This window comes from Shewanella sp. GutCb (assembly GCF_002836135.1).
Taxonomy (GTDB): Bacteria; Pseudomonadota; Gammaproteobacteria; order Enterobacterales; family Shewanellaceae; genus Shewanella.
The window spans coordinates 115,343-173,013 of sequence record NZ_PJBL01000025.1 but is presented as its reverse complement, the minus strand read 5'-3'; the positions used below and the strand labels follow the sequence as shown (position 1 = coordinate 173,013).

General features: G+C 43.4%; 41 protein-coding genes, 1 pseudogene and 1 riboswitch (2 of these 43 running past the window's edge). Of the genes and pseudogenes, 17 read left to right on the top strand and 25 right to left on the bottom strand.

Annotated elements, in window-relative coordinates; genetic code table 11:
* From CXF86_RS15085 to CXF86_RS15070, 4 genes are all read left to right on the top strand, one after another.
* Window positions 1–666, top strand: the 3' portion of a protein-coding gene (locus CXF86_RS15085; RefSeq protein WP_101092308.1) for a CoA transferase subunit A. It extends 51 nt beyond the left edge of the window; the window shows 666 of its 717 coding nt (coding positions 52–717); the start codon falls outside the window, past its left edge; it ends in the stop codon at window positions 664–666.
* Window positions 667–678: 12 nt separating this feature from the next.
* On the top strand, window positions 679–1,335 hold the full coding sequence (locus tag CXF86_RS15080) for a 3-oxoacid CoA-transferase subunit B (protein WP_102039384.1): 657 nt from the start codon (window positions 679–681) through the stop codon (window positions 1,333–1,335).
* A 996-nt stretch (window positions 1,336–2,331) separates the two neighbouring features.
* Entirely contained in the window at window positions 2,332–3,234 is a 903-nt protein-coding gene (locus tag CXF86_RS15075; protein WP_102039383.1) for a hypothetical protein, read from the top strand.
* 26 nt (window positions 3,235–3,260) lie between these two features.
* Window positions 3,261–3,464: a hypothetical protein gene (locus tag CXF86_RS15070; RefSeq protein ID WP_102039382.1), complete on the top strand. Its 204-nt coding sequence runs from the start codon at window positions 3,261–3,263 to the stop codon at window positions 3,462–3,464.
* 222 nt (window positions 3,465–3,686) lie between these two features.
* On the opposite strand, the pseudogene CXF86_RS15065 reads toward CXF86_RS15070, so the two are convergent.
* Window positions 3,687–4,125 (bottom strand): annotated as a pseudogene (locus CXF86_RS15065) (transposase); the annotation flags it as partial.
* Window positions 4,126–5,136: 1,011 nt separating this feature from the next.
* A complete protein-coding gene (locus CXF86_RS15060) occupies window positions 5,137–5,895 on the bottom strand; it encodes an isocitrate lyase/PEP mutase family protein (RefSeq protein WP_102039381.1) in 759 nt (252 codons plus the stop codon).
* Between the two features lie 491 nt (window positions 5,896–6,386).
* Between CXF86_RS15060 and CXF86_RS15055 the strand changes: the two genes are divergently transcribed.
* The gene (locus CXF86_RS15055; RefSeq protein WP_101092893.1) at window positions 6,387–7,151 is read left to right on the top strand and encodes a spermidine synthase; all 765 of its coding nucleotides are present in this window, start codon (window positions 6,387–6,389) and stop codon (window positions 7,149–7,151) included.
* A gap of 146 nt (window positions 7,152–7,297) precedes the next feature.
* On the opposite strand, the gene CXF86_RS15050 is transcribed toward CXF86_RS15055, so the two are convergent.
* From CXF86_RS15050 to CXF86_RS15030, 5 genes are all read right to left on the bottom strand, one after another.
* The gene (locus CXF86_RS15050) at window positions 7,298–8,971 is read right to left on the bottom strand and encodes a GldG family protein (RefSeq protein WP_257985377.1); all 1,674 of its coding nucleotides are present in this window, start codon (window positions 8,969–8,971) and stop codon (window positions 7,298–7,300) included.
* Entirely contained in the window at window positions 8,972–9,682 is a 711-nt protein-coding gene (locus CXF86_RS15045; RefSeq protein WP_101092845.1) for an ABC transporter permease, read from the bottom strand.
* A complete protein-coding gene (locus CXF86_RS15040) occupies window positions 9,682–10,491 on the bottom strand; it encodes an ABC transporter ATP-binding protein (RefSeq protein WP_232775077.1) in 810 nt (269 codons plus the stop codon). The genes CXF86_RS15045 and CXF86_RS15040 overlap by 1 nt, the downstream gene beginning before the upstream one ends.
* Window positions 10,492–10,760: 269 nt before the next feature.
* On the bottom strand, window positions 10,761–11,456 hold the full coding sequence (locus CXF86_RS15035; RefSeq protein WP_102039380.1) for a hypothetical protein: 696 nt from the start codon (window positions 11,454–11,456) through the stop codon (window positions 10,761–10,763).
* A gap of 253 nt (window positions 11,457–11,709) precedes the next feature.
* Entirely contained in the window at window positions 11,710–11,922 is a 213-nt protein-coding gene (locus CXF86_RS15030) for a hypothetical protein (RefSeq protein ID WP_102039379.1), read from the bottom strand.
* A gap of 239 nt (window positions 11,923–12,161) precedes the next feature.
* Between CXF86_RS15030 and CXF86_RS15025 the strand changes: the two genes are divergently transcribed.
* Complete coding sequence (locus CXF86_RS15025) at window positions 12,162–13,781, top strand: NAD(P)/FAD-dependent oxidoreductase (protein ID WP_102039378.1); 1,620 nt, start codon at window positions 12,162–12,164, stop codon at window positions 13,779–13,781.
* Between the two features lie 97 nt (window positions 13,782–13,878).
* Here CXF86_RS15025 and CXF86_RS15020 read toward each other — a convergent pair whose 3' ends face one another.
* Both CXF86_RS15020 and CXF86_RS15015 read right to left on the bottom strand, forming a co-directional pair.
* The gene (locus CXF86_RS15020) at window positions 13,879–16,971 is read right to left on the bottom strand and encodes an efflux RND transporter permease subunit (RefSeq protein ID WP_102039377.1); all 3,093 of its coding nucleotides are present in this window, start codon (window positions 16,969–16,971) and stop codon (window positions 13,879–13,881) included.
* Window positions 16,971–18,014, bottom strand: a complete 1,044-nt coding sequence (locus CXF86_RS15015) for an efflux RND transporter periplasmic adaptor subunit (RefSeq protein WP_180961079.1) — start codon at window positions 18,012–18,014, stop codon at window positions 16,971–16,973. Before CXF86_RS15015 ends, CXF86_RS15020 begins: the two co-directional genes overlap by 1 nt.
* A gap of 660 nt (window positions 18,015–18,674) precedes the next feature.
* On the opposite strand from CXF86_RS15015, the gene CXF86_RS15010 reads away from it, so the two are divergent.
* The gene (locus tag CXF86_RS15010) at window positions 18,675–21,119 is read left to right on the top strand and encodes an OmcA/MtrC family decaheme c-type cytochrome (protein WP_102039375.1); all 2,445 of its coding nucleotides are present in this window, start codon (window positions 18,675–18,677) and stop codon (window positions 21,117–21,119) included.
* A 213-nt stretch (window positions 21,120–21,332) separates the two neighbouring features.
* Here CXF86_RS15010 and CXF86_RS15005 read toward each other — a convergent pair whose 3' ends face one another.
* Window positions 21,333–21,872, bottom strand: a complete 540-nt coding sequence (locus CXF86_RS15005; protein ID WP_232775075.1) for a TlpA disulfide reductase family protein — start codon at window positions 21,870–21,872, stop codon at window positions 21,333–21,335.
* Between the two features lie 260 nt (window positions 21,873–22,132).
* Between CXF86_RS15005 and CXF86_RS15000 the strand changes: the two genes are divergently transcribed.
* On the top strand, window positions 22,133–22,570 hold the full coding sequence (locus CXF86_RS15000; RefSeq protein WP_101092831.1) for a hypothetical protein: 438 nt from the start codon (window positions 22,133–22,135) through the stop codon (window positions 22,568–22,570).
* A gap of 216 nt (window positions 22,571–22,786) precedes the next feature.
* On the opposite strand, the gene CXF86_RS14995 is transcribed toward CXF86_RS15000, so the two are convergent.
* A complete protein-coding gene (locus CXF86_RS14995; protein WP_101092829.1) occupies window positions 22,787–23,716 on the bottom strand; it encodes a LysR family transcriptional regulator in 930 nt (309 codons plus the stop codon).
* 132 nt (window positions 23,717–23,848) lie between these two features.
* Here CXF86_RS14995 and xapA point away from each other — a divergent pair, with 132 nt between their 5' ends.
* Complete coding sequence (xapA, locus tag CXF86_RS14990) at window positions 23,849–24,673, top strand: xanthosine phosphorylase (protein WP_102039374.1); 825 nt, start codon at window positions 23,849–23,851, stop codon at window positions 24,671–24,673.
* 238 nt (window positions 24,674–24,911) lie between these two features.
* Here the strand turns inward: xapA and CXF86_RS14985 are convergent, their stop codons facing one another.
* From CXF86_RS14985 to CXF86_RS14965, 5 genes are read right to left on the bottom strand one after another with little or no spacing between them, the layout of a single operon-like run.
* Complete coding sequence (locus CXF86_RS14985; RefSeq protein WP_180961078.1) at window positions 24,912–26,231, bottom strand: sensor histidine kinase; 1,320 nt, start codon at window positions 26,229–26,231, stop codon at window positions 24,912–24,914.
* On the bottom strand, window positions 26,231–26,914 hold the full coding sequence (locus CXF86_RS14980; protein WP_101092823.1) for a response regulator: 684 nt from the start codon (window positions 26,912–26,914) through the stop codon (window positions 26,231–26,233). The genes CXF86_RS14985 and CXF86_RS14980 overlap by 1 nt, the downstream gene beginning before the upstream one ends.
* A 12-nt stretch (window positions 26,915–26,926) precedes the next feature.
* The gene (locus tag CXF86_RS14975; protein ID WP_101092821.1) at window positions 26,927–30,001 is read right to left on the bottom strand and encodes an efflux RND transporter permease subunit; all 3,075 of its coding nucleotides are present in this window, start codon (window positions 29,999–30,001) and stop codon (window positions 26,927–26,929) included.
* The gene (locus CXF86_RS14970) at window positions 30,001–31,047 is read right to left on the bottom strand and encodes an efflux RND transporter periplasmic adaptor subunit (RefSeq protein ID WP_102039373.1); all 1,047 of its coding nucleotides are present in this window, start codon (window positions 31,045–31,047) and stop codon (window positions 30,001–30,003) included. Before CXF86_RS14970 ends, CXF86_RS14975 begins: the two co-directional genes overlap by 1 nt.
* Complete coding sequence (locus tag CXF86_RS14965) at window positions 31,047–32,408, bottom strand: TolC family protein (RefSeq protein WP_102039372.1); 1,362 nt, start codon at window positions 32,406–32,408, stop codon at window positions 31,047–31,049. The genes CXF86_RS14970 and CXF86_RS14965 overlap by 1 nt, the downstream gene beginning before the upstream one ends.
* A gap of 407 nt (window positions 32,409–32,815) precedes the next feature.
* Between CXF86_RS14965 and CXF86_RS14960 the strand changes: the two genes are divergently transcribed.
* Complete coding sequence (locus tag CXF86_RS14960) at window positions 32,816–33,292, top strand: hypothetical protein (protein WP_102039371.1); 477 nt, start codon at window positions 32,816–32,818, stop codon at window positions 33,290–33,292.
* An 84-nt stretch (window positions 33,293–33,376) separates the two neighbouring features.
* On the opposite strand, the gene CXF86_RS14955 is transcribed toward CXF86_RS14960, so the two are convergent.
* From CXF86_RS14955 to CXF86_RS14935, 5 genes are all read right to left on the bottom strand, one after another.
* The gene (locus CXF86_RS14955; protein ID WP_102039370.1) at window positions 33,377–34,060 is read right to left on the bottom strand and encodes a TorD/DmsD family molecular chaperone; all 684 of its coding nucleotides are present in this window, start codon (window positions 34,058–34,060) and stop codon (window positions 33,377–33,379) included.
* Window positions 34,061–34,164: 104 nt separating this feature from the next.
* Window positions 34,165–34,842 (bottom strand): DMSO/selenate family reductase complex B subunit, encoded by a 678-nt coding sequence (locus CXF86_RS14950; protein WP_101092811.1) that lies wholly within the window; start codon window positions 34,840–34,842, stop codon window positions 34,165–34,167.
* 14 nt (window positions 34,843–34,856) lie between these two features.
* On the bottom strand, window positions 34,857–37,385 hold the full coding sequence (locus tag CXF86_RS14945) for a DMSO/selenate family reductase complex A subunit (protein WP_102039369.1): 2,529 nt from the start codon (window positions 37,383–37,385) through the stop codon (window positions 34,857–34,859).
* A gap of 40 nt (window positions 37,386–37,425) precedes the next feature.
* Window positions 37,426–39,435 (bottom strand): MtrB/PioB family decaheme-associated outer membrane protein, encoded by a 2,010-nt coding sequence (locus CXF86_RS14940; protein ID WP_102039368.1) that lies wholly within the window; start codon window positions 39,433–39,435, stop codon window positions 37,426–37,428.
* Between the two features lie 17 nt (window positions 39,436–39,452).
* Window positions 39,453–40,391, bottom strand: a complete 939-nt coding sequence (locus CXF86_RS14935) for a DmsE family decaheme c-type cytochrome (protein ID WP_101092805.1) — start codon at window positions 40,389–40,391, stop codon at window positions 39,453–39,455.
* Window positions 40,392–41,334: 943 nt separating this feature from the next.
* Between CXF86_RS14935 and CXF86_RS14930 the strand changes: the two genes are divergently transcribed.
* Window positions 41,335–41,541: a cold-shock protein gene (locus CXF86_RS14930; RefSeq protein WP_101092803.1), complete on the top strand. Its 207-nt coding sequence runs from the start codon at window positions 41,335–41,337 to the stop codon at window positions 41,539–41,541.
* Between the two features lie 1,155 nt (window positions 41,542–42,696).
* Window positions 42,697–44,844, top strand: a complete 2,148-nt coding sequence (locus CXF86_RS14925; RefSeq protein ID WP_101092801.1) for a M3 family metallopeptidase — start codon at window positions 42,697–42,699, stop codon at window positions 44,842–44,844.
* A 193-nt stretch (window positions 44,845–45,037) separates the two neighbouring features.
* On the opposite strand, the gene CXF86_RS14920 is transcribed toward CXF86_RS14925, so the two are convergent.
* A complete protein-coding gene (locus CXF86_RS14920; RefSeq protein ID WP_102039367.1) occupies window positions 45,038–45,616 on the bottom strand; it encodes a thymidine kinase in 579 nt (192 codons plus the stop codon).
* Between the two features lie 399 nt (window positions 45,617–46,015).
* On the opposite strand from CXF86_RS14920, the gene CXF86_RS14915 reads away from it, so the two are divergent.
* Window positions 46,016–48,151, top strand: a complete 2,136-nt coding sequence (locus tag CXF86_RS14915) for a M3 family metallopeptidase (protein ID WP_102039366.1) — start codon at window positions 46,016–46,018, stop codon at window positions 48,149–48,151.
* Window positions 48,152–48,250: 99 nt separating this feature from the next.
* On the opposite strand, the gene CXF86_RS14910 is transcribed toward CXF86_RS14915, so the two are convergent.
* The 3 genes from CXF86_RS14910 to CXF86_RS14900 form a co-directional block, all read right to left on the bottom strand.
* Window positions 48,251–49,822, bottom strand: a complete 1,572-nt coding sequence (locus CXF86_RS14910) for a Na+/H+ antiporter NhaC family protein (protein ID WP_101092795.1) — start codon at window positions 49,820–49,822, stop codon at window positions 48,251–48,253.
* 79 nt (window positions 49,823–49,901) lie between these two features.
* Window positions 49,902–50,123, bottom strand: a riboswitch (Lysine riboswitch).
* 196 nt (window positions 50,124–50,319) lie between these two features.
* Window positions 50,320–51,243 carry an electron transfer flavoprotein subunit alpha/FixB family protein gene (locus CXF86_RS14905; protein ID WP_101092793.1) on the bottom strand — a complete coding sequence of 308 codons (924 nt, stop codon included), beginning with the start codon at window positions 51,241–51,243 and terminating at the stop codon, window positions 50,320–50,322.
* Entirely contained in the window at window positions 51,243–51,992 is a 750-nt protein-coding gene (locus tag CXF86_RS14900) for an electron transfer flavoprotein subunit beta/FixA family protein (protein WP_101092791.1), read from the bottom strand. The genes CXF86_RS14905 and CXF86_RS14900 overlap by 1 nt, the downstream gene beginning before the upstream one ends.
* Window positions 51,993–52,331: 339 nt before the next feature.
* On the opposite strand from CXF86_RS14900, the gene CXF86_RS14895 reads away from it, so the two are divergent.
* The 4 genes from CXF86_RS14895 to rcsF all read left to right on the top strand — a co-directional run.
* Window positions 52,332–52,724 (top strand): H-NS histone family protein, encoded by a 393-nt coding sequence (locus tag CXF86_RS14895; RefSeq protein WP_101092789.1) that lies wholly within the window; start codon window positions 52,332–52,334, stop codon window positions 52,722–52,724.
* Window positions 52,725–52,886: 162 nt separating this feature from the next.
* A complete protein-coding gene (locus tag CXF86_RS14890; protein ID WP_102039365.1) occupies window positions 52,887–55,931 on the top strand; it encodes an amidohydrolase family protein in 3,045 nt (1,014 codons plus the stop codon).
* Window positions 55,931–57,307: an amidohydrolase family protein gene (locus CXF86_RS14885; protein ID WP_257985376.1), complete on the top strand. Its 1,377-nt coding sequence runs from the start codon at window positions 55,931–55,933 to the stop codon at window positions 57,305–57,307. Before CXF86_RS14890 ends, CXF86_RS14885 begins: the two co-directional genes overlap by 1 nt.
* 142 nt (window positions 57,308–57,449) lie before the next feature.
* Window positions 57,450–57,671, top strand: the 5' portion of a protein-coding gene (rcsF, locus tag CXF86_RS14880) for an Rcs stress response system protein RcsF (RefSeq protein WP_101092785.1). The gene runs 162 nt beyond the window's last position; 222 of the gene's 384 nt are visible here — the first part of the coding sequence; the start codon lies at window positions 57,450–57,452; the stop codon falls past the right edge of the window.

The following is a 57,671-nucleotide window of genomic DNA, read 5'->3' as shown; positions in this document are numbered from 1 at the left end:
CTCAGTAATGACATGACCGTGATGGTCGGTGGATTTGGCTTATGCGGTATTCCCGAAGGCTTAATCGCCGAGATGGTAAAAATGGGCGTAACAGGCCTAACGGCTATCTCTAACAACGCAGGCGTCGATGACTTTGGTCTAGGGCTGCTATTAAAGAGTCGCCAAATTGATACCATGATCGCCTCTTACGTTGGCGAAAATGCCACCTTTGAGCAGCAAATGCTCTCGGGTGAACTGAACGTGATCTTAACGCCTCAAGGCACTCTCGCAGAAAAAATTCGTGCTGGCGGTGCCGGTATTCCCGCGTTTTTTACCGCTACAGGATACGGTACGCCCGTCGCTGAAGGTAAAGAAACCCGCGAAATAGACGGTCGTCACTATGTATTAGAGCCTGCACTTAAAGCCGACTTTGCTTTAGTTCGCGCATGGAAAGCCGATACTATGGGTAACTTGGTGTTTCGCAAAACCGCCGCCAACTTTAATCCCATGATGGCTACGGCCGGTAAAATTACCGTGGTAGAAGCGGAGCACATTGTTGAGCCTGGTGAACTCGATCCAGACCATGTTCATACCCCTGGGATCTATGTAAACCGTATTATCCAAGGCACGTTCGAGAAACGTATCGAGCAACGTACCGTTAAAGCCGTCACTGACGCTAAAAGATAAGGAGGCTACACTATGGCATTATCAAGAGAACAACTCGCGCAACGTGTAGCAAAAGAACTCCAAGACGGATTTTACGTCAATCTAGGCATAGGCATTCCAACATTAGTCGCCAACTACATTCCTGAAGGAATAGAGGTGATGCTGCAATCTGAAAATGGTTTACTCGGAATGGGCGAGTTTCCAACAGAAGAGACCATAGATGCCGACTTAATCAATGCTGGCAAGCAAACCGTAACCGCGGTCGATGGCGCCTCATTTTTCTCATCCGCAGAGAGCTTCGCTATGATCCGCGGCGGCCATGTTGATTTAACGGTACTGGGTGCATTTGAAGTCGACGAGCAAGGCTCTATCGCCTCTTGGATGATCCCCGGTAAACTGATTAAGGGCATGGGCGGCGCGATGGATTTAGTCGCAGGCGCTGACAATATCATCGTCACCATGATGCACGCTGATAAAAAAGGTAACTCTAAGCTGCTCCCTAAATGCGAACTGCCACTCACCGGTTTTGGCTGTATCAAACGGGTATTAACTGACTTAGCCTTTATGGAAATAAAAGACGGCGCATTCCATCTGCTTGAACGCGCTCCAGGGGTATCGGTTGAAGAGATAGTCTCTAAAACAGCAGGTAAGCTCGTTGTGCCAGAACACGTGCCTGAAATGAGCTTCTAGACATTTTATGAGGTAACTTAGTGATTTGTTTACTAGGTGGCTTGTTTATTTAGTGACTTTTTACTTAGTAATTTTGTCTTTAAGTAAAGTAGATTGCAGCGGTGCTTTACAGGATCTCAGCAATAAAAAACGCAGCTCATTAGCTGCGTTTTTTGTTTCGAGCAGAATTGAATATCGGCACATTGGATCAGGCTGCTGTTCGAGCACCTAAATACCACTAAGCAGCGGCTCTTCAACTCATATCTGGACAGAGATGAGATAGCTTAGCAGAACAACTTGGGAATAATTGGGAGTCATCCCGGCAAGGCTTCTGGGCCGGGTTCTAGTGCCATTACCTAAAACATCTACTTATGATGGAAAGCAGCTCATCCACTATGTCCTTTGCAAGCCGCCGTGAATACCTCCATGTAGGCTCTGCTGAAAAATCCCTTTTTCAGAAGCTTGCACGTTCCACAGCAGATGCTCTGCCAGCGAGTTTAGAGTAGCGTCTAGCTCATTTCTGGACAGGAACGCGTTAGTGCAAAGGGTCTAAGAATGGGTAGTGGAATTAGCAAATGTATGGGTATCAATTAAAGTTTACACTGACCCCACTTATTGTTTTCTAAGCTGGATCCATTGAGAAAAGGATCAATCACGTAGTATTCGATAATACTTTTTGTCGTAGATGACGGTCAAAGCGATACAATAACTCACATCGGTTATTCTCATATTAAACTGAATAGTGCTCAACACTTGGTATTAGTTCATTTTTGGCAGCTGAATAGCTCGCGAATTTATCCGTAACCACCTTTAACGGTATCCCCTTCTGACCTTTTAACAACCGCGTAAAGAACCTTATTGCTGCTCGCTATTTCATTCACTCGCCAATAAGTTAACATTAAAGCAACAGTGTAAAGGTTTTTATTTCATCTTGAAAACTTCCTTGTAACGTGAGAGGGTCGTTTTTCGTAATGTAATAAATACATTAAATTGAGTATATCTAAAAAGGATATTTAGATGAAGTTACTATCAACATTATTTATTAGCAGTGTTCTATTTTCGTCATCTGCATTAGCCATTGATAATTATTATATCGAGTGCAGTAGCTGTGTTACTGAGTCGCAATTTACTCAAATAGCGAAAGATAATGCAATACATAGAGAAAATATCTATGTGAACGTTATGAATTTTAAAAATTATGAAATAAAAAAATATGCAGTTTATAAAAACTCTAAAACAGTATGCGATCCAAATGGTAGAGAACCAGATGGTGAAGGTGGTTTTATTTATGACTGTTGGCTTGAAAAAACTTTGACTGCAGACAAAGTAAATATAACTAATACTGAGTTGAATTTATTTATAGATTTAGCCAATAGTACAAATGCTCTCAATCAAGAAGTTTCACAGAGGACAATAGGGGTTCCTAAGGAAATATTACCTAGTGGGTTAGATATTGTAGGTTCATCATACAAAGGAAATAGCGTTATAAGTTACTACGATTCTCTGTCATACTTTGACAGTTCAGTTATTGGTAAATACCTAATTGCTTTTGAGGCATTATCTAAAACTATTTCAGCAGGCATAACTATCAATGCTCCTGCCGTAAAATTCACTTTTTCAGATAATACTGTGGCTTATGCTGTTTTTGACTTTGTTGATTCTGATGGTATTGCCCACTTAAAGTTTATAAAAATCACAGGTGAGAATGGATTAGAGTTAGACTTAACAAAAGATAATCCATTCAAAAAAAATTATGACGTTTCAGGAATGTCACTCACTTCATGGCAATCACTTTTAACTGCTTTTAAAGCATATGGGTTGGCTGTAAATATTGCAGATACATCAACTGTTCCTAAAGGTTCTGTTACAATTATTGACTGTTCGAATAGCACTGAAACTGTGTGCAGAAATCCACTATAGTCGGAATAAAATAAAAGGTATTTATTATGACATTGAGCCCAGGGTTATTTGCAATGGCTATATTGCCATTTATCTTTTTAGTTGGTGTACTGAGTTACTATCTAGGAAAAAGAAAAACAAACACGCCAATTATTACGGCTGTTCTAGGGGCTGTCGGCGGAATATTCCCACCTCTAGGTATTATATATCTCATGCTTTTAACTCTTAAAAATGATATTGAAAGCCATTAAAAATATTAAAAAGCCTTCTAATTATATAAGGCTATTAGGATAAGCGTTATAGTTTCTATTTAAGTTGGCAACAGTTAGGCATATAAAGCACTGAACGTAATTACGTTCAGTGCCTTTTCCCAATAATGATACAGGTGAATTTGCGGTTATGTCGCAAAGTTGACGAAGTAAACTAGAGGGTGTTGTTGAACAAATCACGGCCCTAGACGCTGCTCCCCCAAATTAGGCAGCTTGTTTCCTAATTGGCATACCTAGTCCTATTACTTTGTTCATTACTTTTACGCCTGCTAAAGCTTCACCTACTTGAGCGTTGTAATCTAGAAGGCTTCGGGACTAATTAGTTGCATATATCAATACATCGCAGTCTCAGAGAACGACCATACGTGGAAATCATTACCATGTTTCCATTGTGCTAATTGATTAACTTTGAGCGCTTTTACAGCTTCCTCTATCGGGTGCCCTTCCTCCCAATACCCGGCATTACTTCTAGGTGGAACAGTGGGCTTACAACCCTTCCGTTTGAGTAGCTTAAGTTACCTGTAGTGTCATAGGTACCATCAGCTGAAACAACTTCATGAGTACAGCTATCGACTGCTCGGTGTATCTTACGCCAAGTACGACGCTTCTCTTTGCCGTGCTTACGTGTTTTCCACTCACCTTCACAAGTTACCAATTAAAGGTCTAGTAACAACTAGACCTAATACGACGTAACTATTTTATGATTTCTATCAAATTTGGGCATAACTTAGTTAAAGTTAACCTCCCGCAGCCCCATATCCCAGACATGAAGATGGGCCCATTCCCACCCGGACAGATAAAACCATCAGGCCCATGGCCATATCTTCATGCCTTTGCCACGCCCGATGCCATATGAGACTGCTACCTCTGTGTATTTTGTTTATGCATACTTTTTGAGATGTAGATAGCCTTCACTACGCACACTGAGCAATTATTGGCGGAGATGGCTTACAATAAGATTCGCGTGTGCAGTGGTGATATGACCCATTCCTTACATGAGCAAATGTATGTCAAACTGTCATGAACAAGATATGAATGAGCTTTAACTCTAGATGATAAAGGGGCACAAATGCGTTACCTTCAGACAAAGGTGGTTCCAATGACCTGCGGTCAGCGTATGTGCAGACGCAACTGAGGCTCGCTGCAACTCTTTATAAAAGAAAGGGTCCATGTGAGCTCAATGAAGACATCTGACCTCCAAGGACGGAGGAAATGCCAAATTCTGTATGGAACAGAATTGGCCATGCCATCAAAGGCCTCAGCCGCATCTACACTGGTTTCGAAAAGCACAACGCTCCAGCTCCTGCATTTTCAATTTTAAAACAGAAATCTAACCCCCTAACTACTTAGGCAGCGAATAACACCATCTTCCCCGTTGGAAATTTTCGCTTTTCAGACAATTTCGCCGGGGCGCTGAGGGATTGACTCTTATGAAATCAAGAACGGGCGCAAGCGCTTTGCCCCTTGGCTCTGGTGTGGGCGAAGCACCACGACGTTGACTTGGATTTTGAAAAACAATAACGGATAGATCAGCCAAATCGTTTTGGGGCATAAATGCGTTAGATTTTTAGCTCTAACGCACTATGATTAGATAATGGAAAGTATTTTGATGCCTTAAACGCGTGTATGTAATTGCTCACACAAATTCCAAATCCTATTTGAACAATTGTCCAAAAGACTTTTCCGAGACGATCGAAGATAACATAGAAGAGAAAGAATCCAGCATCGCTTCATGTAAAAAGTTACCCATACTAATACGTTTTACACCTAATCTTTCTAACATCTCAAAGTCCGGAAGGTCGGGCACACACATAACGTTAATCGGTAGTTCAGTGCTTGCTACGACAGCCCTGATATCATTAGGAAATTTAAGGCATGGCAAGAAAATACCATCTGCACCTGCACGTTGGTACATTGCTATTCTTTCTATACTCACTTCGAGAGCGTCTTCAATATTGAGTAAATAAGTATCGCTCCTTACATTAACAAACATTGTAATATTCATTTGGTTTAGTATAGCTTTAACCGATTTGAGTTTGTTGGCGAACTCAATTTCATCACATAATAGCCTTTCACCTTGAACAACTGTACTGTCTTCGATGTTCACACCTACAACCCCGACCTTCGCTAATTCAATTATGTTTTCAGCGATTACTTCTGAAGAATCTCCATAACCAGATTCAATATCTACTGTTAGAGGCAAACTAGATAGGTTAGAAATCGCCGTCACAATCGACAACAACTCCTCGAATAAAACATGTTCACCATCTTCTTTTCCTAACATTTTTGCTATCGCTGCGCTAGAAGTTCCAATCGCTGAGAAGCCGTTCCGTTCGGCAATTAGAGAACTAGAGACATCCCAGACATTGCAGATAAGTAGGGGCTGCTCTTTTCTATGTAGATCTTTAAACATAACTTTGTATCCCTTTCGCAGTTTTGAATTTATGTATTTCAAATTGGAGACTACTACAGGGAAGGTACGGTAATTGGCCACATTCGGAACTCAACGTTAATTAAACAACGCAAAACCACTACACTCACCTTCAGATAACTTTTGGTGGGGTAAACTGGGCATAAGTGAGTTAGCTTCTGCCCATAATAGTTCCAATGACCTACGGTCAGCGCATGTGCAGACGCAACTGAGACTTGCCGTAAGCACATCTGACTTCCATGAACACTCCTGCTCGCATCAGCACTGGATTAGAAAGCACCATCTTCCAACATCTGAATTGATAATTAAAAAACACAAATCCCAGCCCCATCAAACTCGGAAATATAGGCGTAAGTAATACGTTGAAGAGCCATCTCATTTAGCCATATTCGGCCATGTCGCTTTTACTGACTCGCTTTTCCGTTATGATGCTCTATCAGTTATATACGCGTATTGAAGAGGTATTGAACACCATGGATATCAATGGAACCTGTATCTCATCAACAATGGATGATCACGGCCCTATTTATGTTTATCAAACAAGAACCAGCCGCATCCTCAGCTTCGATGGAAAAATCTATCAAAGCTCTATGAAAATCAAAGACATTAATGGGTTAACACTTGGCTACACTCAGGCCATGATGGCGGGGTTATTGTTTATCCCCACCGTCAAAATAGCCACCATTATGGGGCTGGGTGCAGGCTCAATGGCAAAGAATTTGCTCAGTAGTTTTGCCGAGATAAACGTGCACGCGATTGAATACCGTGAAGCTGTGGCGCAGACGGCCAAAGAATATTTCTACTTGCCCGACACCAAGCGTCTTTTAATTCATATAGACGACGCGGTGAACTATATGAAAAACACCGAGATGAAGAGCGATATTATCTTTTCAGATCTATACAACTCAGATGGGATGGAGCCGAAGCAAGTACAATCAAGCTACTTGCGTGATTGTAAAAATGCACTTAACGAACAAGGTGTTCTGGTGCTCAATATCTGCCATACAGGGCTTGAATTACGACAAGAGTTAGATGAATTACTCGCGCATGAATTTGAAAACCGACGACTCAGTTTTGAAGTTGCAGGTGGGAACACTATCATACTCGCATTCAAAAATGACATTCCCTCGATGACAAGAGAAGCGCTACTGGCTAAAGGCCAATCCTTGCAAGAGAAAATGAACATTGCGATGGAACGTTATGCCAATTTGCTTTGTGATATACAAGATATCAATTAGCCATCGATAACGTATTAGCTCAATTCATTCCAACTTCAAGTGCAGCTCCAAGTCAAAATAGGTCCAACATCAACTCACTCAAGTTGATGTTGGAAGCGACATAAAATGATCAAACAGATTAGGGGCTGTTAATGATACTGATACTTTTAGTTGTTTCTAGACCTTAGCCAAACAACCAAGCCTGCAATACCAAAGAGAAATGGCAACAAGAATAATATCACCACTACTTGGCGTTTTTGTTTGCTGGTTAAATCTAACCGTTCTACCTTTACTGCTTTTGAGCTAAGAAAAACCTGATAGTCTAATTCTGCTAGCCAATTAACAACATTAAGCCCCATCTGTGCATTACTGTACTGATTAATATAGATATTTGTCAAAAAGTCAGCATCAGTGAAAACAATCATCCGCGTGTTTGATGGCTTGCTGAGCTCTTTATCCTGCGCGCTAGGCTTAGCCGGATGCTCTTCAAGAACAACATAAGAGATGGGCACAGGGCCTGGAGTGTCGATACCCGGATCAAATTGAATATCTAAGTGTCGATTCGTTTCCGCCCAGCTTTGATCTTTCGATGTAGTCAAAGCGATAGCAGCAAGCTTAATATTCGGGCGACGCTGTTCTAACACTCGAATAGAGCGCGGCCGAACGTAAAAGGTGTAATCTAAACCTTCGGTAATGGCTTTGTGCTTTTGATAATTTTTCGTCGCTGGGCTGCCAACATCATTACCAATATGATTGGTTAAATCGACCACAACATCTGACTGAACGTTAAGCCCCCATTGATTGATAATGCCGTTTAATGACGGGTTTAGCTGTTGTTGCTCTGCTGTCAGTGGCTTATCGGGTGTGGTGACCAGTGTTTGCTCAATCAAAAATAATGCATTTCCACCAGACGACAAGTAATCAACGATTAACGTTTCTTCCTGCTGCGTGAGTTCCGTACGCGGCCCCGCAATAATTAACACATCACAATCCTCAGGGATCGACTGTGTGATGCCTAACATCAGCGGTTTACTTTGCATATTGTTATCGGCTAACAATTGCTTAAAGGTGGATAAGCCAAGATTATCTTCATTTGAAATCGAGTATTCACCATGGCCACTGAGAAAGTAAACTTGCCTTGGTGAACGACTAGCACGGGCAATGGTATTAGTCAGTTTTTCTTCCGTCAGCGGTTCATCAGTGAAATCAATATCTTTACGCACATCACCCGACTGTACGATAACTTTCCTTTCCTTGCCGCTGACCACATTACCAAATTTAGCCGCAAAAGAAATATTCTCAATCGGGTCGATTATTTTCGTGCTAATTAGACCTGCAGATAGTCGTTCGTATTCGTTAAACAGATCCTGTAAATATTTTGGCGGCATCCCCACATAAAATGCGGTTAATTCGACTTTGTGGGTTAACGAACTGATAAAATCGACAGTGTTTTTAGATAAGGTGTGTTGCTTGGCTTTTGTCACATCCCAGCGCATAGGAATGCTGTTAGCAGCATAATGACTGATACCAAGAAACGCTAAGCTCCCCATGACCATAGATAAAATAATGAAGACTTTTTTCCATCGTCCACGATTGGCAACGGATGCCACTTTCGTTGAGTTAGCGTCAGTGTTTCTTAGACTCTTGCTTAAAAGCAGCAAGCCAATAAATGAAATTGCGCCACTGAGCGTTAAGAAACTGGCGAGACTCAAGCTTAATAGGGCAAATTGGCCTTCAATATAAAATAACGATAATCCTACGGTGAAGACAAACACGGTTATCCCCACCAAGGCTGGGAATAATTTATTAAGCATCATGCTAATTTTATTTTTAAGCGTCATTTATTGCCACACCCTATGGTCAATACTTATACGGGTAAGTACTAAGCAAAGTAAAATTCCCGCTAAGTAATAGATAATATCACTGGCAGTGATCATGCCGATGGCAAAGTTTTCGAGGTGAGTACGCGTACTAAACTGGGTAACAAACGTTTCAGCAAAGCCGGTGACATATTTAGTAAAGGTGCTTGAAAAGTAAAGTATAAATAGAATTAAGTAAGAGGTCATTGCGGCAATTATTTGGTTGCGTGTCCATGAAGAGGTCAGTAAGCCGATGGCAATGAAGAGTGCTCCCTCTAACCAGATACCAATATAGCCTGACAAAATACTGTAAACATCGGGATCACCATAATATTCAACAATAAAATAGTAAACGCTTGTTAGAGCAATTAATAGCGAGTAAAAAACAAGCATACTTAAATACTTACCTAACACTATCATGGTCGGTGTTAGGGGGGATGTTAGTAAAAACTCCATCGTGCCGTTGGACTTTTCTTCTGCAAATAGCTTCATCGTGAGTAATGGAATTATGAAAATAAACATAAACTCCATCACTTGAAAAATATCACGTAATGATACTTCCCTATTTTGATCAATGATCATAAAGAAAAGCATATTAAACAAAGATAACGAAGCGATTAGAACGAGATAAGCAATAGGGCTACTAAAATAGCCATGCAGCTCTTTTTTGGTTAATGCGAGGACTTTATGCATCAGTAATCACCACCATTGTGCATTTGCGGCTGTTGATGATAATCAATAAAAATTTGTTCCAAGGTCGATGATTTAGACGGGCAATCTTGTGATGCCGATATATTGTTATTGCCTGTATCCACTCTATCTCTGCCTATCCCGTTTTTAAGCAATGTATCCAAGGATTCATCAACCACTAGTTGACCTGATTTAATCATCAAAATACGCTGTGCTATTTTTTCCATTTCAGGCAAGGTGTGCGTGCTCAACAATACCGTTCTTTGTTCTCGTTGGTTGCTTATAAGTGCTAATACTTGCTGAATTTGCATAGGATCTAGGCCACTTGTGGGTTCATCTAGAATAAGCAGTTTAGGCTCATGAATAATCGCTTGCGCAATCCCTACCCTTTGCTTATAGCCTTTAGATAATGTTGAAATCGTTTTTTGTTTTACCTGTTCTAAATCACACTCTTCTAGCACTTTAGCAATCTTAACCGCTTGTTTTTTGGACGGGACATCTTTTATCTCAGCGGCAAACTTCAAATATTGCAACACGGTCATGCTGGTGTACAAAGGCGGGGTTTCAGGGAGGTAGCCAATTTTCTGTCTGATCGTTAGAGAATGCTTAGTAATATTATCGCCATCAATAAAAATTCGGCCTGAGGATGGTGCAAGAAAAGAAGTAATAATACGCATCAAGGTTGTTTTTCCTGCGCCATTCTTTCCTAAAAAGCCGACGATATCACCTTGATTAATTTCAAAGCTAACATCATCTAGCGCTTGCAGGGCACCGAAGCTTTTACTGATATGTTCAACCGTTAGAATACTCACTCAATAGCCTTTTCATCGTGATTGTTAGAAACTGGATTTACATTGCCTTTTTGGGCTAATCGTCTTAATACCTGCCCGTACACCTACCGCCTGACTTTTGCCTATTCTCTTCATACCGAATGAGAATGAGCAAAACATAGCGATGCATTGAAAGAGACGGGGCGGGCTTTAATCACCATCACAGAAAAGCGATGGGCCAGTGTAGCACGAACAATATTTTTTAATTTTACAAACAATATCTTGCAGTCATTACTAAGTAAGCCGCCGTACTAATCGAGGGGCGCTGGAGGTAAATACCCACGAGCGTCTTTAACTAAATCACTCTTTCCCAACGTGCTGTCATTAAGCGCGTTGCCATAATTATCTCGACAATGAACGCAGGGACTCATTTTGTTCACGAAGCGGCCTTTTCGAGTGTACTTTCTTATATAAGCATGTGAAATTTTGACATTACCGCGATGTAATCCGATGGCATCGTCCAGCTTATGCCTCAAATCACTGACGGCTGCATCTTCAGCGCACATATTGTCACTGGCACAGCCCCAACCGATAACATCTTGGCTGGCATCGCTGTTTACATATCTAGCCGCGACCCAGGGACCACTGTGATCTCCCGTTGGCGTGCCATCGGGGAAATTGGAGGGCTTATTAGCCAACTGATATGAGAAAAGTTCAAGCGGATCTACAGGGGCTCTATCGCAGAGGGTGTCACGACTTAACGGGCGTCCCGTTGTCACAAAATAATGATGGTTGTGGCTGATTTTCAGATCGCAGTAATGGTGTGACCCTTCGATTTTATTGATGTGCGTTATCTCTGCTACCGCGCCACTGCAGGCTAAGATTTGGTCAGCCATCTTAAGATTGCTAGCCTCAACCCACTCCTGTGCAACAAGGTAAAAACGGTGCTCTTCTACCACAAACATCGACGTTTTTAATTCAGCAATAGTATATTCAATCTCGATCATATCTTGTACAAGGCTTCCAAATATTCATTCAATAGGGTTAAGTAAAACGGTTCGGTAAAATAAAGCACTATCGGCACAGGTGTCACTCTAGATATAGATTTTAATCATTTGCCTTAACGCCCAAAGCACAGGCATAAAGGCTGCGAGCAAGCAAACCACTCTTTCAGGAGGATAGCCCCTTTACTTGTTCAGCTTTATTTGTGGCACAACATTGCCTGCTTAGCTGCTGACAGAAGCTCTAGCTTTTACTCACTCATAGTGTTGCGCTATATTCTCCATAAATACCAGCAAGAGCACAACAAGAACAATAGTCACAACCGATATACTCAGCGGCAACGATTCCCCATTGGCACAGAGTCGCTGTCAATATGCCACCCTCTTCATCGCCAACAACTACAACTGCAACAAGAGTATTTCGACTTGCTAAAGGGGCTACTGCATCAATAAAAAGGATTGCTTCAACCACTTTGACTTAAGCTTGCTCAAGGCCGTTGTGTCTCATCATTGGGAGCGGTTTAGTTATGTCTTGTGAATTATTTCAACATGATCAGATAATGGGAAGTGATGAGCATAGGTAAATATTTATGATATTCAAGCGGTAAGCTCGTGCGGGCTGCACTGCATACACCATCAATAGATAATTTCATTTTAATGCTAAATCACGTAAACTACGCGCTGTTTTTTAAGTCTCTTTTTAGGTAAATCATGATCCGTTTAAACCAAGTAAAATTGCCTCTCGACCATAATGAAGATGCGCTGCAAGATATCGTATTGCAAAAGCTCTCTATCTCAGCGGAGCAGCTGGTTGACATACATGTGTTTAAGCGTGGCTACGATGCCCGAAAAAAGAATTTAATTTCCTTAATTTATACATTGGATGTGACATTAACCGATGTAGACGAAACGGCATTATTGGCCTCGCTTGAGGATGATCATAACATCCGTGTTTCGCCAGATACCGATTATAAATATGTTGCCAGTGCGCCAGAAGGATTAACGGAACGACCATTGGTGATTGGCATGGGCCCATGTGGCTTGTTTGTCGGACTTATGTTGGCGCAAATGGGCTTTAAGCCGATTATTTTAGAGCGCGGTAAGTCAGTACACGAACGTGCTAAAGATACTTTCCGTTTTTGGCGTACTAGTGAGCTAAACACCGAATCAAATGTGCAATTTGGAGAAGGTGGCGCAGGCACGTTCTCTGACGGTAAGTTATACAGCCAAGTCAAAGACCCTGGTTTTAAAGGCTTAAAAGTAAAACAAGAATTTGTCGCCGCTGGCGCACCCGCTGAAATTATTTATGTTAGCAAACCCCACATAGGTACCTTTAAATTGGTCACTATGGTGGAAAAAATGCGCAGAGAAATCATTCGATTGGGCGGTGAAGTTCGCTTTGAAACCCGTGTTGACGAAATCAATGTTAGCGATCGTCAAGTCACCGGTGTCACGCTTAGAAATGGCGAAGTATTGCATTCTAAGCATGTCATTGCTGCAATTGGTCACAGTGCTCGCGATACGTTCCAAATGTTGCATGACAAAGGCGTGTATATGCAGGCGCAGTCATTTTCAATAGGTTTCCGTATTGAACACAAACAAGAGATGATCGATAAAGACCGCTTTGGCACTAACGCAGGCCACCCAATGTTAGGCGCTGCAGATTACAAGTTAGTGCATCATTGTAAAAGTGGTCGCAGTGTATACAGCTTTTGTATGTGTCCTGGTGGTGTGGTTGTGGCAGCAACGTCAGAAGAACACGCTGTTGTTACCAATGGTATGAGTCAATACTCGCGTAGCGAACGTAATGCCAACAGCGCCATTGTGGTGGGGATTAATCCAAGTGATTTTGATAACGATCCATTGCAAGGTATTGCACTGCAGCGTCAATTAGAGCGCAATGCCTATGTTATGGGTGGCAGCAATTACGATGCCCCTGCACAAATGGTCGGTGACTTTTTAGCGGCAGGTAGTGGTAAGCCGTTTGAAAACGTAGTGCCCTCTTATAAGCCTAATGTAAAAATGACCGATTTAAGCGATGCGTTACCACAATTCGCTATTGATGCAATCCGTGAAGCACTGCCGGCGTTCGGTAAGAAAATTCGTGGGTTTGATAATAAAGATGCCATGTTAACCGGCGTTGAAACGCGTACCTCTTCACCAGTGCAAATAAAACGTGGTGCAGATTACCAGAGTATTAATACCAAAGGTTTGTACCCTGCAGGTGAAGGCGCTGGTTATGCTGGCGGGATTTTATCGGCGGGTATCGACGGCATCAGTATTGCTGAAGCCGTTGCATTAGACATGCTAAAAGAGATGGTGAATAGTTAATGTAGCCCAAAATAAAGAGCGCAGTAAAGCCAACATAAAACGCAGCTAATTAGCTGCGTTTTATAACGACATATAACTTAACCGTTTAAAGCCTTTTTTAGCTCTCTACTCGTCTTAGCTTTTGCAGCTCTTGCTTTACCGCGCCAGGAGACTGAGTTGAACGGCAAAGCAGTTTATACATCGTCGGTATCACCACTAAAGTCACCAGCGTTGAGAATCCCATGCCGAAAAAGACCACCACTCCGACAGAGACTCGACTTTCAGCGCCTGCACCACTGGATAGCAATAACGGTAAAGCCCCCGCTAACGTGGTAAAGGCGGTCATCATGATAGGTCGTAGTCGTCGGCTAGCACCGTCGATAATAGCATCATCGAATGACGCTCCTTTATCCCTTAATTGACCAATAAATTCGACAATAAGAATACCGTTTTTGGTTACCATACCAATTAGCATGATGATGCCAATCTGGCTGTAAATATTAATGCTTTCTCCCATTAACCAAATACCTAACACTGCACCAAATAATCCCGTCGGCACCGTCAACATCACCACGAAGGGATTAATAAAACTCTCAAACTGTGCTGCCATCACTAAATATGCGACTAGCAGTGCTAATACAAAGATAATAAAGGTACTGCTTTGATTGTCGAGAAACTCTTTAGATTCACCTGCGTAACTAAAGCTAATATTTTGCGGCAATACCGTGATAGCAACTTGTTCAAGACTGCTTAACGCTTCTCCTAGCGTTGCCCCTTCGACTAAGTTAGCTCTGACGACAACGGATTTGCGCTTGCTGATGTGGGTCAGTTTTTGCGCCGAGGCGACTCGATTAACCTTGCAGAATGTATCTACCGACACGAGATCGCCCGAGGCGGTGCGCATAAAAATACTGGTTAAGTCACTGCTCGAGTTAAACTGCGCTTCATCACCTCGTACAAAAACATCGTACTCTTCACCGTTTTCTACATAGGTCGTTTCTGTCTTGCCACCTAACATTACATTAAGCGTATCAGACACTTCAGACACGCTGATCCCGAGTTCAGCAGCACGTCTGCGGTCAACTTTTACCACCATTTCGGGAGTTTTCTCTGAATAGTCGACTAAAGACCCCGTCATCAATGGACTTTCATCCATCTTAGATTGCATCACTTTAGCCCACTTATTAAGCTCGCTGTAATCGCTACCGCTAAGGGCTATTTGCACAGGCTCTTTTGAACCGCCTTTAAAGCCTGGAAGTTTAGGTCTAATTCTGATGTCTGGAATGCCAGCCAGTTGCAACTTCACTTTTTTCAAAATGGTTTGTGCATTTTCATCACGCAGATCCCAATCTTTCAATTGCAGAATGGCTAAACCATATTGGTCACCATTTTTACCGCCAGAGATCGGGGTTTGTATGCTTAAGGACTTCAGGCTGCCATTTTTCAACATCGCCATAAGCCGCGTTTCAACTTTTTGCATATTCTCTGACATACGCGAAAAACTGGTCCCTTCTGCGCCATTAACCTTAACCATTATGACGCCTCGATCTTCTTGTGGCATAAGCTGAGAAGAAAGCTGAGTCACGACAAAGTAACTGCCAGCTAAACAAGCGATGATAATCGCTGGCGCAACAAAACGGTACTTAAGGCTCAGTGTTAGCAGTTGTCGATAGCGAGTTTCGAGTGCACCGAGTAAGCGTTCAACGTAGGTATTAATGGCGTTGTGTTTTTGCTTTTTAGTGAGTAATTTGGCTCCGAGCACCGGGGTCAACGTCAATGCGATGAGCGTCGAGAACATCACCGAGACCGCTATCATCACCGAAAATTCGGTAAACAAACGCCCTATCATGCCGTCCATCATCGCGATGGGCAGAAACACCATCACCAGTACAAACGTGGTCGCCAGTACTGCAAAGCCCACTTCCCGAGTACCTTCAAAGGCTGCTAGCAGCGGTGGCTTCCCTCGTTGAATATGATGATAAATATTCTCAACCACCACAATCGCATCATCGACCACCAGCCCAATAGCCAAGATAAGTGCCAGCAAGGTTAACAGGTTGATGGTAAAGCCTAAGTAACTTGCGAAGATAAACGTTGCGATAAGGGAAACCGGTACTGTTACTGCAGGGATTAATGTTGCTCTTGCTTGACCAATAAAGAGATACAGCACCAAGATAACCAGGGCGCAGGTCATGAACAGGGTTTTATAGACCTCACTTATTGAGCGGTCGATAAAGACGGTGGCGTCATAATCCACCACCACTTGCGCGCCTTTGGGCAGAAACTGTTGGATTTTATCCACTTCAGCATGAATGCGGCTAGAGAGCTCGAGTGGATTTGCATCGGCCTGTGGAACAATCGCTAAACTGACACTGGAGACGCCATTACTCCTGTAACTTGAGTTTTCACTTTCAGCTTGTAGCTTAACCTCTGCCACTTGATTCAGATAAATGGCCACTCCCGTTGCCGATTTCCCAATCACTAAATACCTAAAATCCCTTTCGGCATCGTAGCGCCGCTCTGTGCGCACTGGCATAACAATCGAATTGTTTCTTATCTCGCCAGCGGGACTCTCTAAGTTTTCAGCCCGTAACGCGCTAAGAATATCGGTAGTCGTGACTTTATGGCCAGCCATTTTCTCAGAGTTAAGCTTTATAAACATGACTTTATATAAGCCACCAGCAACATCAACGGCACTTACGCCACTAATAATGTTGAATCTACCTTCAATGTTTTGGCTGACATAATCGGTAAGCTGAGTGCGATTCATCGCTGATGAACTCACATTAATATATAACGCTGGCTCCCCGGTGCCATCGTCTTTCGATACCGTTGGCTCATCGGCGTCATCGGGTAATGATCCTTTCGCTCTGGAAATAGCATCTCGAATGTCACTGACGCTGTCATTAATATTAGCACCCGTTTCAAATTCGACGGTGATGCTGGATGCACCATTTTTACTGACCGAAGTGATGTCTTTAACACCGCTAATCCCGGTTAACTGAGCCTCTATTTTAGCGGTCACTTGGCTTTCAATAATGACCGCTGATGCCCCTTTGTATTTAGTGCTTATCGTTGCTATGGGACTCACCATATTGGGCATTTCAGTGACTGGAAGCTTAAAAAAAGCCACTATGCCAAAGAGTGTTAATAAAATACTTAACACTATTGCGATAACAGGACGCTCTACACTGGTATCTGAAATCAACATTATTGGGCAGCCTCACGACTAAAAGCAGGCGCTTCTTTGACGACATCCTTATCACTAATATTCACCAGCCCCTCAATAACAATGCGTTGCCCAGATGCTAACCCTTCACTCACCACCACTTGCTCGGCTATCTGTTCCCCGAGTACGACTTCAGTTTGATGGGCTCGCCAGTTTTCATCGATAACATAGACAAATGTTTTCTCACCGGCATATTCAATTGCTTGCAATGGCACAACGGTATAACTCGATGCTCGGAATTTAAGCTTCGCATGTGCCAACATGCCGGGTTTGAGTTTACGGTCCACATTGGTAATGCCGACGCGTATTTTTATATCAAGGCTTTGTGGTTGCACTCGAGAGTCAATGGCTGCTACTTTCCCTTCAAAAACATCTTCCCCCCAAGCACTGACTTTGGTGGTGATAGTTTGCCCTTTGGCCAGTTTTGAAATGTACTTTTCAGGAATATTCAAATCAAGCTGCATTAACGCGGTATTGTCCAACGTCATAACCGGGGTATCTTTGATGAGCCTTTGCCCTTGAGTAATATTAACCAAACCCAAAACCCCTGATATTGGCGCCAATATACGATGATAATCGTAATTCACTTTTGCGGCATTCATCCTTGCTTGAGCAATATCAACGCTTACCTGCTGACTTTCTCTAATCGTGGCACTAACACCGCCTTTTGCACCAAGTTGTTTAAACTCTTTTAGCTTACGGCTTTCATCTTTAAGATAAGCCTGCGCCTCTTCTAATTCGGCTTTAGCTTGACGATCAATCAATGTAAATAGCAGGTCTCCTTTTTGTACTTGCTGGCTATCGGTCACCTTTATTTCGGCAACACGGCCATCAACCTCTGAAGCGATAATCACTGACTCTTTTGCCACCAGCGTGCCCACAAGTTTTATAGGTGTACTCATACTTTGAACTTCGACCAACGCGCTCGATACAAATATTGATTTATCTTTAGCCTTATCGACTTTGGCGCTATCACAACCTACAGCGAGCATTAACAATATTAAGGTTAACGATGCTTTTTTCATAAAATTAAAATCCATGATAATGATGTTTTAAATGACCCGTCAGCAAAGGTCGACGCGAAAGTCTAAATAAGGTTTGTATTCATGTCTTGGCGTTTTACACTTCATTACACTCCTTTGTAATACTTTTAGAATAGCTGACGTTTATTTTTTAGTCTTTTTCACTAGGTAAACACAATAACCTCAATGTTCGATGGGCGGTTAAAAAGCAAGATTAAAACGTTCAAACTGATAATTTCAACCCACTGATTCACCACTGGATCTCACCGAAAAATGCGCTTCAGCCGCGTTAACAGTCCGGCCATATCGCCGTGGATAGAGAGCCTTGAACTCGCTCAACCCGCTCATCTAGCAACATTCACGACGATTAAGTGTTAACTAGTTAACAATAATGAACATTCATTACATGCAAGTCTTCTTATTTACACCCTTCAGGCAGGCTAATTAGTAAATACTATCAATAGGTTACATTAGTAAAGATAATTATAATCATCAGAACCTATATTCTGGTGAACTTTAGTTATCTATAAATTAGTCGACCCATGCTGGAAAATATTAGCCGTAACTTTATCTTGATTCTATTTGAGTAGATGCCAGCACTCATAAGCAGGCGGTACCCAAATAGATGCAGCATATAATTGGTAATATAGTGGGATTGATTAAATGTCTAAAAAAATAAGAAAATATAATGTACTTGCAGCTATCGTCGCCGCAGTCATTTTAGTGGGTTGTAATGATGGTAATGATGGTGCGCCAGGAGAAGATGGGCCACCCAGTAGTGGTAATACCGTATCTACTGCAGCAAGTTTAACCGTGACGATGTCACAACCAACCTTCGAAGCAGATAAACTGACTTTCACTTTTACAGCTGAAGACCAAAACGGCAGAGCATTAGTTGGCATAACTGATGTCCGCACCACCCTCGCTAAACTCATTCCAGATGAAGACGGTTACACAACAGACTGGAGCAGCTATCTGCGCAAGGCTACCGATATTGATAGTGCACAGTATCCTGATGCGAGTAATGTCAGCTTACCCTCTGCCGACAAAGGTGAATTGATTGACAATATGGATGGTAGCTATCAATACACGTTCGCAACCGATGTATTGAGCACAACCGATCCAATATCTGGAGAAGCTATAGCGTGGCAAGAAGCGCTGACTCATCGAATCGGTTTAGAAGTTCGAAAGTCTGACAATTATCCAGTGGCTAACACTACACTTGACTGGGTACCAGCAGGTGGAGACGTCAGTGAGTCTCGCCAGATTGTGGCCATTGAAAGCTGTAATAGCTGCCACACTGAGCTTGCATTCCACGGTGGCAATAGAATTGATACCGACAACTGCGTGACTTGTCACAACCCAGACGCGAACGACCCTATCAGCGGTGAAAGTTTAGATTTAAAAGTCATGGCGCATAAAATACACCAAGGTATTGATCTGCCGACGCTAGCTGAAGTGGGTAACAAGTACAGCCTATTTACTCGCAACGGCGACAAAGAAACCATTTTTGCAGAAAACGATGGTCTCTGGGTGTTAAATAACAAAGGGACTATTGACGGTATTAACTACCCACAAGACATCCGTAACTGTACAGGCTGCCATGCAGATGATGCTGATTTAGTGTCGAACCCTGATCTTCAAGGTGTCATTACCTCTGAAGGCGGTAACTGGAAGAGTATTCCTACCGTTGCAACCTGTTCATCTTGCCACGATAACATTGCCTTTAATGAAGCGATGTTAACGGCTAAGCCAAACAGCGAAAAACACATCATGTTCCCAGCTGAAAATGACACTTGTTTATCTTGTCATGGTGAAGGCGCTGGGATGTCTGTTGAGAATGTTCATACGTTAGCAGCGCTAGGTAAGAAAGCAGCGGGTATTGATTATGGGGTGAAGTTTGAAGTCACCCATCTAACCGCAAGTAGCGCAACCGCCTACGATGTGCATGTTCGCGTCACTAAAGACGGCAATGGTATTTCGCTAACGGATGAGTTCCTGCAGTATAAAAATAGCGTTCGTCTGCTACTAAACTGGGACAACGGCGCTGGTTTTGAAACTCATGTTGCGAAGAACACGCCCAACTCTTTTGAGTTAGATAAAAACCCACTTTGCCAAGCAGGCGCAACGACTGGCGACATTATTTGCCAGTGGGATACTGCACTAGACTCGAATATTAACCAGGGTGAAGCACTCACTAGCGGCGATATTCTCACGACGTTCATCTCTTCTGGAGTGTGTGTCGATAGTCGTAATGAATTGGTCAACTGTGAAGACAATAGAGCACTAGAGAAAATCTCAACACCTTCGACGGTGATCAATAATTTCTTTGATGCCGCAACATTAACTTATAATCCTGATTTTGAAGTTAAATTTGGTGCTAACTTTAACAAGTGTGATTCGTGCCATGAACAAGTTATTCAGCATGACAGCCGTCGTTCAGATGACCCGTCGCAATGTAAAGCTTGCCATAACTCAAATCGATTCACTCGTTCACCAGCAGATTCTCCACGGACTGGTGGTTCTAGTGATTTGAAGTTTGAAGTACACAAAATCCACTCAAACTTTCGCTTTGTTAATGCCGAGAATGACTTTGATATGGTAGGACGTAACGAGTTCTACTCTGCACCTATCAGCGATTGTGCTCAGTGCCATGATGATAATCAAATTGATTTACCTTTGACACAAAACAGCAGAGCTTCAATCACACGAGCACCAACAACCTCACTCAGTGACGGTAACAACCTCGTGCGCGACGGTGCGGTATACACCAGCCCTATCGCTCTTGTATGTACCTCTTGTCATCTAAGTGTCGGTCCAGGACTTATCGGTTCAGACGGTAAAGTGGTACTCGATGCCAATGGTACCACTCTGCTAACGCGAGATTTAAGCAGCAATGGCCCTGGTTATGATAATGGCGAATTTCCACAAGTCCCGGTCACGATTACCGCGGCAGAGCAAAGCATGCTGAACCACATGATCTTATCTGGCGGCGCAGTATTTGGAGCAACGTCAGCAGCGCAAGCTACTGGCACTGAGTCTTGCTCAACCTGTCACTCTATCGGTAGCGCATCAGGCGTTGATAAAGTGCACGGCCAAATACACTAATGATCATCTAATCGTTAGCGAACTAAGGCTGTAAAAATAAAGTCAGTATCGAATGTTCCTGTTGAAAGTACTGACTGATACAAAAAAGGCGAGCACTGTCATTAGTGCTCGCCTTTTCTTATCAGCTTTGTTCTCACTCTATCGCTCAAGAACAAGCCCACTATTATTACTTCTAAATACCAAGTGTCCAGCTTTTAAATCGTTGCTAAAACCCTAGTTAGCCAGAATATACTCAGTCGCGTCGACCAGTTTGCGATCATTGGGATCGGATATATTGGTCTTCCATACCACTTCGCCTAAGCGATTGATAAAGAAGGTTGTGGGCGTACCCGCCACCGCGTAATCAGCAGCGGCTTTTTCACCATCAACCAGTGTAGGAATTTGAATACCACGGGCCAATAGCATCTCGGCAGGTTTGGCGCCATCGTCTTCGTTAAAGCTAATGGCTAACACTTGCAGATCGCTCTGTTGATTGTTTTGCCTGATCTTCTCAAGTCCCGGTTGCAGCTTTTTGCAGTAAGGACACCAAGTCGCCCAAAAATGCAGGATTAGTGGTTTGCCTTTATAATCGGCTAACGAATGTAGCTGGCCGCTGGCATCTTTAAGCGAAAAATCGGCTGCCATCGGCTTTACTTCTTCCGCTAGAACCGCTGCAGATAATACAAAGCCTGCCAACACCATACTGACCAACAGCACGCTAATATTGACAAGCTGGCTGAATCGCTGCGCTACGTTTTTAGTGATTAAATGCATATAACCCTCTTTAGCCCCTGCGTTAAAAAATCACGTTAAATCCTACTTTTCCAATATGCCATGTTAGACGCGACTCTGCTGATGGCTTTCAGTCAGCTTATACATAGACCGAGCCACTGCCGTTAATCATTCAAGCTAACGTCTTTTAAATACAATTTGTGATGAAAATCACTACAGTGTAGTAACAAAGTTGAAATTTATGGTGGTTTGTCAGTGTCTTTGTCTAAAGTTAACTTAAGACCATTGGCTGGAATGAATAAATGAAAGTATCTATCTCGGGCACTGAGACCATTAGTATTTTTCAACTCACTGCAGTGTTTAGTATGTTGTTTGCGTTGGTTGGTTTTAGCTATAACGTTTGGCGCATGGAAATTACTGAATACAATAACAACGTGCGCTCAGCCAGCTTCGAGCTGTTACTGCAGCTTTCAGAGCTTGAATCTATCATTTACGCCGCCCATTATGACCAAGATATCATTCAAGGTAGTCCGCGAAAAGGCTGGGTAAAAGTCAATTTAATTGCCGATCTGAGTGTTGTTACTGAACCTGAAATTCAAGCGGCAACAGAAAGGTTAAAAGCCAATTGGCAACTCAACTGGGAGAGTGTCGCCAGCGATGAAAACAGCGCTATGCAGGTCGTCGAAAAAATTGATGATACCCGCCTCCAAGTGCGCCAATTACTGAGCACGTTAGAATGATATTAAGTACACCGCTATACTAATAAGCCTATTCGCAGACACCCCATTAAATACAGCCAGTAATTAGCTTGGAATCAGTTACTGGAAAACTCTGACGTAAGCCACACACGCGAGAGGCACTGTCTCTGTGAATGCATAAAGCCACTTTTACCGATGAGGTATTTGCTACAACCCCTTGTGGCTTAATGGCTCTGAACACTCATTCGAATTCATTCGCTAATTGATATTTTGCAGGCTCAGTAAAGCGGGAACTTCGGCTAGAAATGCATTAACGGACTCTCTTTCACTCCGGCTGTCATAAATCGCGTAAATATCAGCTAAAATCATCTCTTTCAACGGAATAAAGCACACATTGTGCCATTGATGTTGACGATAACTTTGAGGAACAATCGACACCATAGTACTCGTCGCCACCACTGCCATTAACGTCGTAGGTTCAATGACCTCCTGAGTCACCTTAGGGTAAAACCCACTGTCAACAAGGCGCTCAATAATCATATCGGTGGATGCAGAGTTAGTACGATTCATAAACACAAACTCTTCATTAATTAGATCATCCATACTGAGACTTTGGTTCATTTTCAATGGATGCTCATCAGAGACCAAAACACACATTGGTTCTGCGTATAACAGCCTTTCACTCAACGGATAAATGTTACGGGTATCAGCAAATCGGGCCAATCCAATATCGATACGATGCTTTATTAGCGCTTGCTTCTGCTTCTCCGGTGATAACTCAATAAAATTAAAGGTATATTGCGGATAACTCTTTTTGAACTCTCTTAGAACAGTGCCGAAACCAGCCCAGAATATCGAGCTCATTAACCCTATATTAATCGTGTTATCTAACGCTCGTCCCGCCTTTGCCACCTTGTTTATCGAATCACCAAACAGTTCGAATAACAGTCCGCATTCCTGTTTCAGCAATAAACCCACATCCGTGAGCTGAACATGGCGGGTTGTACGCTCAAACAAGGTCACATCAAGCACAGACTCTAACTCTTTAATTTGAGCACTCAAGGGCGATTTTGAAATATTAAGCTGTGCTGCCGCTTGTCCAAAATGCATACATTGAGACACCGCATAAAAATAGCGGAGCATTTTTAATGTTATACGCCCACTTAATACATTTTCATTAATGTTCATTATCCACACCTCAATGTTTGACCGCTTAGATTATACGCAAAATCAGGATAATAGCGCTGAATTTAGTGATTAATTCAGAATAAAGCTTGGGGTAAATTACCCCTAAGATCATTAATCAGCAAGGAACAAACCATGAAGATAGATCCAGTAGATAATGCACTCGCCACCATTTCAGCCCTTAAACCAAATTTCAGTCCTAAGGCTGCATTCATATTAGGCTCCGGCTTGGGGAGCCTTGCCGACGAACTGGAAGACAGAGTCTGTATTGCCTATGAAGATCTTGATGGTTTCCCTGTCAGCACTGTCGAAGGTCACTCTGGCGAGTTAGTTTTAGGACGAATGAATGGTATAGACGTTGTTTGCATGAAAGGCCGCGGCCATTACTACGAACATCAAAGTATGAAAGTCATGACAAATCCGGTGCGTACTTTTAAACGTTTAGGCTGTGAATTGCTAATCGTGACGAATGCCGCAGGGTCTTTACGCCCCGACACTATCGACGTCGGCTCCCTCGTTATTTTCAATGACCACATCAATACCATGCCAGGCACCCCTATGACGGGACGTAATGATGATGCCTATGGCCCACGCTTTTTTAGCTTAGCGAATGCTTATGACAAATCCTTACGACTGGAAGCATTGGCGGTAGCAAAAAAAGAGGGTATTAATGCCACTGAAGGAGTATTTGTCTCTTACAGTGGACCAAATTTCGAAACTGCTGCCGAAATACGCATGATGCAGATCATTGGCGGAGACGTCGTCGGAATGTCTGTGGTACCTGAGGTTATATCTGCAGCTCACTGTAGCCTTCCCGTATTGGCTATCTGTGCAATCACTAATATGGCTGAAGGACTTGGCGATGTAGCTCTATCCCATGAACAAACACTTAAGTGTGCTAAGTTAGCGCAGGATGACTTTATCAATCTCATCAAAGCATTTATGGAAAATCATTTTTGATGTTATACCAATAGCGATAATTAAGTGATCTAATCAGCGCTTTTTTGGCCATTGAATTCAAGGTAACTGAATAAGGGGATCAAGCTCCCTTATTCAGTTATTAACGCTGAAGTAAGTCACTAACAATGCGCCTTAAGATGCGTTTGAGTACATCCTCTTTTCATCCGCTCACAATACACTTCAATATCGTCAGGTACCCTGCCATCTGAGCCGTTTGGCCGTTTTGTTACAGCATGAGTTATGTTAATAACACTTTTATTTTAAATCCTTTAGCTTGAACTTCGTCGGTATAACCGAAGCTGATCCTCCCCCCTTGTTTCTCAACAATACTATTAACGATAGATAAGCCAAGCCCTGAGCCTATATTGGTATTTTGACTATCCTGAACTCGATAAAATGGCGAAAGAAGCTTGTCATGATGCTCAGGAGTGACACCAATACCACTATCACTGACGGTTATTTGTGTTTGACCCGACTGTTGGCTTATTTGAATATCAATTACGCCATCTTCAGGAGAATAGCGAATGGCATTATCGAGTAGATTTTTGAATAAAGTGTATAGATCTAATTTATCGAGTGGGCAGTCGATGTTTAGATCCCCTTCTATACCCAAGTCTAGATTTTTTTCATCGACTATAGGGTAAAGATCTTCGATAACACTCTTCAGCACCGCTTCAATATTAGCGGTCTGATGTTCGACAATATGACTGCCTTGAACTCTAGCAAGTGTTAGCAGCTGCTCTAGTAGCTTGCGACTACGCGCAATACCTAACCTGAGTGCTTTGACACGTTGCAGCTCTTTTACGGGAAGGTTCTCATCTCCGATACATTCAGCTTGGAGTGATAATGCGGTTAGCGGTGAGCGTAACTCATGGGCCGCATTCGCAATGAATATTTCTTGCTCTTCTATCGAAGATTTCAACCGGCCAATGAGGTGATTAATTTCAGATACGAAAGGGGTAATCTCCGTGGGCAGATCCTCAAGTGAAATAGGTTTAATATTGTGTCGGTAGCTAGACTCTACCGCTTTCGCCGCTAACTGAATGGGTTTAAGTCGGCTATGCAGTATTAGGTTCATGATTAAAATTAATAAAGGAATGACAGCAATAAAGGGTAACAAGGTGGCTCTAGCCATCTCCCATGCGAGCTCATCTCGCTCCGATGTTTTTTGAAGAACCAGTAGTTGCTGCCTTTCAAGCGATGAGCTAATTAGCACTCGATAGTCATTTTCAGCGAGTGTTAGATTATACAAACCGTCATTGAGTTGCTTAGAAACATCTTTAAAAGGCAGTGTAAGCGCTTGGGTTTGATGCATATCTCGTATCGCAACAAGGATCTCAGGCATGCCCTTTTCACTCTTTGTTTTGATGATGGTGTTGGGTTTAGGTTTATGCTCGGCATCAAATAGCTTTGATACTTGTTTTAATGTTGCATCTTGCCACTCAATAGCTTCTTGATAAGTATTAAAAAAAGTATAACCCGCAATGCCCGCAGCCGCTGTAATAAGGCTCACTGTCAGCCATAGGGAAAGTTGATATTTTAAAGAACCTATCGCCATTATTTTAAGACCATCCATCCTACACCACGAATATTTTTAATCGTTATCGCACCTAATTTTTTACGCAGTGAATGAATTAAATATTCAATCGCGTTACTCTCAACTTCATTGCCCCAACCATAAATTTTCTCCTCTAGATCAGCTTTAGATAAAATAGCGCCAGGTCTCATCAATAATGCTCTAAGTAGGGAAAACTCTCGATTAGATAAAAGAATACTAGTGGATTGCAGATCCATTTTGTCTGCGTACGTCTGCGTAAAACTCACCTCATTAGTGGCAGGATTAAGTATAAGCTGGCTACTTTCTAAGGTCGGTACTGAATTGCCACTTCGACGTCGAATAACCGCTCTCATCCTTGCTAACAGTTCACTCATGTCAAAAGGTTTAATCACGTAATCATCAGCCCCAGAGTCGAGCCCGTCAATACGACTTTTTAAGGTGTCTCTCGCGGTGATGACGATCACTGCGAGGTTATATTTTTCGCGGATCTTAGCCAGAACAACTAAACCATCGAGGCCGGGCAAGCCAAGGTCTAGCAACACACAGTCATAATTATGTGTTGCTAGGCTATCTAATGCACTTTGCCCATTGTTTACCCAGTCTATAGCATAACTCGCATCGATTAGTGATTGCTGCATCGCTTCACCAATCATAATATCGTCTTCAACAAGTAAGATCCGCACTGCTTTACCTTCTTATATTTTCTTCGGTGATTTAGATAACTTATAAGACTTAGATGACAATGCTCGATAGGTTATCGGCATAATAATTATCGCTAACGGGATCTGCACTAATAAGCCTGAAATAATAGCAATCGCTAAAGGTTGCTGCATTGCAGAGCCTTGTCCTATCGCTAAGGCGAGTGGCATAAGGGCCAAAATAGTTGCCAGAGTCGTCATTGAAATAGGTCTAAGTCTATTACTACCCGCTTGAATAATAGCTTGATCAGAGCCGACACCATTCGCTATTAATTCTTTATATTCAGAGAAGTAGAATATAGAGATCTCCGTAACAATACCCGCAATCATCGTCATGCCCATCATTGCAGTAATGTTTAGCTCAGTATTGGTTACCCATAGGCCAATAAATACAGCCGAGATGGACAACAACGGAGTAAGAATAATGGCAACCGCCGCAGAAAATGTTTCATACATATAAAGAAGCAGTATAAATATTAAGGCTATAGCGGCAACAAAAACGGCGATTAAGCCTTTAAATGCAATTTGCTGTTGCTGATATAACCCCCCTAACTCAAAATAAACATCTTTTGGCAGTAACGGGGAATTATTGAGTAACAGCTTAATTTCTGCAACCGTTGACCCCATATCTCTGCCATCAATACGACCCGTTACTGCCACCATATTCTTTAGATTATCGCGTACGATCTGAGGCTGTCCAGACTCTATCACTACATTAGCAATTTGCTTGAGCTGCAATCGATGGCCGTCAGGGGCGGTTAACCAAAACTGCTCCAAGCTGAGAATATTAGTTCTATCTCCTTCTGGCACCCAAACTCTCACATCGACAAGTTTAATGCCTTGCTGGATGGTGGTTACGACTTGTCCATTAAACCAAGAATCCAATTGGCTGGTAACCTCTGCCGGTGTTAACCCCTGTAATATGGCCTTATCTCGATTAACAATCACATTGACGGCATTACCCGCAAGTACAATACCATCTTTAACATCGACCACTCCTGAGATATTGCTGATGGCATCTGCAACTTTAGGTGCTAAAGCCATTAATTCTTCAGGTTTATTACCATACAATTTAATTTCAATCGGTTGAGGAACCGCGGTTAAATCACCAATAACGTCTTCCATTAACAGCGCCATCTCGATCTCTAGCCCCGGCACTTGATCATCAATCTGATGACGGATCTCACTCATAATCTGATCGATAGGCGGTCTTGGGAAAGGCGTTAACCTGACAAAGAAATCACCTTCATTTGCTTCAACTAAACCGCCACTGAGTGCTAATCCTGTTCGTCTAGAGTATGTTTCTACCGCTGGATTTTTTTGCAAGATATCTTCAACTTGCAATAACAAACGATTAGATTCCGTTAATGAGGTTCCCGGTGCAGAGACATAGTCGAGTACAAAGCCCCCTTCATCCATTGCAGGCATAAATCCAGTGCCTACATTTTGATAACTCAGAAAGCCGCAGAAAAGCAAAGGAACTAAACCGAGGCTAATTAACCAAGGTCGCTTTATCAAACGGGACATTAGTTGACGATATGCTTGCTGGATCCGAGCAAAAATAGGCCCTATATCTTCTTTATCAACATCTTTATCCGTAAGAAAATACTCTGCTAGTAGTGGCACTATTAACCAAGTGAATAAAAATGATATCAGTAGACTACTTGCCATTGTCAGTGACAGTGCTTTAAAGAAAGAGCCGGTAACACCGCTAAGAAAAGCTAAAGGAATAAAAATAACAATGGTCGCCGAAGATGAGCCCACCAATGGTTTGGTAAACTCAACGGCTGCTTTTTGAATGTTTTCTAGTTTGTTGGTGCCTGGTTTAGCATCTCTGAGTCGTCGAATAATATGCTCAATCATCACGATAGCATCATCGACAATTAATCCTACAGCCGCCGCCATACCTCCTAATGTCATGATGTTAAAGCTCATACCAAACAACCATAGCAATAGCACCGTACTGGCCAGAACGGCAGGCACGATAATCATAGCAATAAGGGTTATTTTGATGCTTCGAAGAAATATCAGCAGTACCAGTCCAGCCAACAGTACGCCAATGATAATAGCATCGCGAACACTGGTGGCTGATTCCGTGACCAACTGACTTTGATCATACCAATTGGCAATTTTTAAACTGCTTGCATTAGTCGCCGAAAAATCTGCCAACTTTTGATTAATATCTTTCGTTATCTGAACAGAATTACCCTGAGGTTGTTGGTAAACCTGCACTAATACGGCTTCATGACCATCCGCATTCACTTTAATCCACTGTGGTGCAGTCGCTAAACTGACTTTAGCTACATCCTTTAGATAAATATTTCCCGTAGTTTGACTCTTAACAACAATATTATTGATCGCTTGCTCGCCCTTTAAGCGGGAGTCCGACATCAGTAAATACAGCTTATAGTGGTCTTCTAAACGTCCTATCGCTTGTAAAGTATTATTAGTGGATACAGCTTGAGCAATATCATTAAAGTTAAGTTGGTAAGCGGCTAATTTATCGGGATTAACATCGATATGGTATTCCGATTCCTGGCCACCTAAGACGCCGATTTTAGCAATACCGGAAACGGAGCTCAGCAGAGGAACTAACTGTAAGTCAGCGATATCTTTAAGCTGTACTAAAGACAGTGAGTCAGACGTTAAACTGTAGGCCGCGATAGGAAAAACAGTCGGGTCCATACGCCTAACACTAAATTTAACCCCTGCAGGCAGCGTGGCAAGACTTTGGTTAAGGGCTGCATCTACCTGTAAAAGAGCAGATACCATATCCTGCCCCCATTCGAAATTAACCGAAACCTCAGCACTGCCTCGACTCGAGGTAGAGCGTAAATTCACCACGCCTGGCACGGCTCTAATCGCTTGCTCTATAGGACGCGTGACCGCAATAGACATTTTGTCAGCGGGCTGATCGCCGGCATCAATCGCCACCACAATCCGCGGGAATACCACATGAGGAAATAATGACACGGGTGATATAAACGAAGTTGCAAGACCGGCTAATGTTAGAAATGACACAAAAAATAAAATCGAACGCTTATGTGAAGCTGCCCATGATGCTGCCGTCATTACAGAGCCCCTCTTAATGCCATACCATCGGTTAATACGTAATTTCCGGTACTAACAACGTTATCCCCGACGGTTAAATCCCCAATAACTTCGGTTAGTTTTTCCTGCTCAACTCCAACCTCCACCCCTATTTTAACCGCAATATTATTGACGTTTTTGAACACATAAGCTTTACCATTTGTCGTTAACACCGCACTTCTAGGCACAACTAAGCCAACATGGGTCTCAGCTCTAATGCTTGCTTTAACGTTCTCTCCCAATACAAATAAATGAGATTGTTCTTCTGGTATGTGACTAAATATATCTACTAGGTGAGTGTTTACGTTTAGCATCGAGTTAATATTACTTATCTCACTATCGGATTCACTCTTACTATCAAAAACGGCTGTGATGGTCACAGGTAACTTAACCGTCAGTTGATTAACCTGTTTAGGTTCAATACCCAGTTGGGCAATTAATCGATTATTCGCAGCGATGAGTACTGCATTGGTATTTATTGAGACTCTTTGTCCTTGAGAAACACTGAGCTGTGTTATCACCCCATCGACTGGTGCTCTTAGTATTTCTGATGATTTATCAACGTTTTTTTGTTTCAAAGCGTTCAGTGACGCCTTGGCATCGTTAAGGTTACTGTAGGCCGAATCAAGGTTTCCCTGAGTGACCAGTTGAGACTTTAATAATCTTTGGCTACGGGCTAATTGCTTTTTAGCCAATTCAACTGCACTTTGAGCCTGAATATATTGCATTCTCGCTTCCGGTGCCGTAATCAACTCAATCAGTTTCTGTCCTTTTTGAACCCGCTGCCCACTGCGGACCCAAACTTGATTGACTTGTCCCGCATGAGATAAAGACATGTTTATCAGATAAGCGGGATCAGGAATAAGCAAACCATAAGCGGTGATCACCTCACTGATACCCTGCTCAGCAACCGGAGTGGTGATCACGGCTGCCGAAGTTTGCGCATAACTTGACGTAGCACAGAGCAGAAGTGCGGCTGCCATCGCTAATCGACAGGTAAAAGATGACCAAGGAGAAAGTAACGTCATTATATTGATTCCATTGATTTTTGAGGTGTTGAATAAGTCACTTCTGCCGGTATCGCCAGTAATGCATTAAGTGAGATGCTGGTATTCCAGATGCTTTGTTTTAATCTCAGTTGTTCAAGCTGTTTATTGAGTAAACTGGTTTCTATTGTGAGCATGGTCAAAGAGCTGATTTCGCCATTTTTTAACGCTTTTTGTGCTTGAGTAACCATGTATTGTAATGGGGGAATGTGCTGATCCAGATACTGCTGTTCTTCTGCCAGTAAGCTTTGCAATGCTAATAATTGTTCGACTTGATTACGTGATTGAGTCATGCGCTCATTAAACTCCATTCTTAACTGCTCTCGAGTCGCTTCTTCTATCGCGATATTGCCTTTGTTAGCATTAAATAACGGCAAGCTCAGCCCAACGCCGATACCATTAGTGACTAAACCACCGGTATCTTTTGCGTGAGTGATCCCCGCTGTCAGTGCTGGGAATTGCTTTAAAATAGCTTGGTGATAACGACTTTCTTGTGCTTGATATCCTGCAGATAAGGCGAGAAGATCGGGGCGATTACCAGCTAAGTTTGTGAGCAGTGAATCTGCAACATTTTTAGGCACGACTTTCAAGCTAGGTAAATCACTAATGTTAAGCGTGGTACTCGAGTCGATACCCATTTCTAGACAGAAATCATGGTGAGTTTGACTGTGTTTCTGCGCGAGTTGGCTCAACTGTACATTGATGTCGAGTAACGCCGTTAGAACCGGCCCATAGGTTTCTAAAGTAAGATTACCCGCTGCTAATTCATGCTGAGACTGATTTAATCGTACTTGATACAAGTCGTGTATTTTATTTAATAGGGCAAGTTGTTGCAGCTCCAATTTATATTGGATGGTTAAGGTTTGAACGCGTTGCACAACTTGCCACTCTGCCCACAGTAGATTGAGTTTATTTTGTGTCATGAAGTACTTTTCTGCATCTAATGCACTTGTGCGAGTAAATAACCAGGTAGTATCAAAATTGAGACCTGCAGACCACGCATTGACAGCGGTACTGCTATTGGGCTTATCTAAACTCATTGATAATTGTGGATCAGGTAATAGTCCAGCGGAAAAAACCTGTGCTTGCGATACCTTTAACTGCGCTCGCTTTATTTCAAGAATTGGATTCGCGTATATCGCAAGGGTGGCTATTTCGGTAAGGTTCAAACCATCATCGATTGAAACTGCACCAGCTGGAGCCAATGAAACAAGTTCATTAATATTTAAGGGTTGCTTAGGGGATAAATTAAGCGGCTTTGCTTGATAAGTTGCACAGCCAGATATTGTAAAAATTAGAGTACAGAAGAACAGTGTTCTAAAAGGGGACAATGGTTGCTTCATTACGAATGCTCGCGTGTCGGATGCCGTTAAAGTGCAGAATAGAGCGGCAATCTTAGGAGAGACTTAGCAAGCTAAATAATTTATTAGAAATTGATGATGCCACCCTCGAAGCGTGGCAGTTATTGAGTGCGTTAGAATGAGCACTTCGGCGTAAAAAGCAGTGTAATGTGATACTGAAATACGATGTTATCGCGCCGCTTTCAAGCTGCTTTTGCAGTGCCGAGCACATTGAGTAGCGCTCTTTATTGATACAATAACCGACTAACATTAAACACGACGCTGATTAAACTGCACTCCCATTAAATAGCACTTAATGATGGGCAGTGTTGCCCTTACATCAACCTGTAATCCTCGCGAGTGCAGGCAGATATAAGCTCAGAGATGTGTAAAAGTAGCAAAGGAAATAAATGACTCTAATACGTTCTATTGGCCAGCAATGGAGTAAATCAATTCTAGCGCATCGCTTAGGGTTAACATTGCAACATAATGAGGTTGTACAACAACTTTTTGGTGGTGCTACGTCACTCACTACTGTGACCAACACGATTGCGGCATTGACCTTTTCTGAGGGAGCGCCGCTATGGTTACCAGCGCTTGAAAGTGGTGATGACACGCCACTGACAGATTCGGTCACACTCAACTGTTTATTCGCTGCTTGTCGTTTGTTGTTTATTAAAGAGCTTGAGCAAGGCGAACTAAATCAGTCAGAACACTTGGTACTCGCCATAGGATTCCAATGGAGCCAATCGTTAATCAACAAAGATACTGATGCGACATTAACCGCTGACAGCAAACAGCTGTGCAACTTACTGCAAACCATTCATCGCCAGTTAGAGCAAGTGCGTACAGATAAACGTGCATCTAACCGCAACATGGGCAGTTAAGTTGTGATCTGCCCCCTCCGGTTTTAATCCATAAAAAAGCCCGCAACTTATTCAGCTGCGGGCTTTATTTTTGTCTTGATCAATTTAACGATAAAGGCGTGTCTCTTTTGGCAGCAGTTGAAAATCTTGCTGCATCTGCAGTAAGAAGTCATTCCCGAGCAGTGCAATACCACGATAAAAATCAGTATTTGCATCCGCCAAAGCCAACTCAAAACAACGATAAGCCCAAGGTAGAAAATGCTGTTGTAGCAAGACTTGGGTAAAGCGTATTAAGGCTTGGTTATCGGCTTCAAGCTCAAGACGACCAAAGGTTTGATCCAGTACGGCAAAGAACAACCCAATATGATCAACTGGTTGTGGGTAATCCACCGCAACCTCAACGCCATGTGCGCGATAGAAATCCATAAGCGCCGTGGTCGAACGATCATTGAGTAACTGCGCTTCACTGAGATATACCGAACCTTGCGGTACGGCTTTAGGCTCACCAGGACCAAAAAATAGCCGTCCATAATCAAGCTTAAGCTCAATCAACTGTTCGCTATGGTCATCACTTGGCCACTGTTGTAAAAACGTAGTCAGAGCCTCGCGACCTTGGCTATTTTGCTTATTGTTAGCAAATACTGGCCAGCTACCTGCTACATCACAATCCTTTAGCCCCTGCACTAGCTCGGCTTCTGGATAACGAATAAGGCAGTGGTGCAAAATGCGCGCTAGGCCTTGGTACTCGATAAAATCAACCGTGTTGATAGACGCTGTATTTGAAGACATGGTTCACCTTTAAAACTAAACGCCCATATTGGCCGTCGCTTTGATTTCACTCGACTTTAATCATAACGATTAGCGCCAAAGTTCGGCGCCAATCGCTGGTCATTTTACACTTCTGACGTGTTTAAAATTCTGCCTTCACCGCTACCTGCCGGACTACCGTTGACGTTAGCCTTGATGATCAGGTTGGGAGAAGTGATTGATGGTGATGGCAGTGGTGCAATATGACCATCGCCTTCGCCATATTTGGCACGTAAGTTATCCATAGTATCGAAGTCGAGTGCACGCAGTGGGCAAGACTCAACACACACAGGCTTACGACCATCAGCGATACGCTCATAACAACCATCACACTTAGTCATGACTTTGCGTTCGCGGTCAATTTGCGGCGCATCATACGGACAGGCACGAGCACAGCTTTCACAACCGATACAGATGTCTTGTGCCACGTGGACGAGACCGTCTTCACGACGCTTGTGCATTGCACCTGTTGGACAGGCTTTAACACACACAGGCTCAGAACAATGGTTACAACCAATAGACATATAGTAAGCAAATACATTTTGCTCAAAACAACCGTTGTTACCTTCAGTCCATTCTCCGCCGCCGTATTCATACACACGACGCCAAGTTACGCCGTCTAGCGCAGGCAAGGTATTGCCTTCTGGATTACTATTGTTACGAATTTCATTGCTTTGACGATCTTTACAAGACACGTGACACGCTTTACAACCACTGCACTTAGTGCTGTCTACATAAAAACCGTATTGAGTTGGTTCAGTCATAATTAACTACTCTCTTAAATCTTTTTGATGGCAACACGGATGGTGTGCTGTGGATTACCTTTAGCAACGGGGCTTGGCTGATAGCGAGTTAGCGAGTTAATCGCGCCGCCTTCATCAATAATGTGCCCTGTGCTACCAACGGTTGTACCTGGGTTGAACCAAGCACCTTGACCCAGTGCAAATACACCCGGCGCTACACGTGGAGTAATACGCACCTTGACTTCGATTGAGCCACGTTCGTTGTACATCTCAATCTTGTCGCCAGAGCTTAAGCCATGCTTAGCACCGTCCATTGGGTTAACCCAAACGGCATCTTCTACCGCTTCACGCAACCAAGGTACGTTATGGTAGCTCGAGTGAGTACGGCCTTTAGTGTGGTAACCCGCTAACTGAATGGGGTAGTCGACTTTGGTCTCTTCATCTTCATAGCCGTCCCACGTCACTGTGTACTTTGGAATCGCCGTGATGGTGTCACCCTTTATACCCGTCGGGTTTTGCGCACTGTTTTCTTGATCCCAGTTCGCTGCACGCCATGCAAGTTCAGCAGAGTAGATCTCAATTTTGCCACTTGGCGTTGATAGTGCTTTGCCACCTTTAATGTAACTTTCAAGTGCAACGTGCTTGTCGTTCATGTGCTTACGGAAGAAACCTATCTCTTGTGCTTCTTTGTAAGTCGCAGGAAACGCAGGGACGACACCGACGTTGGTGCTGCTGTCTCTGGTTTTTTGGTAAAGCTCTTCAAGCCACTGCTCTTCAGTCTTACCTTCAGTGAACGCAGCTTCACAACCCATGTATTTAGCGATTAAAGCAGCCGCTTCGTACATAGACTTACAATCCCACATAGGTTCAATCGCCGACTTCATTGCCGTGATGTAACCCAGTGCGCCAGATGCGTAAGAGTCGTTAACCAAATCGTTTGATTCTAACCAGCTGGTGTCTGGGAGGATAATGTCGGCAAACTTAGCGCCTGGGGTCATCCAGCAATCACAGCTAACGATGAGCTCAACACCCGATTCATCTTCTAAGATTTTAGCGGTGTTGTTGATCTCTGCATGCTGGTTTAGCAATGTGCTATCAGAGGCAGAAATGATCACTTTGATGTTAGTACCAAGTGGCGTATCTAATCCCTCGGTACCACGAATACCATGGCTACGAGCCGTCATGGTTTCACCGTTGAGAATCGCTTCAGACCAAGTGAAGAAAGAGATACTTTCTTTTACTGGGTTGCTACCCGTTGGGATCCCTGCACGGTACATACCGCTCATGGATGGCAACTCACCGCTTGATGCACCTAGCGTACCTAGCTTACCGGTTAGCACTGACAACATGTAAAGCGCACGCATGGTTTGCTCACCGTTAGCTTGACGGTTAACACCCGCGCCGACAACGATATAAGGTCTTTCAGATGCCATTAGATCATCAGCAATCTGTATAATTTGCGCCGTCGGAATACCAGTGATTTTTTCAGCCCATTCAGGGGTTTTCTTAGGTTCATTGGCATACATGCCTTCACTTAAGATGTAATCACGGTAGTTCTCTTCTGGGTTCATGACGTTGGCATATTCTTGCTTAGTCGCATCACCGCTGGCTGCAAAGATATCGATTTGCATTTGAATAGACGCAGCGTCAAAACCCACGGCAAACTTATTGATGAAATCCAATGAGTTTGTATCAACCCAGCCAGAGCTTATCATTTGGTAAGCAATCGCTTCAGCAAATGCAGCATCGGTACCGGGACGAATAGGCAGCCACTTAGACTCTTTACCTAACATTGAGTCAGTGTAACGAGGGTCAATCATCACGACTTTTAAGCCGTTAGACTTTTGCAGTGCTTTTAAGTAATCGTAACCTTCACCGCTACCAGACTGACGAACTTCACTTGGGTTGTATGCCACGCCCAATAGAAAGTCACTTTCGGCCAATGTTACCGTTGAAGAACCTTCAGTACTGCCAGTACCAAAAGTGTGCTTCGCCGCTTCCATTTGCTGTGCCCAAGAGTAGTTACCGTAAGCATTCAGGCAACCGCCGTTTAGGTTGAATAAACGGTTAAAACACGCGTTTGATGCAAAACCATAATAAGCACCAGAACCGTAGCTACGGAAAATAGCTTTGTTACCATGCTCATTAATAACCGAAGATAACTTAGTACCAATGGTCTTTGCGGCTTCGTCCCAAGTGATTGGCACAAACTTGCCTTCGCCACGCTTACCAACACGTTTCATTGGCGACTTTAGACGGTCAACGGCATAGGTACGTTGGCGTAACGAACGACCACGGGCACAGGCACGCACTTGGTAAATATCATCACCATCGACAATGTCATGATCCGTTTCAACACGGGTAATAACACCGTCACGGCTGAAGACTTTAACGGGGCAGTTTGAACCACAGTTTACCAGGCACGCAGACCAGGTAATTTGCTCATCACCAACAGGGGGTTTAGGCGGAATAACATTGGCATCATCAGAGCTGGAATTACAGCCTGTAACCGTTGCTGCACAGCCCAGCGCAGCACTCATTTTTAAGAAACTTCTACGTTCCATAATCTCGTTTTCCTCAAACTTAAAATGTGACTGACTCGACTTAAATCAGCTTGTAGCTGAAGGTCAACATCAGTTGATGGGCGTTATAATTGTGATTTAGTTCACCAAGGGTGATTAAACTTGAATTGCTATTAGCGCTGACCATTGCACTGTCTGTATCGAAATAGCGCTCAAACTGATAAGCCAGTTTTAGTGCCATTTGAGGTGAAATCAGATATTGCCCATAAAGGTTCACGCTGTGGTTATATGAATAGTAAGCACCGTAAGCACCGTCACTTGATGGGTTCACGCCGGTGTTGCTTTCTGAGTTGGCAAACAGGTAATCCATGCCTAACGTCAGTCTGTCTTCCATAAGGCCTGAATAAGTCGCGCCTAGACCTAAGTTAATAAACTCGTCGCGAATTTCAGAGTGCCAAATAGCGGTTTGATCGCCACTTTGGTCTGAATCAATCCACTGCTGGCCTGCAAAAGCGTAAAGTGATAATGGCTCAGTTAACTGCACTTGAACGTTGGCGTCATAGCCATAGTCTTTAGCCTGAGTTAAGCCAATTTCTGTTGCATCATAGTCATCGTTGGCATAGTGAGTGCTAACATCAAAGCTTAACCACTCAAGCGGCGTGTAGCTTGCTCTAGCATTTAGCTCAGTGCGATTACGATCCGCTAAGTGATACTTACGCATCAGCGACTCGGTTTCCTCTGATGTGAGTTCGTCAGCTTGGTAATCACTGCCACCACGCTCGCCATAACTCAACCCAAAATTAAGGGTTAACTTGTCGATAGCACGAATGCTGAGTTTGCTCCAAAGCTCATTGTCTTGAGTTTCTTCACGCTCACCATAACTGCGATCGACTTGCTTATAGTTGTAACCAGCTTGCAGACGGTAACCACTGGCAATTCGGTAACTAGCGTTGGCCTTAAAGGTCTCGCGCTCAATGTCCATTGGGGTGTTTTGCTTATATGCACCCGACATGGCGTTATATTCATACTGGGCAAAATCAAATACCGAAGAGCGATTATCACGCTTGCTATAGTCATAACTAGCCCCAAGACGTAAGCGATTACTCACTCGCGTACTCGCCGCCAGATTGCTGGTAAAGGTGTCTACTTGGCCATCCCAGTTTTGAACCGAATTACCACTCATCTGCACCAGGTCTTGATCTTGGATCATACGACCCGACACCACGCGGCCACTAAAGACACTTGACGCAAGACGGTACTGACCCGATAACGACACTTGATGTGCTTGGTTATCTGGCGTTGCACTGTATACGTCGTAGTTATTTGGCAGACTTAAGTTGTCAATGTTGTTTTCGTAGCGAGAACCGGAGTAGCTCAGTTCTGATAACCAGTTTTCGCCATCAAGCACAACACCCGCACTAAAATTATCGGTCGTTTCATCAACGGGTTCAGCAAAGTTAACTGGGCTTGGGTCCATCAAACTTGCAGAACGGTTACCGGTTTTATCTTCACGGTCATAACGGGCATAACTGTTAAGGCCAAGATCGGTTAGTTTAGAAAAGTCATACTCAAAACCAATGCCGCTTCGCTGGCGTTGCAAATTAAGATCAAGCACACGAGTTTGATCACTCGGGGTGAGCATACCGTTGTTTTGCCAAAGGTTGGTTTGCGCATTGCTGTACTGATTAGTGGTAATCGTTTGGAAATCGACATCAAGCTTATACTGTTCGCTCTTACCAGCTTCGACGTTGATAAAACCATTATCCATACCCAGCTGGTGAGCCTGAACCTTAGCGCGGTAACCACTTTTCTGGTATGCGATATCGGCATTAATGCCCGCTATTGCGCCATCAGAGCCAGTACCGAGCTGATTAATCGCATGTTCATCATCAGCATCAATAACGCCAACACTTGCACCGACGGTGCCTGAATAGCCATCATTAGCAACACAACGTTTACATTGGTAGTTTGCTGTTTTTAAGTGCTCAGTATTGGCTTGCTGAACACCAAAATCTGCAGCCATCGCACCTGTCGCGGTTCCCAACAAGGCAAGAGTAATCAAATTTAAAGAAAATAATTTAGTTGAACGCATAATACTCACTCCAAGTCTTAACGGGCAAAGTTGCTGCCAGCAGGATGGTTAGAACCATGGATCTTGCTGTGACAGTTAAGGCAGCTTTTACCTGCGCTAAAGGCATCAACACCCGCTTGTGAAGTCATACGACTTGCATGTCCGTCATCGGCATGACATTGCTGGCATAACTGAGGAACTCGCGCTTTGAGCAAGGCGTCATTAACACTGCCGTGCGCTGTGTGACAGCTAGAGCAATCTTCCATTACTGGCGCATGCTCCCACAAGAATGGACCACGTTTGTCAGCGTGACAGCTAGCACAGGTTTCATTAAGGCTTGGCTTGTTTAACGCACTTTCGGACATAGAACCATGTGGGCTATGACAATCAATACAGGTCATCTGGTCCCATTTCATTGGGTGTGATGAGCGCTTGTTCATATCTGCCTTAGCGCGGGTATGACATGAGGTACACGTATCGTTAACCATGAGTCGGTCAAGCGCTGGGTCTTTAGCAGCGTGAACGCTATGGCAATCAGCACAAGCGACTTCTTCAAGGTTGTGAGTACTGTTATGCCACGCCATCTGCTTAGGATCGTTATGACATCCTTGACACACACTGTTCTGCGTTTCTGCTGATAACTTGCTGTCAGCACCAAAACCAATCATTGGCTCTTTACCGCCACGATTATGTTTGCCTAAAGGACCATGACAAGCTTCGCATTGCATGCCAGCCATTGGAGACTTACTGCTATTCATGTCGCCATGAACGCCGTCAAAAATCGCCATGACCTTAGCGTTCTTCTTATGGCACATCAGGCAAGAATCTGCGCCTTTAGAAGAGTACTTACCCTCAGCAAACTTTTCGGTTAATTTTTGTTCTAATTGGTCAGAATCAAGAGAACTCCAAGGAGTTGCTTGAGCTGGTAAAATAATAATGATTAATGTGAGTAAACTCGTAGCCACTAACTTGGCCATAAAATTCACTGACTTTATGGTATTGATGAAGGACATTAATTTCAGACCTGTTGTATATCGATAGGGGTATTCTAGAGCTTGAACATCTGTTGATTCAACCGCATACAAGCTGGTATCCGAGTTGAGGCTTACGCCATACTTTTGGGTAAATTGTTTGCAAGGTCACAATATAAAGATGCAGTTGAAATACTCGTTCAAAAGCGGTTAAAACAAAATAGTTATAAATTTCAAAATGATATGATTTAACTGAGAATGGTTGTTATCTTTAGCAGTTATTAATATAACAATGGAATGTAAATAAGTTGAATTTGCGGGGCGTATTTATTAGCGCTAGATCACTAATATATTTCTAACTATTCAGCGCAAAGACAGTAATACCCCTTAAGTTATAGCTTAAAGTGCTAATATTTGAACGGTTCACAACAGATGCTCACCGACTATAAGCAGGGACTCATCAACATTGATCAGCGTTAACCATAGAAGCCACTTCATCGTTCAATACAGCATCCAGCTGTTTGCCATACTTTTTCTCACTCCATGGAAAGATAACCATATCGATTGTGCGATAACGTTTAGTTAACCCTTAGTGATATTTTGATACAGGATGCTTATATTTTGCCAATATCCTCTCAGTAACATGGCTAAGTTCACCACTCGTTATTGAGTTAACAATAAAAAAAACACAAATTCTGGTGACTAAAAGCATATATTCTCAATTTTCAGCTAATATGAGGCAAGCAAAGCCTGTATACTCGCCTTTCTAGAAGGTGTGTGAGATAATCCTTAATTAATTGATTATTAGTACACGCTTTGAGCGGTCGAGCTTAATAGCCGCGCAAGGCGCGTATAAAAGTGTTATAAGCTAAACTAGTTTAACGTTCTGATTTTGTAATGGTGATAGCACATCAGAATTATATTTTTCACCGAAGATAAAGAGAATATTATGAGTAAAGGTATAGTCAAGTGGTTTAACGCCGATAAAGGTTTCGGTTTTATTACTCCAGAAGACGGAAGCAAAGATTTGTTTGTTCATCATTCAGAAATTCAAGCTGGCGGTCAATACGCTACATTGAATGATGGCCAAGCGGTTGAGTTCGAAGTTGGCGAAGGACAGAAAGGTCCATGTGCTAATAAAGTTGTTGCCGTTTAATCGATGACACTTGATCGGGTAGCTGGGAGTATCTAACCTCCAGCCGCCACAACACCCTGCAGCCCAGCTGCTGGAGTATGTTGTAGAGGGCAGTTCATTTACTCTTAGTAATGAATTGCCCTAACTTTACCTTCCTTCTTTAAGTCTACAGCCAACTGCAAACTAATCATCCTCAGTAAATACAATCCCACTGATTTAACTGTTTCAACCTGCTTGGTATTACTTGGCACTTGTTGTATCTCCGGCTCCCAAAGTCACAAGCACAATGACCCTTCCCTAATTTAAGCCCAGCAGCCTAGTCAGTCCAAATTTAGTCGTCAGTAATGCGCCAATCTGGGGCATAACAACACCAAAACTGACGAGCAAAGACGCCTCCAGACCCAACTTTTACCCAGCGTGAGGCTGTTTAAAACTAACGATGAGAATAAGAAATCTAAACAACCAACATCAATAGCTAGCGGCAGTCGATCTTTCGAGCTTAGTTTTTGTTCGACTCTTTCCCGTAAAGAATAATGATTTTAGGTCAAGGCTTGAGCGATGATTTAGCAACCGAAGTGAAAAGCTCGTAATGCATTCTAGTCATAAAAGACTAAAAGTATTGAAACGAACCCTAAGGGCCGCGCTTCTTGGCTATTTTTACGGTGTTGTAGGCTATTTGTGGAGAATGACTAAACGACATAGCCTCCACCTTGTCGAAATAGCCAATAAACGGCGGCAAAAACAACCGTGAAAGATCAACAGCCCCTAACCCCTTCTTAAAATGAACAAAATTTAATGTCGCTATCGCCGCAATAAGAATGACGAGTCACAACAAAAGTCCACTATTTGTATATCAGATAATTTATGGCGACATGTTGCCAAAGTGATAATTCAATGAGAGTCGCTAATATGATGTGTATCAACATCTTGTATCCAATGCGATATCAAGGGTAGCGAAGTGACGCAAAACGTTAACAATTAAAGCCCTGTTAAACTAACGGTCTCAAACTGCTTAGCATGAAAAAATAATACAGTTATTCCTATTATTACAGCACAATATTAATTGAAACTTAAAATTTGAGTTTGATGTTAGTTAGATCCACTTGGTATGGTGGTATTCGCTACTCATAACAATTAGTCAATAAAATGCAGTGCGTTATCACAAAGGGAATCTCCATGCGTAAGTCTATCCTCACTACGGCTATTTTGGCCAGTTTAACGATCACAGGTTGTTCAGAAGTCTCTGGAAGCAAAGATATTACTCCACCAGCTATGAACGCAACAGAAGTCAGTAACACACAGGTAGAAGTGAGCAATGTATTAATGCGTCAGAGTCGTTTGCAGTATCAAGCACCAGAGTTCGATCAAATCTCCTTCGCTGATTATGCTCCCGCCTTTACCCAAGGGATCGCTGACCATGATGCCGACATTGCTAAAATAATGAACAATAAGCAAGCGCCAGGATTTGACAACACCATAGTGGCGATGGAAAAAGCAGGCAGCTTACTAACTCGAGTTTCTAAAACGTTCTTTAATCTTGCCAGTGTTAACTCTTCCGATAAAGTACAAGCTTTAGAAGCAGAGTTGGCCCCGAAGTTATCGGCACATTGGGACAATATCTATCTAAACCCCGAACTGTTTGCTCGTGTTGAAGCTGTGTATCAGTCACGTAATACATTATCCGCTACGGATAAGCGTTTAGTGGAATTCTACTACCAGAATTTTGATCGTGCTGGTGCCAAGTTATCAGATGCAGATAAAACCACAATGCGCGACCTCAATGGCCAGCTGGCCAGCCTGACTACCGCGTTTTCAAAAAACGTGATGAACGCATTTAAAAATGAAGTGGTTATCGTCACCGATAAAGCCGAGCTCGATGGTTTGTCTAACGCAGAAATCGCGACCTTAGCACAAGCAGCTAAAGACGCAGGCAAAGAAGGGTATTTAATCACCCTAGTCAACACCACTCGCCAGCCTATTCTTTCTAGCCTCAATAACCGTGCATTGCGCCAGCGTATATGGGAGACCTCTTCAAATCGTGCAATGGATACCAACGGTCCCAATATTATTAAACAATCGCACCTGCATGCCGAGAAAGCGGCGCTGTTAGGCTATGACTCATGGGCGGCCTATACCGTTGCCGATCAAATGGCTAAGACTCCTGCCGCCGTGTATAACATCTTAGATGATTTAGCCCCTAAAGCAGTTGCAAAAGCGAAGCAGGAAGCTGCCGATATTCAGGCCGAAATAGCTAAAACCGGTGCAGAATTTGAGCTTGCTCCCTGGGATTGGGCTTATTTTGCCGAAAAAGTACGTAAAGAAAAGTATGATCTAGACCAGAGTCTAGTCACTCCCTATTTCGAGTTTAACCGTGTACTAAACGATGGCTTGTTCTTTGCGATGAAGAAGCTGTACGGCATTACGGTTAAACCGCGTACAGATCTACCCGTGTGGAATGAAGATGTGTCAGCTTACGAGATTTTCAATAAAGATAATTCATCCATCGGTATCTTCTATCTCGATCCCTATGCTCGAGAAGGAAAGAGTGGCGGCGCATGGATGGATGAATTTGTAACGCAAAGCGGTTTATTAGGCACTAAACCCGTTGTCTATAACGCGCTCAACATTCCAAAGCCCGCATCGGGCCCAACCCTGATGACCTTCGATGAAGTGACCACCATGTTCCATGAGTTTGGTCATGCCGTTCACGGTTTATTCTCTGATGTGAAATACCCTAGTTTGGCTGGTACAGCCACCCCACGCGACTTTGTTGAGTTTCCATCCCAAGCCAATGAAGACTGGGCTATCAATCCACAGGTTATCGCCAACTATGCCAAGAATTATCAAACCGGTGAACCTATTCCAGACGCGCTGTTGTCTAAGGTATTAGCGGCAAGTAAGTTTGGAAAGGGTTTTGATACCACTGAATACCTCGCTGCTGCTATTTTGGATATGGAATGGCACTCAATTTCAGTGGATACTAAAATTGATGATGTAGAAAAGTTTGAACATCAAGCGCTAGCTAAACACGGTATCGACTTTTCACCGGTGCCTTCGCGTTATAAATCAGCGTACTTTAGCCACGCTTTTGCTGGTGGATATTCTGCGGGTTACTACGCCTATCTATGGACCGAAGTCTTTGCCGCTGATGCATTCGATTACATGAGCCATAACGGCGGTTTGTCATTGGAGAACGGTAACAAATTCCGCGATAATGTACTTTCTAAAGGTAACAGTGAAGATTTGATGCAAGACTACATCAAATTTACCGGCAGAAAACCTAGCGTAGATGCTCTACTCAAGCATCGTGGATTAGTAGACTAACCTTGCTGGTTATCCTGACGTCGGCGAACATTGAATAGCGATTCAATCCTTGTGAGTCTAACAATAAGCGGCAACCTTAAAGCTTGCCGCTTTTTTATGGCTAACAAATGTTTAAACAGACACAACAAAAAAGCCAGTGGCGGTTAGCGACTGGCTTCTAAAGGGTCTCAATTGATGTTAGAACAACAAGAGGTTAATCCCAGATAAACTCTCTGAAGTGTTTACGGCAAACCGACTCGTAGCTTTCATTACCACCAATAGCAACCTGTTCACCCTCTCGCATTGGCTTGCCATCATCATCTAGACGCACCACCATATTGGCTTTACGACCGCAGTGACAAATCGTTTTCAGCTCGACTAACTTATCAGCCCATGCAAGTAAGTATTGGCTACCCGTAAATAACTCACCTTGGAAATCGGTTTTAAGGCCATAACACAGCACTGGGATATCCAGAATATCAACCACATAAGTAAGCTGCTTGACCTGCTCTTTACTTAAGAACTGAGATTCATCGATTAAAATACAGTGCAGCGTTTGCTCATCGTGAGCCGTGCTGATCATACTGGTTAAATCATCACCACTGCCAAATACTTGCGCTTCGGTCTCAATGCCAATACGCGAGGACACTTTACCTACACCATATCGATTATCGATTGACGCTGTCATGACTAAAGTATTCATACCGCGTTCACGGTAATTATATGAAGACTGTAATAGTGAAGTCGACTTACCGGCATTCATTGCCGAATAATAAAAATAGAGTTGCGCCAAACCAAGAGTCCTTAAGGATGAATTCGTTGTTAGTCTAGCATTGTTCGCTAACAGAAATCATCCACAACCCACGATATAGTGAGGCTGATCATCCGTTATGTTTATCACTGGTTTTATCACTCTACGCAGCGTAACCGTCTAGACAATAGCGGCAAGCTAGCGAGTTAACACCAATTTTAAAGCCCGCTTATCTCAACATAATTTGGGGCAAGATTAACCACATCCCCCCAGTCTGCGTTTGCCATACAAAATGACCCTTTCAAATCCATATCTATCGTCATGAAAGACACCAAACACAAAATCAATTCCCCCATTCTTAAGCATCAGTTAACAAACAATTGCTAATGTCACTTACAGACTCATCAGAAAAAATAACTATAATTAGGGAATTATCACTCGATGCATAAAACACTCATCGCAGCCGCTATTACTGCAACGCTCGCATTAAGCGCCTGTTCAACGACTAAAAATGATCCAACGGCAGCGACTATGATTCAGACTCAGAATCCTTTCTTACAAGCCAGTGCCTTACAATACCAAGCACCTGATTTTAGCTTGATTAAAGATGAGCACTTTGCGCCAGCACTCGAACTAGGGATCAGTGAGCATTATCAAGAGATCCTCGAAATAGCGAATAACCCAAATGCTGCAACATTTGAAAATACCATCGTTGCGATGGAGAAAAGTGGCGAGCTGCTAAACCGAACCTCTAAAGTGTTCTATAACCTGACTGGCTCAAACAGCAACCCAACGTTACGCCAAGTACAAGGTAACATGGCGCCGAAAATGGCAGCGCATTCAGATAATATCAATCTCAATCCAGCGTTATTTACTCGCGTAGAGAGTATCTATAACAGCCGAGCTGATCTTAACTTGTCAGCAGAGGCTAACCGCTTAGTTGAGGTTTACTATCAGCGTTTTGTTCGTGCGGGCGCTAAGCTCAACGATAATCAAAAACAGCAGATCCGCGCATTAAACGAAGAACAATCAACGCTCACCAATGAATTTGCTCAGCGCTTAATGAGACTGACCAAAGAGATTGCGATTGTTGTAAACAATAAAGCTGAACTTACGGGTTTATCTGATAGCGCGATTCGCGCCGCGGCGGCAGATGCTAAAGCTAACGGCCACGACGGTAAATATCAACTCAATATCACTAACACTACGCGTCAGCCTGTGCTGACCCAGTTAGACAATCGCGAACTGCGTCAGCAAGTGTGGCAAGCCTCAGCTAATCGTGGTCTTGAAGGCGAAAACGAAACGGCCTCTTTTGTGGCTCGTTTAGCGCAACTGCGAGCAGAGCGCGCTGAACTGCTTGGATTTGATAGCTGGGCTGATTACCGCCTTGCGCCACAAATGGCCAAAACGCCAGAAGCCGTTTACAAGATGTTCGGCTCTATGGTGCCAGCCGTTGTTGCCAACACCAATAAAGAAGCTGCCGACATTCAAGCCATGATAGGCAAAACAGGCGCTGATTTTGAACTTGCCCCATGGGACTGGGCCTATTATGCCGAGCTTGTGCGTAAAGATAAGTATGACTTAGACGCTAGTGCTATTCGCCCCTATTTTGAGTTTGACCGCGTGTTAGAAGACGGCGTGTTCTTCACCCTTAACGCGCTTTATGGTGTGAGTTTAACCCCGCGTCCAGACTTACCGGTATACCACCCAGATGTTAAAGCCTATGAGATGTTTGATGAAGATGGCACTAGCTTAGCGATTTTCTACGCCGACTATTTTGCCCGTGAAGGCAAACGTGGCGGCGCTTGGATGAGCTCGTTTGTGACCCAATCTGAGCTGCTAAATAGCAAGCCTGTTGTGGTTAACGTAATGAACATTAAAAAAGCCCCCGCGGGCGAGCCGACCTTTGTTAGCTATGATGAAGTCACCACCATGTTCCACGAAATGGGTCACGGCACTCATGGCATGTTCTCTAAAGTCACCTACCCGACGCTTTCGGGCACTGCGGTTTCACGTGACTTTGTTGAGTTTCCATCAACTTTCGAAGAAGATTGGGCTGCGCACCCTAAGGTGTTAGCCAACTACGCCAAGCATTATGAAACCGGCGAGCCTATTCCTGAAGAGCTACTTAATAAGTTGCTTAAATCGCGTAGCTTCAACCAAGGCTTCGATACACTTGAATATATGTCAGCCGCCCTGCTCGATTTAGAGTGGCACTCACTTAAAGCTGATGCGCCACTGCAAGATGTCGCCAGTTTTGAAGCTGCGGCACTTAAAAAGCACGGCGTCGACTTGCCTGCGGTACCACCAAGATATAAGTCGACCTACTTTGCTCATGCGTTTCCTGGCGGCTATTCAGCCAGTTATTACGCTTACATGTGGAGTGAAATTCTAGCTGCAGATGCCTTTGCTTACGTGCAAACCCAAGGTGGATTGAATCGTGAAATAGGCATGAAATTTAGAAAAACTATTCGAGAGGTCGGCAATACTGTTGCACCAATGGATGCCTACAAAGCCTTTAGAGGTCAAGAGCCAACCACTGAAGCATTGCTTAAGCGTCGTGGCCTAAACGACTAAGGCTTAAATCGTCCTCACAAAAAAGCCGTTCTCAACTGAGAACGGCTTTTTAATGCCTTACGATAAGCGCAATCAACAAACTAACGGCTTATCACTTAGCTAAGCCGTGATCCCCTGACGAGATTTAATCCGCAGTATTATCACGCTAATCACAAACAGCACACTACAGGTCAATAAGCCGGCATACACTGATTCAGTGAAACCGAGTACGATGTAACCGCCTAGGCTAATACCTGCGACAATCAGTGCATAAGGTAACTGCGTCATCACATGGTCGATATGATGACAGTTTGCACCGGTTGACGACAAAATCGTGGTATCAGAAATAGGTGAACAATGGTCACCAAACACAGCGCCCGCGAGCACAGCTGCAAGCATTGGCAACATCATACTCGTATGACTGCCCATCGCCATATCAGCGGCAATGGGTAACATAATACCGAATGTGCCCCAGCTCGTTCCAGTCGAGAACGCTGTTAAGCCTGCCAAGATAAAGAGGACAGCTGGCAACATCGCAAACGGAATATTACCGGTCGCTAAACTTGCCATATACTTGCCAGTCTCAAGCTGACCAATAACGCCTGAAATCGTCCAGGCAAATACCAATATATAGATTGCTGGCAGCATAGACTTAATGCCTTCGACCAAGCCTTTAACGATCATCTTCTTATCTACACCTTGGTAAATAATAAGCGCTAGCGTCACGGCTAAACCAATTAAAGCACCAAAGAATAGTGATGAGCCAACGTCAGTATTTTCAAACGCGCCAATCAGGCTGAAAGTTTCGTTTTTAGCGGCAAGCGCATCACCACCACTACTGACCATAAAGTAGAATGTGGCAAACACCAGTACCGTAATAGGCAAAAACAAACCGATGATTTTACCCGTATCAGCTTCTGGTAATCCAGAGCTAGCACCAGGTGGTAATCCTTTAGATTCATCATAAAGGCTACCTTTTTGTGCATTAAGCTCATGTTGACGCATAGGACCGATATCAAGTCCCATTAGTGCGACACACAGTAGCAGTAATAACGCGAAAATAGCGTAGAAGTTCATCGGGATCATCTGTACAAACGTGCTCAAATGTCCTGTATCAGTAAATCCATGTGCTGTTAATATGCCACCAATCAAGGCAATAATGTACGCGCCCCAGCTCGATACTGGAGATATCACACAGATAGGTGCAGCCGTTGAATCCAGTAGATAAGCAAGCTTACTACGCGAGATATAGTAACGGTCTGTTAGCGGTCTTGCGACGCTACCCACCACTAAGCTATTAAAGTAGTCATCAATAAACACCACACAACCAAGGAACATGGTTAATAGCTTGGCATCACGCTTATTACGGATATGCTTACGTGCCCACTCGGCAAACGCCCGAGCCGAACCGCTCACGGTAATGAGTGCGGTGATCATTCCAAGCACAATCAGGAAGCCAATAATATATAGGTTCCAGCTGTTGAGTGCGCCATCGTCCCACACCAGCGACATGACTTTTGTGCCCACGTATTGGGCAGTGTTTGCGGCAGAGAAATCTGTCAGCAGTAGCGCACCCAGTAGGATCCCCACCCCAAGAGAAAGTAAAACACGACGGGTTAACATCGCCAGTACAATTGCCACTACCGGAGGCAGCAACGAAAGTGCCGAATCGGCATAACTTAAAATTGTCATTTAATTATTATCTTCGTTAAGTACGAATGGAGGCCGACTGAACTGGTGGGATATAGCATTGAGAGCTGATTACACCTGTCCTATCAGTAGCGCTCCACAGTAATATTAATGTTCGACATCAATATAAAATCTTCTTATCTTCCCGATAAGAAATACTATGGCAGTGCTGTTCCTATTTGGTAACAGCCCCAGCAACAAGCCTCGATATGCTATGTCACTTCGGCATCAAATCCTTTCTCAACAAGTCATAGGCATCACCCTACTTATTGGTACTAATATTGAATGCACCTCTACTTCTAAGGACGTTAAATAGACTGAGCTAATTAACGTGAGTGACATAAAAACATAAGCGGCTTTAGGGATGCTACCCTAAAGCCGCTTATCGTGACACAGATCGCAAATATTACCAACTCGAACACATGACCGATAACAGCCTAGCAACCTATTGAAAACAACTTGGCGGTTATTAGTTTGTCACGGCTATAATGGCTAATGAGTTACAGCAGTTCTAAAAGCTGTGGAACCGCTTCAAATAGATCCGCTTCTAATCCATAATCAGCAACCTGAAAAATAGGCGCTTCTGGATCTTTGTTGATAGCCACAATCACTTTTGAATCTTTCATGCCAGCTAGATGCTGGATAGCACCCGAAATACCGACAGCAATGTACAAGTCTGGTGCAACAATTTTACCTGTTTGACCCACTTGCAGATCGTTAGGTACAAAGCCTGCATCGACTGCAGCGCGTGATGCACCCAGTGCACCCCCTAATTTATCAGCAAGTTGCTCTAGGATGCCAAAGTTCTCACTGTTGCCCATTGCTCGGCCGCCAGACACGATAACAGAAGCATTACCCAATTCAGGGCGCTCTGATACCGTTAGGCTTTGAGAGATAAACTCAACTTGAGGTGCAACCTCTTGTGTCAGTGTCACAAGCTCTGCACTACCATCGCTTGCAACCGCATCAAATGCACTTGAGCGTACCGTCATCACTTTTTTGTCATCCAAGCTCTGGACTGTGGCTAACGCGCTACCCGCATAGATAGGGCGGACAAACGTATCGCTGCTCACCACTGCGATCACTTCTGAAAGCTGGTTAACGTCGAGTAAAGCTGCAACGCGCGGCAATACATCTTTACCATGGCTTGATGCCGCAGCAAGAATATGCTCATAGTCAGCTGCAACGTCAGTGACTACATCGGCAGTATTTTCTGCCAGGCCGTTGGCATAAACGGCAGCATCGGCAACTAAGACTTTGCGTACGCCATTGAGCTGTTGTGCACTGCTCACCGCATCATTACAGTTGTGACCGATGACTAATACATCAATGTCGCCACCAATCGCTTGACCGCAAGCAACCACTTTAGCGGTATCCAGTTTTAAACTGGCGTTATCGTGTTCTGCTAATACTAAAATTGCCATTAGATCACCTTCGCTTCATTCTTTAACTTTTCAACCAACTCTTCTACAGAAGACACCATCACACCCGCGCTACGCTCAGCGGGCGGAGTCACTTTAAGGACTGTCTGGTGAGACTTTAAGGTCACATCGAAATCTGCAGGAGTCAGTGTTTCAAGTGGCTTACGTTTAGCTTTCATGATGTTAGGCAATTTTGCGTAACGAGGTTCATTTAAACGTAGGTCGGCAGTAACCACTGCAGGTAAAGGTAGCATCAATGTTTGCAGGCCACCGTCAACTTCGCGAGTGACCGTAAGCTGGTCTGCATTCATCTTGATTTCAGAGGCAAACGTTGCTTGTGGCATTTTGCCAATAGCCGCTAACATTTGACCTGTTTGATTGTTATCGCTATCGATGGATTGCTTACCCAAAATAACTAAGTCGACTTGCTCTTTTTTCTGTACCGCATGTATAAGCTTAGCCACAGACAAAGGCACAAGGTCTTCATCAGTCAGAATATGAATAGCGCGATCAGCACCTAATGCTAGCGCGGTTCTCAATTGCTCCTGCGAAGCTTTTGGGCCAATACTCATGACGATCACTTCAGAAGCACTTCCCGCTTCTTTTAAACGAACGGCTTCTTCTACTGCAATCTCACAAAACGGGTTAATCGCCATTTTTAGGTTTGCGGTATCGATACTCGTATTGTCAGCATTAACCCTGACCTTTACATTGGCATCGACGACACGTTTTACTGGCACCAATACTTTCATAGGGCTTCCTTCTTACGTCGCTTAATGAACGGGATTATGCGAATAGCTACTTATATATCAAAGCAACTATTACAGAAATTAGAGTTACTTTACGTGCTGTTGACGTTAACGTCAACATGCAGCCGAACGACTGTTCACATTAATCTAAATAGATAAGCAGTAATTGACCGATATTGATAACATTTGAGAAATATAATCACTGTTATTACAAATTAATCTTAATTAATATATTTTATTCTCAATTAAATTGAAATTTTATTTGATCCTTATCGAAATAGTTCCTATTATTTGTGACAGAATATAAAAATACTTTTCTATCTTAATTGGACATCTATCACTATGAACGAATTTTTAGATATATTGACCCACGGTCGTCGTTTTAAAGCTGCGGTTAAAGAGTTATCTCTTGAAGAGTTAAAAGATCTTGGTGTAAAGCTCGAAAAAATTATCGAAGAAAAAGCATCTCAAGCTGAAGCAGAAAGTGAAGCAATGGCTGAACGTAATGCTAAAATTGAAGAAATTCGTCAGCAAATGGAAGCGATTGGCTTATCAGTTGACGATATTGGTGGTGTAGGCATTAAAGCAGCACCTAAGAAACGTGCTCCACGTCCAGCTAAATACCAAATTGAAGTCAATGGTGAAATGGTTCAGTGGACTGGCCAAGGACGTATGCCAACCGTATTCAAGAATGAATTAGAAAAAGGTCGCACAATGGAAGACTTTCTTATATAAGTTTCCATTTACTTCCTATAAAAACCCAGCGCTTGCTGGGTTTTTTTGTTAATACTCATCACGTAATTACATTCGACGTTACAATTACCGCTTAGTAATTGCTATTAAGTTAAGGTATTCTCACACTTCCCCCCTACTCTTCTAACAAACATAAGTACGATAATGCATAATCATAAAATAAAAGCCCTTGTCGCTCTACTTAGTGCGTTAACCAGTCATGGCGCACTAGCCAATGACCAATTGACCGATAACACACCAAAAATCACCGCATTAAGTCATGCAACCCTTATGCTTAAACCCGGTGAAATACTGAAAGATGCCACACTGTTAATTGAAAATAATCGAATCAAGTCGATTATCAAAGATAATGACATTCCCGAAGGTGCGCTCGAAATTAACTTAGCAGGTCATATTATCTATCCAGGTTTCATTGACCCATTTACTGAATATGCCATCGAGTATGAAGCAGAAAGTGGAGATAGCAGTGATCCGGTTTATGAAATAAAACGCATTGGGGGTAACGCAGAGAATGGCGCGATTCATTCAGAAAAAGAATGGTTCAATTATGTGTATCCAGATAAAGAGCAAGCGGGGAAATGGATTAACAATGGCTTTACAAGTGTCCAATCTAGCTATTTAGATGGCATTTTTAGAGGCCGTGGAGTCAGCTTATCTTTAGCAGACAAAAAAGCAAACGATATTATATACAAGGCTAAAACAAACCAATTTATGGCATTTGATAAGGGAACCTCTATTCAAGACTACCCTCAGTCATTAATGGGAAGTATGGCCCTTATTAGACAAACGTTTTCAGATGCTCGTTGGTATAACGACAATATAGGTAAGAGTTCCAATACCACTAACAACATTGAGTTTAACATTGCATTAGAGCGTCTGGCGGGTCTTGAAGAACAAAGCTTTATATTTCAGACCAAAAATCTAAATAGTCAAATAAGAGCGGCCAGGTTATTAAATGAACAAAATGTAAAAGGTAGCCTACTTGGTAATGGTCATGAATATGCCAGAATTGATGAACTAAAATCTTATCCATATAGTTTGGTGCTGCCGTTAAATTACCCAGCCGCTCCGACAATCGGTGACAGTGACAGCTCGCGAGATGTCAGTTTAGCGGCATTAAGACATTGGGAAAGCGCACCAAGTAACCTTGCGATAGTTTCAAAAGCGGATGTGCCTTTTGCATTAACGCAGTATGGGATTGAGTCAGACACGTTCTGGCCACGACTAAAAAAAGCAATAGAGCGCGGCTTAGATGAAGAAACCGCCCTTGCAGCACTCACAACAGAAGCGGCTGAAATTGCGGGCATTAGCAATATGGTGGGGCAATTAAAACCCGGGTTCATGGCGGACTTGGTGATTAGTAATGGCAACGTATTTGAAAATGGTAAAATAACCAGTATCTGGTTACAAGGTGAAGAGCGTCAACTTATCAATCGTGATCTTGCCATGCTTGCTCAGCCTTACCAATTGCAAATCAACGAACTCACCTTTGATCTTAACATTGGACAAGATCCCAGTTTAAGCGGCACGTTATCAAGCGGCGAAAAAGAAATAACCCTCAGCGATGTTAACTTTAATCAAGGTCGAATGACTTTCAGCGCAGATTTAACTGACGCCGGAATAAGTGGTATTAGCCGCTTTACATTGTGGTTTGATGAAGCAGGTCTGCGTGGTCGCCTACTGGACAGTCATGGCCAAACTATCCCCTTTGGTGGAAGCAAACTTGAGCCCGTTATCGATGACGCAGAACCGCAAAAAGAGCAACAAACTGCGCTGAGTCAAATAGCCAAGCAAACATCACCTAATGTAGCTTACGGTCTACAACAACAGCCAATTCAAGACAAACTTCATATAAAGAATGCCACGATTTGGACATCCGATAAAAGCGGTGTGCTACAAAATACCGACTTAATTATCTCCAAAGGCCGTATCGAAGAGATAGGCAGTCAACTGCGTACACCGTCGGGTTACCAAGTGATTGATGCCACCGGTATGCACTTAACGGCAGGGATCATTGATGAGCACTCGCATATTGCGCTTAATGGCGGCACCAATGAAGGCACCGATGCTATCACCTCTGAAGTGAGGATTGGCGATGTCATCAACCCCGACGATATAGCCATCTACCGTGGTCTTGCTGGCGGCGTGACCACAGCACAAATTTTACACGGTAGCGCCAACCCTATTGGTGGCCAAGCACAGGTTATTCAACTTAAGTGGGGCGATAACGCTGACCAGCTAAAATTTGCCGGTGCCCCAGCCAGTATTAAGTTCGCGTTAGGTGAAAACGTAAAGCAGAGTAACTGGGGAGATAAATTTAATCGTCGCTTCCCACAAAGCCGCATCGGGGTTAAATCACTCTTTAGTGAAGCCTTTAACGAAGCTTTAGCCTACCGAAAAGCACAAAAAGATTATAAAAATATGCGATCTAGCGAGCGCCGACGTACTGTTGCGCCGCAATACAACTACCGCTTAGAAGCTATCGCGGAAGTGCTAGAGCAGAAGCGTAGCGTACATATTCACTCTTATGTGCAATCTGAGATCTTGATGTTTATCAGGCTCGCTGAAGCTTACAATTTTAAAGTCGGTACCTTCACTCATATTCTTGAAGGCTACAAAGTCGCTGACGAAATGGCTAAACATGGCGCTTATGCATCGACCTTTTCTGATTGGTGGGCTTATAAATTTGAGGTTTATGACGCCATTCCACAAAATACCTGTTTAATGCAAAACAAAGGCGTACTCACTAGCATCAACTCTGATGATTATGAGATGCAGCGTCGACTTAACCAAGAAGCCGCTAAATCGATGATGTATTGCGGTATGGCAGCAGAAGATGCCTGGAAAATGGTCACCATTAATCCTGCAATACAGCTTGGCATTGATGAAAAAGTCGGTTCACTCGTCGAAGGTAAGCAAGCTGATATCGTACTTTGGAGCGATTCACCCTTGTCGGTTTACGCCAAAGTGGAATCAACTTGGATTGAAGGCCGTCGTTACTTTAGCCGTGAGCAAGATAAACTGGCTCAAATTGCAGTTGAAAAAGAGCGCGCCGCCTTAATTCAAAAAGTATTGCTTAGCGATGACGCCCACAAACAGGGTGAACCCAGTACTGAGCAAACAGAACCAGAATGGCACTGCGATACCCATTTCAATGCTTGGCAACAAACTGCACAAGGAACACTGTAATGATGTTTACTCAATCCACTAAACACGCTTATTCACTGCTTAGTGTTGTCAGCGCGTGTATCCTTAGCAGCGCGGTTTATGCCCACGATATGCTTCCTGCCCCAAAGGAAAGTGGCGCGATGCTTTTTACTAATGCCACCGTTCATTCGGTTATTCATGGCTCACTCGAGCACACAGACGTACTTGTCGCCGACGGAAAAATTGTGGCGGTAGGTCAAAAATTGGCTACGCCAGCAGCAATAGAGACCACAAATACAACGGAGACAGCAACCGAAGCAGGCAAAGCGTCGTCAGCAACGGCGGCTTTAGCCGCCAATGCGGTTGTTATTGATGCGACTAATAAGCACATCTATCCCGGTCTTATTGCGCTTGATACCACTATGGGGCTAATTGAAATTGAGATGATGCGCCCAAGTAACGATGCTTATGAAGTTGGCTTTATCAACCCACAACTTGAAGCGATAACGGCGTTTAATCCCGACTCGGAGATCATCCCCACCGTTCGGGTTAACGGTATTACACACGCTCAAATTGTACCACAAGGTGATGGGCTTGCAGGTCAGTCAGCACTTGTTTCTATGGATAGCTGGACTATCGAAGATGCGCTGGTAAACACCAATAAACAGTTCCACCTCTATTGGCCACATATTCGTTGGCTCTCATCTGATGCTGACAAGCGTCAAGAGCAGCTAGATGATCTCAGTAAGCGTGTCGACAAGGTGCACAGTGCCTTTAGCGATGCTCACCGTTATCAACTGGCGCTGAAAGCGGGAAAGATTGTTAAAACTGACCTACGCTGGCAAGCATTAACACCTCTTTTTGAGGGTAATGCACAGTTGTTTGTCCATGCTCAGTCACAAAAACAGATAGAGGAAGCGATTGCATTAAGCAAAATCTATGGCTTTAAGATAGTGATAGTTGGCGGATATGATGCGTGGCGATTAGCGGATGCGTTAAGTGAGGTTAATGCCTCGGTTATTTACACCCAGACCTTAAGTTTGCCTAAGCGTAAGGATGAGCCGATTGATCTTGCCTTTAAGATCCCTGCGCTGCTTAAGCAAGCCAATATTCCATTCGCACTTGGTTTCTCATCTGACTGGAACAGCCGTAACTTACCTTTTGCAGCAGGCCAGACTGTTGCTTATGGATTAACCAAGTCAGAAGCGCTACAAAGCATCACACTTGATGCCGCAAAAATACTCGGTATCGATGACATGGGCGCGATTGCTCCCGGGTTTAAGGCCAATATTATTCTCGCCACTGGCGACATATTAGATCCAATGCAAGCCGCAATAGAGTCGGTGTACATTGATGGTCGTAAAATTGATTTAAATAATCGTCATCAACAGCTTTATCAAAAGTACCTAAAGCGCTAGAATTTCAAACTTATAGCGCTAGCAAGATAGTTCGATAGAAAAGTGCTCTTTATGGGCACTTTTTTGAACACCATTTTTAATGTTAGGCTTTTATATCAATGCCTTTCACTGGCCCCAGCAACTCATATAACAGGCAATCATTATGAAATACCTACTTCCTGCATCTCTCATCCTTTTACTCAGCGCTTGTGCGGGTGAATATGCCTTCAACAGTAACCTCGATAGTGATGCGATTAATGACTATTTTAAAGCCTCTGATGTCACCGTCTATGAAGGAAGTGTTCAACCTAGAGGCCCATATGAAATTAAAGGGCTAGTTGAAGGTGAAACCTGCCAAATGGGTAAAAACGATGCCCCCGCGTCT

Coding starts and splice junctions, on each gene's coding strand:
- CXF86_RS14940 (WP_102039368.1), bottom strand. CDS start 39,435: ATGCGTTCAACTAAATTATTTTCTTTAAATTTGATTACTCTTGCCTTG.
- CXF86_RS14885 (WP_257985376.1), top strand. CDS start 55,931: ATGATGTTTACTCAATCCACTAAACACGCTTATTCACTGCTTAGTGTT.
- CXF86_RS14905 (WP_101092793.1), bottom strand. CDS start 51,243: ATGGCAATTTTAGTATTAGCAGAACACGATAACGCCAGTTTAAAACTG.
- CXF86_RS15070 (WP_102039382.1), top strand. CDS start 3,261: ATGACATTGAGCCCAGGGTTATTTGCAATGGCTATATTGCCATTTATC.
- xapA (WP_102039374.1), top strand. CDS start 23,849: ATGAAGATAGATCCAGTAGATAATGCACTCGCCACCATTTCAGCCCTT.
- CXF86_RS14975 (WP_101092821.1), bottom strand. CDS start 30,001: ATGACGGCAGCATCATGGGCAGCTTCACATAAGCGTTCGATTTTATTT.
- CXF86_RS14955 (WP_102039370.1), bottom strand. CDS start 34,060: ATGTCTTCAAATACAGCGTCTATCAACACGGTTGATTTTATCGAGTAC.
- CXF86_RS15020 (WP_102039377.1), bottom strand. CDS start 16,971: ATGTTGATTTCAGATACCAGTGTAGAGCGTCCTGTTATCGCAATAGTG.
- CXF86_RS15025 (WP_102039378.1), top strand. CDS start 12,162: ATGATCCGTTTAAACCAAGTAAAATTGCCTCTCGACCATAATGAAGAT.
- CXF86_RS15075 (WP_102039383.1), top strand. CDS start 2,332: ATGAAGTTACTATCAACATTATTTATTAGCAGTGTTCTATTTTCGTCA.
- CXF86_RS15005 (WP_232775075.1), bottom strand. CDS start 21,872: ATGCATTTAATCACTAAAAACGTAGCGCAGCGATTCAGCCAGCTTGTC.
- CXF86_RS14960 (WP_102039371.1), top strand. CDS start 32,816: ATGACTCTAATACGTTCTATTGGCCAGCAATGGAGTAAATCAATTCTA.
- CXF86_RS14915 (WP_102039366.1), top strand. CDS start 46,016: ATGCATAAAACACTCATCGCAGCCGCTATTACTGCAACGCTCGCATTA.
- CXF86_RS14950 (WP_101092811.1), bottom strand. CDS start 34,842: ATGACTGAACCAACTCAATACGGTTTTTATGTAGACAGCACTAAGTGC.
- CXF86_RS14985 (WP_180961078.1), bottom strand. CDS start 26,231: ATGGCGATAGGTTCTTTAAAATATCAACTTTCCCTATGGCTGACAGTG.
- CXF86_RS15060 (WP_102039381.1), bottom strand. CDS start 5,895: ATGTTTAAAGATCTACATAGAAAAGAGCAGCCCCTACTTATCTGCAAT.
- CXF86_RS14900 (WP_101092791.1), bottom strand. CDS start 51,992: ATGAAAGTATTGGTGCCAGTAAAACGTGTCGTCGATGCCAATGTAAAG.
- CXF86_RS15015 (WP_180961079.1), bottom strand. CDS start 18,014: ATGAAAAAAGCATCGTTAACCTTAATATTGTTAATGCTCGCTGTAGGT.
- CXF86_RS14970 (WP_102039373.1), bottom strand. CDS start 31,047: ATGACGTTACTTTCTCCTTGGTCATCTTTTACCTGTCGATTAGCGATG.
- CXF86_RS15010 (WP_102039375.1), top strand. CDS start 18,675: ATGTCTAAAAAAATAAGAAAATATAATGTACTTGCAGCTATCGTCGCC.
- CXF86_RS15050 (WP_257985377.1), bottom strand. CDS start 8,971: ATGACGCTTAAAAATAAAATTAGCATGATGCTTAATAAATTATTCCCA.
- CXF86_RS14895 (WP_101092789.1), top strand. CDS start 52,332: ATGAACGAATTTTTAGATATATTGACCCACGGTCGTCGTTTTAAAGCT.
- CXF86_RS14925 (WP_101092801.1), top strand. CDS start 42,697: ATGCGTAAGTCTATCCTCACTACGGCTATTTTGGCCAGTTTAACGATC.
- CXF86_RS14910 (WP_101092795.1), bottom strand. CDS start 49,822: ATGACAATTTTAAGTTATGCCGATTCGGCACTTTCGTTGCTGCCTCCG.
- CXF86_RS14935 (WP_101092805.1), bottom strand. CDS start 40,391: ATGGCCAAGTTAGTGGCTACGAGTTTACTCACATTAATCATTATTATT.
- CXF86_RS15045 (WP_101092845.1), bottom strand. CDS start 9,682: ATGCATAAAGTCCTCGCATTAACCAAAAAAGAGCTGCATGGCTATTTT.
- CXF86_RS14995 (WP_101092829.1), bottom strand. CDS start 23,716: ATGAACATTAATGAAAATGTATTAAGTGGGCGTATAACATTAAAAATG.
- CXF86_RS15000 (WP_101092831.1), top strand. CDS start 22,133: ATGAAAGTATCTATCTCGGGCACTGAGACCATTAGTATTTTTCAACTC.
- CXF86_RS15080 (WP_102039384.1), top strand. CDS start 679: ATGGCATTATCAAGAGAACAACTCGCGCAACGTGTAGCAAAAGAACTC.
- CXF86_RS14945 (WP_102039369.1), bottom strand. CDS start 37,385: ATGGAACGTAGAAGTTTCTTAAAAATGAGTGCTGCGCTGGGCTGTGCA.
- CXF86_RS14930 (WP_101092803.1), top strand. CDS start 41,335: ATGAGTAAAGGTATAGTCAAGTGGTTTAACGCCGATAAAGGTTTCGGT.
- CXF86_RS15035 (WP_102039380.1), bottom strand. CDS start 11,456: ATGATCGAGATTGAATATACTATTGCTGAATTAAAAACGTCGATGTTT.
- CXF86_RS14965 (WP_102039372.1), bottom strand. CDS start 32,408: ATGAAGCAACCATTGTCCCCTTTTAGAACACTGTTCTTCTGTACTCTA.
- CXF86_RS15055 (WP_101092893.1), top strand. CDS start 6,387: ATGGATATCAATGGAACCTGTATCTCATCAACAATGGATGATCACGGC.
- CXF86_RS14890 (WP_102039365.1), top strand. CDS start 52,887: ATGCATAATCATAAAATAAAAGCCCTTGTCGCTCTACTTAGTGCGTTA.